Source organism: Variovorax sp. 10L421, from assembly GCF_056395365.1.
On sequence record NZ_JBFTJJ010000011.1, the window covers coordinates 1 to 57,671 of the forward strand.

Annotated in this window: 50 protein-coding genes and 1 pseudogene (1 of these 51 running past the window's edge); 43 read left to right on the plus strand and 8 right to left on the minus strand. The window is 65.8% G+C overall.

The genetic code is table 11. The annotated features are described in order from the left end of the window. From AC1DFC_RS15725 to AC1DFC_RS15760, 8 genes are all read left to right on the plus strand, one after another. Positions 1–2,574: RHS repeat-associated core domain-containing protein (locus AC1DFC_RS15725; protein ID WP_478179547.1), on the plus strand; the 2,574-nt coding region annotated here is incomplete at its 5' end. Between the two features lie 8 nt (positions 2,575–2,582). Next, the gene (locus tag AC1DFC_RS15730; protein WP_413333151.1) at positions 2,583–3,047 is read left to right on the plus strand and encodes a hypothetical protein; all 465 of its coding nucleotides are present in this window, start codon (positions 2,583–2,585) and stop codon (positions 3,045–3,047) included. An 819-nt stretch (positions 3,048–3,866) separates the two neighbouring features. Then, positions 3,867–4,349: a hypothetical protein gene (locus tag AC1DFC_RS15735; protein ID WP_413333149.1), complete on the plus strand. Its 483-nt coding sequence runs from the start codon at positions 3,867–3,869 to the stop codon at positions 4,347–4,349. 64 nt (positions 4,350–4,413) lie between these two features. After that, positions 4,414–4,995, plus strand: a complete 582-nt coding sequence (locus AC1DFC_RS15740; protein WP_478179612.1) for a hypothetical protein — start codon at positions 4,414–4,416, stop codon at positions 4,993–4,995. Positions 4,996–5,246: 251 nt separating this feature from the next. Next, entirely contained in the window at positions 5,247–6,257 is a 1,011-nt protein-coding gene (locus AC1DFC_RS15745) for a sugar ABC transporter substrate-binding protein (protein ID WP_413315172.1), read from the plus strand. A 22-nt stretch (positions 6,258–6,279) separates the two neighbouring features. Then, positions 6,280–7,239, plus strand: a complete 960-nt coding sequence (locus AC1DFC_RS15750) for an ABC transporter permease (protein ID WP_413333145.1) — start codon at positions 6,280–6,282, stop codon at positions 7,237–7,239. Then, positions 7,239–8,036 carry an ATP-binding cassette domain-containing protein gene (locus tag AC1DFC_RS15755; RefSeq protein ID WP_007828054.1) on the plus strand — a complete coding sequence of 266 codons (798 nt, stop codon included), beginning with the start codon at positions 7,239–7,241 and terminating at the stop codon, positions 8,034–8,036. The genes AC1DFC_RS15750 and AC1DFC_RS15755 overlap by 1 nt, the downstream gene beginning before the upstream one ends. Next, positions 8,029–9,252, plus strand: a complete 1,224-nt coding sequence (locus AC1DFC_RS15760) for an ROK family transcriptional regulator (RefSeq protein ID WP_478179548.1) — start codon at positions 8,029–8,031, stop codon at positions 9,250–9,252. Before AC1DFC_RS15755 ends, AC1DFC_RS15760 begins: the two co-directional genes overlap by 8 nt. A gap of 16 nt (positions 9,253–9,268) precedes the next feature. Here AC1DFC_RS15760 and AC1DFC_RS15765 read toward each other — a convergent pair whose 3' ends face one another. The 5 genes from AC1DFC_RS15765 to AC1DFC_RS15785 all read right to left on the minus strand — a co-directional run bounded on the left by AC1DFC_RS15765 (position 9,269) and on the right by AC1DFC_RS15785 (position 14,330). Continuing rightward, complete coding sequence (locus tag AC1DFC_RS15765; protein WP_007828056.1) at positions 9,269–10,276, minus strand: Bug family tripartite tricarboxylate transporter substrate binding protein; 1,008 nt, start codon at positions 10,274–10,276, stop codon at positions 9,269–9,271. 19 nt (positions 10,277–10,295) lie between these two features. Continuing rightward, positions 10,296–11,717, minus strand: a complete 1,422-nt coding sequence (locus tag AC1DFC_RS15770; protein ID WP_478179549.1) for a sensor histidine kinase — start codon at positions 11,715–11,717, stop codon at positions 10,296–10,298. Between the two features lie 44 nt (positions 11,718–11,761). Next, on the minus strand, positions 11,762–12,427 hold the full coding sequence (locus AC1DFC_RS15775; protein ID WP_478179550.1) for a response regulator: 666 nt from the start codon (positions 12,425–12,427) through the stop codon (positions 11,762–11,764). A 25-nt stretch (positions 12,428–12,452) separates the two neighbouring features. Then, the gene (locus AC1DFC_RS15780; protein ID WP_007828059.1) at positions 12,453–13,463 is read right to left on the minus strand and encodes a Bug family tripartite tricarboxylate transporter substrate binding protein; all 1,011 of its coding nucleotides are present in this window, start codon (positions 13,461–13,463) and stop codon (positions 12,453–12,455) included. 72 nt (positions 13,464–13,535) lie between these two features. Beyond that, positions 13,536–14,330, minus strand: a complete 795-nt coding sequence (locus AC1DFC_RS15785) for an IclR family transcriptional regulator domain-containing protein (RefSeq protein WP_007828060.1) — start codon at positions 14,328–14,330, stop codon at positions 13,536–13,538. 199 nt (positions 14,331–14,529) lie between these two features. Between AC1DFC_RS15785 and AC1DFC_RS15790 the strand changes: the two genes are divergently transcribed. The 12 genes from AC1DFC_RS15790 (at position 14,530) to AC1DFC_RS15845 (ending at position 28,375) form a co-directional block, all read left to right on the plus strand. Further along, entirely contained in the window at positions 14,530–15,453 is a 924-nt protein-coding gene (locus AC1DFC_RS15790; RefSeq protein ID WP_413333142.1) for a shikimate dehydrogenase family protein, read from the plus strand. Between the two features lie 29 nt (positions 15,454–15,482). After that, the gene (locus AC1DFC_RS15795; RefSeq protein ID WP_478179551.1) at positions 15,483–16,316 is read left to right on the plus strand and encodes a shikimate dehydrogenase family protein; all 834 of its coding nucleotides are present in this window, start codon (positions 15,483–15,485) and stop codon (positions 16,314–16,316) included. Positions 16,317–16,332: 16 nt separating this feature from the next. Then, positions 16,333–17,544 (plus strand): 3-carboxy-cis,cis-muconate cycloisomerase, encoded by a 1,212-nt coding sequence (gene pcaB, locus AC1DFC_RS15800; RefSeq protein ID WP_413315165.1) that lies wholly within the window; start codon positions 16,333–16,335, stop codon positions 17,542–17,544. Continuing rightward, on the plus strand, positions 17,541–17,963 hold the full coding sequence (locus AC1DFC_RS15805) for a carboxymuconolactone decarboxylase family protein (protein WP_007828066.1): 423 nt from the start codon (positions 17,541–17,543) through the stop codon (positions 17,961–17,963). Before pcaB ends, AC1DFC_RS15805 begins: the two co-directional genes overlap by 4 nt. Positions 17,964–18,043: 80 nt before the next feature. Beyond that, on the plus strand, positions 18,044–19,183 hold the full coding sequence (locus AC1DFC_RS15810) for a multidrug effflux MFS transporter (protein ID WP_237726028.1): 1,140 nt from the start codon (positions 18,044–18,046) through the stop codon (positions 19,181–19,183). Continuing rightward, complete coding sequence (locus AC1DFC_RS15815; protein ID WP_007828070.1) at positions 19,180–19,944, plus strand: alpha/beta fold hydrolase; 765 nt, start codon at positions 19,180–19,182, stop codon at positions 19,942–19,944. The genes AC1DFC_RS15810 and AC1DFC_RS15815 overlap by 4 nt, the downstream gene beginning before the upstream one ends. Before the next feature lie 132 nt (positions 19,945–20,076). Further along, positions 20,077–21,960 carry a bifunctional sugar phosphate isomerase/epimerase/4-hydroxyphenylpyruvate dioxygenase family protein gene (locus AC1DFC_RS15820; protein ID WP_478179552.1) on the plus strand — a complete coding sequence of 628 codons (1,884 nt, stop codon included), beginning with the start codon at positions 20,077–20,079 and terminating at the stop codon, positions 21,958–21,960. Positions 21,961–21,988: 28 nt separating this feature from the next. Continuing rightward, a complete protein-coding gene (locus tag AC1DFC_RS15825) occupies positions 21,989–23,398 on the plus strand; it encodes an MFS transporter (RefSeq protein WP_478179553.1) in 1,410 nt (469 codons plus the stop codon). 46 nt (positions 23,399–23,444) lie between these two features. Beyond that, positions 23,445–24,128, plus strand: coding sequence for a DsbA family oxidoreductase (locus AC1DFC_RS15830; RefSeq protein WP_007828076.1), 684 nt, complete (start codon positions 23,445–23,447; stop codon positions 24,126–24,128). 118 nt (positions 24,129–24,246) lie between these two features. Next, on the plus strand, positions 24,247–25,809 hold the full coding sequence (locus AC1DFC_RS15835; RefSeq protein ID WP_478179554.1) for a DUF1800 domain-containing protein: 1,563 nt from the start codon (positions 24,247–24,249) through the stop codon (positions 25,807–25,809). A gap of 156 nt (positions 25,810–25,965) precedes the next feature. Then, on the plus strand, positions 25,966–27,177 hold the full coding sequence (locus tag AC1DFC_RS15840; RefSeq protein WP_007828080.1) for a DUF1501 domain-containing protein: 1,212 nt from the start codon (positions 25,966–25,968) through the stop codon (positions 27,175–27,177). A gap of 73 nt (positions 27,178–27,250) precedes the next feature. After that, on the plus strand, positions 27,251–28,375 hold the full coding sequence (locus AC1DFC_RS15845; protein ID WP_478179555.1) for a 3-deoxy-7-phosphoheptulonate synthase: 1,125 nt from the start codon (positions 27,251–27,253) through the stop codon (positions 28,373–28,375). Positions 28,376–28,391: 16 nt separating this feature from the next. On the opposite strand, the pseudogene AC1DFC_RS15850 reads toward AC1DFC_RS15845, so the two are convergent. After that, a pseudogene (locus AC1DFC_RS15850) lies at positions 28,392–28,920 on the minus strand (tyrosine-type recombinase/integrase); the annotation flags it as partial. A 217-nt stretch (positions 28,921–29,137) separates the two neighbouring features. Between AC1DFC_RS15850 and AC1DFC_RS15855 the strand changes: the two are divergent. The 17 genes from AC1DFC_RS15855 (at position 29,138) to AC1DFC_RS15935 (ending at position 47,710) form a co-directional block, all read left to right on the plus strand. Then, a complete protein-coding gene (locus tag AC1DFC_RS15855; RefSeq protein ID WP_478179556.1) occupies positions 29,138–30,397 on the plus strand; it encodes an IS1182 family transposase in 1,260 nt (419 codons plus the stop codon). A 221-nt stretch (positions 30,398–30,618) separates the two neighbouring features. Beyond that, positions 30,619–32,733 (plus strand): prohead protease/major capsid protein fusion protein, encoded by a 2,115-nt coding sequence (locus AC1DFC_RS15860; protein ID WP_478179557.1) that lies wholly within the window; start codon positions 30,619–30,621, stop codon positions 32,731–32,733. 66 nt (positions 32,734–32,799) lie between these two features. After that, positions 32,800–33,144 (plus strand): DUF2190 family protein, encoded by a 345-nt coding sequence (locus AC1DFC_RS15865; RefSeq protein WP_478179558.1) that lies wholly within the window; start codon positions 32,800–32,802, stop codon positions 33,142–33,144. A gap of 19 nt (positions 33,145–33,163) precedes the next feature. Next, positions 33,164–33,466 carry a head-tail joining protein gene (locus tag AC1DFC_RS15870; protein ID WP_478179559.1) on the plus strand — a complete coding sequence of 101 codons (303 nt, stop codon included), beginning with the start codon at positions 33,164–33,166 and terminating at the stop codon, positions 33,464–33,466. A gap of 2 nt (positions 33,467–33,468) precedes the next feature. Further along, complete coding sequence (locus AC1DFC_RS15875) at positions 33,469–33,882, plus strand: hypothetical protein (protein WP_478179560.1); 414 nt, start codon at positions 33,469–33,471, stop codon at positions 33,880–33,882. A 9-nt stretch (positions 33,883–33,891) separates the two neighbouring features. Next, complete coding sequence (locus tag AC1DFC_RS15880; RefSeq protein WP_478179561.1) at positions 33,892–34,677, plus strand: phage tail tube protein; 786 nt, start codon at positions 33,892–33,894, stop codon at positions 34,675–34,677. Positions 34,678–34,782: 105 nt separating this feature from the next. Beyond that, complete coding sequence (locus AC1DFC_RS15885) at positions 34,783–37,500, plus strand: phage tail tape measure protein (RefSeq protein ID WP_478179562.1); 2,718 nt, start codon at positions 34,783–34,785, stop codon at positions 37,498–37,500. A gap of 1 nt (position 37,501) precedes the next feature. Beyond that, entirely contained in the window at positions 37,502–37,897 is a 396-nt protein-coding gene (locus AC1DFC_RS15890) for a hypothetical protein (protein ID WP_478179563.1), read from the plus strand. An 11-nt stretch (positions 37,898–37,908) separates the two neighbouring features. Beyond that, positions 37,909–41,490, plus strand: a complete 3,582-nt coding sequence (locus AC1DFC_RS15895) for a hypothetical protein (RefSeq protein ID WP_478179564.1) — start codon at positions 37,909–37,911, stop codon at positions 41,488–41,490. 24 nt (positions 41,491–41,514) lie between these two features. Next, positions 41,515–42,750: a hypothetical protein gene (locus tag AC1DFC_RS15900; RefSeq protein ID WP_478179565.1), complete on the plus strand. Its 1,236-nt coding sequence runs from the start codon at positions 41,515–41,517 to the stop codon at positions 42,748–42,750. A gap of 2 nt (positions 42,751–42,752) precedes the next feature. Then, positions 42,753–43,754: a hypothetical protein gene (locus AC1DFC_RS15905; protein WP_478179566.1), complete on the plus strand. Its 1,002-nt coding sequence runs from the start codon at positions 42,753–42,755 to the stop codon at positions 43,752–43,754. Next, entirely contained in the window at positions 43,751–44,161 is a 411-nt protein-coding gene (locus AC1DFC_RS15910) for a hypothetical protein (protein WP_478179567.1), read from the plus strand. Before AC1DFC_RS15905 ends, AC1DFC_RS15910 begins: the two co-directional genes overlap by 4 nt. Continuing rightward, complete coding sequence (locus AC1DFC_RS15915) at positions 44,154–46,046, plus strand: hypothetical protein (RefSeq protein WP_478179568.1); 1,893 nt, start codon at positions 44,154–44,156, stop codon at positions 46,044–46,046. The genes AC1DFC_RS15910 and AC1DFC_RS15915 overlap by 8 nt, the downstream gene beginning before the upstream one ends. Before the next feature lie 2 nt (positions 46,047–46,048). Further along, the gene (locus AC1DFC_RS15920; protein WP_478179569.1) at positions 46,049–46,282 is read left to right on the plus strand and encodes a hypothetical protein; all 234 of its coding nucleotides are present in this window, start codon (positions 46,049–46,051) and stop codon (positions 46,280–46,282) included. An 18-nt stretch (positions 46,283–46,300) separates the two neighbouring features. Continuing rightward, positions 46,301–46,633: a hypothetical protein gene (locus AC1DFC_RS15925; RefSeq protein ID WP_478179570.1), complete on the plus strand. Its 333-nt coding sequence runs from the start codon at positions 46,301–46,303 to the stop codon at positions 46,631–46,633. After that, positions 46,630–47,172 carry a lysozyme gene (locus AC1DFC_RS15930; RefSeq protein WP_478179571.1) on the plus strand — a complete coding sequence of 181 codons (543 nt, stop codon included), beginning with the start codon at positions 46,630–46,632 and terminating at the stop codon, positions 47,170–47,172. The genes AC1DFC_RS15925 and AC1DFC_RS15930 overlap by 4 nt, the downstream gene beginning before the upstream one ends. Continuing rightward, positions 47,165–47,710 carry a hypothetical protein gene (locus AC1DFC_RS15935; RefSeq protein ID WP_478179572.1) on the plus strand — a complete coding sequence of 182 codons (546 nt, stop codon included), beginning with the start codon at positions 47,165–47,167 and terminating at the stop codon, positions 47,708–47,710. The genes AC1DFC_RS15930 and AC1DFC_RS15935 overlap by 8 nt, the downstream gene beginning before the upstream one ends. A gap of 31 nt (positions 47,711–47,741) precedes the next feature. Here AC1DFC_RS15935 and AC1DFC_RS15940 read toward each other — a convergent pair whose 3' ends face one another. Then, positions 47,742–48,248 carry a hypothetical protein gene (locus AC1DFC_RS15940; RefSeq protein WP_478179573.1) on the minus strand — a complete coding sequence of 169 codons (507 nt, stop codon included), beginning with the start codon at positions 48,246–48,248 and terminating at the stop codon, positions 47,742–47,744. A 197-nt stretch (positions 48,249–48,445) separates the two neighbouring features. After that, entirely contained in the window at positions 48,446–48,733 is a 288-nt protein-coding gene (locus tag AC1DFC_RS15945; RefSeq protein WP_478179574.1) for a hypothetical protein, read from the minus strand. Between the two features lie 309 nt (positions 48,734–49,042). On the opposite strand from AC1DFC_RS15945, the gene AC1DFC_RS15950 reads away from it, so the two are divergent. The 6 genes from AC1DFC_RS15950 to AC1DFC_RS15975 form a co-directional block, all read left to right on the plus strand. Further along, positions 49,043–53,608 carry an RHS repeat-associated core domain-containing protein gene (locus tag AC1DFC_RS15950; protein WP_478179575.1) on the plus strand — a complete coding sequence of 1,522 codons (4,566 nt, stop codon included), beginning with the start codon at positions 49,043–49,045 and terminating at the stop codon, positions 53,606–53,608. Beyond that, on the plus strand, positions 53,605–53,952 hold the full coding sequence (locus AC1DFC_RS15955) for a hypothetical protein (protein WP_478179576.1): 348 nt from the start codon (positions 53,605–53,607) through the stop codon (positions 53,950–53,952). Before AC1DFC_RS15950 ends, AC1DFC_RS15955 begins: the two co-directional genes overlap by 4 nt. A 391-nt stretch (positions 53,953–54,343) precedes the next feature. Next, a complete protein-coding gene (locus AC1DFC_RS15960) occupies positions 54,344–55,477 on the plus strand; it encodes a hypothetical protein (protein ID WP_478179577.1) in 1,134 nt (377 codons plus the stop codon). After that, the gene (locus tag AC1DFC_RS15965) at positions 55,464–55,793 is read left to right on the plus strand and encodes an STAS-like domain-containing protein (protein ID WP_478179578.1); all 330 of its coding nucleotides are present in this window, start codon (positions 55,464–55,466) and stop codon (positions 55,791–55,793) included. Before AC1DFC_RS15960 ends, AC1DFC_RS15965 begins: the two co-directional genes overlap by 14 nt. Further along, a complete protein-coding gene (locus AC1DFC_RS15970) occupies positions 55,793–56,260 on the plus strand; it encodes a hypothetical protein (protein WP_478179579.1) in 468 nt (155 codons plus the stop codon). Before AC1DFC_RS15965 ends, AC1DFC_RS15970 begins: the two co-directional genes overlap by 1 nt. Before the next feature lie 257 nt (positions 56,261–56,517). Beyond that, positions 56,518–57,671, plus strand: partial view of a SurA N-terminal domain-containing protein gene (locus tag AC1DFC_RS15975; RefSeq protein ID WP_007830708.1) — the 5' portion only. Its footprint extends 763 nt past the window's final position; the window shows 1,154 of its 1,917 coding nt (coding positions 1–1,154); its start codon is at positions 56,518–56,520; its stop codon lies off the right edge, out of view.

A 57,671-nucleotide genomic window follows, 5' to 3' on the forward strand; every position in this document is an offset into this window, starting at 1 on the left:
GACGACTACACCTACGACGCCGACGGCAACCTGCAGACGCACACCCGTGCCGATGGAAGCCGTGTGCACTACGAGTACGACAGGCTGCACCGGCTCACCGGCATCCGCGATGCCGAAGGCGGCGTGTGGAAGCGCGACTACGACGCGCARGGYCAYCTCACGGAAGAGATCGATCCGCTGGGGCACAAGACCGAGTACGCCTACGACAAGGCCGGCMGRCCCGTGCGMATCACCGATGCCAAGGGCGGCGTCAAGGCGCTCGTCTACTCGCCATCGGGCCAGTTGCTGAGCTACACCGACTGTTCCGCCAAGACCAGCCGCTGGGAATACGACGAGCGCGGCCGCCTGGTCAAGGCCACCGATGCCGCAGGCAACGCCACCAGCTATCGCTACGCAGCCGGCCAGCTGGAAGAAATCGAACAGCCCGACAGGACGAGCGAACACTTCGAGCACGACGCCGAAGGCCGCCTGCTTCTGCACACCGACGCACTGGGGCGCGCCACGCGCTACAGCTACACGCGCGCCGGCCTGATCTCCGGCCGCACCGATGCCGCGGGCCGTTCGCTCAAGTACTACTGGGACCTGCTGGGTCGCCTGACCGAACTGCACAATGAGAACGGCAGCCGGTACGACTTCCGCTACGACCCCGTAGGCCGACTGCTCGAAGAAACCGGCTTCGACCGCAAGGCCACGGAGTACGTGCACGAAGAGACCACGGGCGTGCTCGCCGAAGTGATCGAGGCGGGCCACCGCACCGAACTCGAATTCGATCTTCTCGGCCGCCTGAGCGAGCGCCGCGCCGGCGGGCAGTCCGAACGCTTCGCCTACGACCGCAACGGCCGCCTGCTCGAGGCGACCAACAGCGATGCACGCCTGCAGTGGTTCTACGACCCTGCCGGCAACCTGACGCGCGAACATCACCACTACCTGAAGCGCAAGCGCACGGCAGTCTGGCAGCACCGCTACGACGAACTCAACCATCGCATCGCCACCGTGCGGCCCGACGGGCACGTCACCCAGTGGCTGACCTATGGCTCCGGCCACGTGCACGGCCTGATGATCGATGGCCAGGACATCCTGGGCTTCGAGCGCGACGACCTGCACCGGGAGATTGCACGCGAGCAGGGCAACGGACTGAGCCAGCGGCAGAAGTACGACCCGGCGGGGCGGCTGCTCGAACAGCACATCTCCCGCACCAGGCCAGGCGCCATCGAATCGACCACCGGCATCCAGCGCCGCTATACCTACGACAAGGCTGGCCAGCTGGTGACCATCGGCGACAGCCGCCGAGGCAGCCTGAACTACCGCTACGACCCCGTGGGCCGCCTGCTCGAAGCCAACAGCCGCCTCGGGCGCGAGACCTTCGCCTTCGACCCCGCAGGCAACATCGTCGATTCGCTCCCGGCCAACGACCCACTGAGGCACCCGGTCGGCAAGCTGCTGGACAACCTGCTGAAGAACTACGCCGGCACCAGCTATCGCTACGACGAGCGCGGCAACATGACCGAGCGGGTGCGCAACGGCTGGCGAACCGTCTTCGCATGGGACGGCTTCAACCGCATGACTGCGGCGACCGACCACAGCGGCATCACCACCACCTTCAGTTATGACGCGCTGGGGCGGCGTCTGTCCAAGAGTTCGGGCGACACCACGACTCTGTTCGGCTGGGACGGCGACGTGCTCGCATTCGAGAGCACGCAGAGCAGCTCAGCGATCGAGGAGGGCGGCGCGCACGGCTGGAGCGTGCACTACATCCACGAGCCGAACTCGTTCGTGCCGCTGATGCAGGTTCGCCGTGCGAGCGCGATGGCGTTGAGCGAGACGACGGATGCGAAGGCGCTGATGGAGGCCAACGGAGGCGCCTACGACATCGAGCAGGATCCGCTGTGGAACGGCGAACAGAGGCAGGTGCCGCGGGCGTTTGACAGAAGGGAGATGGCGTTCTATCAGTGCGACCACCTGGGCACGCCGCAGGAACTGACAGACCATGAGGGCAGCATTGCGTGGTCGGCGCAGTACAAGGCGTGGGGAGAGGCGCGGGAGGCGATCAGCGAGGCTGGGAGAAGGGCGGGGTTCAGGAATCCGATTCGGTTTCAGGGGCAGTACTGGGATGAAGAGACGGGGTTGCACTACAACCGTCACCGTTACTACGACCCCCGAGCGGGGCGGTTTGTGTCAAGTGATCCAATCGCTTTGGCTGGCGGGATAAACCTGCATGCTTACGCGCTGAACACCACTGAATGGATTGATCCCTTGGGGTTACAGCCTCGCGTGCCGCCCCATATCTCATTGCAGAAACAAGCGGGCCATGTGAAGGGGACGCCGCAATACGACAACCGGGTGAATGCCGGGAAGCCGACATCTTGTTTTTGCGATTGGAATGCCGCTATCAAATACACAGATGAGGCGTGGGCGAATGGAACGCAAGTGCCGGGTAGACCTGGAGTGAAGGACTTCGAGTTTGGAATGCCAATTGGCGAGGGGCCCAAAGGAGGAACTCAGAGCAAGGTAAGAGTTCATCAAGACTCTAAAGGAAAAATTCACGGGCACCCTGCCGGCCCCGAAACACCATAGAGGAAAAAATGGAAAGAAAATGGATTAGGGTATTGGAAGGAAAATTCGGAAGTCTTGAGGCTCCTGACTATTCTTTTGTGTTGGATGAGGTTGAAAAAAAACCTTATCAGCAAATGATGGATGAGATGCGCAAGAAATTTGTTTTAAAAGAAGATACCGATGAAAATTATGACGTGAGTTTTGGCTATGTTCTATCTTTTTCGCTGGGTAATGATTTTCTTTTCAGAATTTCAATGATCGCGCCTTTTGCTTTTTTGGCTCGAATGCATTTGGATGGCTCGACGTCTAAGCCTATTGTGCGAGAGTTCACTCATGATGAAGCTGAGCTTGAGTTGATTAATGTGATTGAATCTCATGGTGTGTCTCTGCTTGATGCTAAAACTCTAGATTTCCTTGTTCCTCAAGCAAAAAAATACTCAAAACCTCTCTATCAGTGGCTTTTTGTGGATGAAGAGAAGGCGCCTTGGAGTTAAGTGCTTGCAGGAATTTTTTGGCGCTTGTCGACTGGTAGAAAACGAAGATTTCGAGGGTAAGCGATTTTTTATCGAATTGCGATTGATCTTGCGAAAATTTTAATGCTGATTTAATTTTTCTAAAAGATGCTGCCGAATGCGGAAAAAAGTGATTAAGTTTTCGCGTATTTTGGCTGCGAATGCAGTGTTTGCGCCAGATTTGTATTGGAAGTTTGAGGTTGAATATCTAGAATTCGGCGCAGAACGATGCGGCCGCGGGCATAGCCATTTTTAGATAACCTCCTGAGGAATTAAGCCTACCCCAGCTACCGCTACGACGAACGCGGCAACATGACCGAGCGCGTACGCAACGGCTGGCGCACCGTCTTCGCATGGGACGGCTTCAACCGCATGACTGCGGCGACCGACTTTCGCTTCCAATCCGGTGGTGTGGATAGATCCTCTGGGACTTGCTAGAAAAAAAGGTATTACGCCAAATAACCGAGGTACTCGAACCACTATAGAAGGGGGAAAGCTATCGGAGCCGACAGTTGGCTACAGCGGTGGGGCTGGAGGAAAAGGAGCGCAGAATCCCATAGTTAAAAAAATGTATGACGATGTCGCGCTCGATCAGCAGTCGGATACGCATGGATGGTGTGGGGAGCCGGATGCACTAAGCAAAATTGCTGATGCTCATAAGGTAGCTAACGCTGATGAACTTCGTCGCGTGGTCGAAGGGGCTACATCGACTACCGAACGAAATGACGGAAAATTACTCCCGTACTGCCGCTCTTGCAGCATCGTTATGGGGCGGCTAGGCATTTGTGATGGAGTGAAAAAATGACCGAACCTTATAGCGAAGAGGAAGAAGAGCGTCTTGATGCCATTGAAGAGCAATTGATTGAAAAAAAGGTGCCCTTTTTTTTGATGATGAAGATGTATGCAGAATTTTTGCATAATTGTATTTTGACGGGCCGATTTAGTCAGATTGCTCCGTCTAAAGAGCTCGATCTTGTTGCTGATAATTTGCAACAGGCGATAGCTTTTTTAGGTGTTGATGGCAGCGATGATTTGCGAAAGCCAGGTAGGCTCGAGCTTTGGGCGCTGTTCAGGCGCTTCGAAGAGGAACAGCCGGCTTTGGCTGGTTTAAGTCGATGTGCTGTTTGCTGTTTTTATGAAGAAGCTGGTTGGGATCCAGACACAAGAGAAAGCGTGACGCCCATACCGTTTTATCTATTTCTGCTCAATCGGTTTAATCCCGATATGGGTTTGGAGTTTTTGACGTACGCGTATAGATACTTGCTCGATCCCGCGCTGGGGTAGTGCCTATCCTGGGCTCGAGCGCGACGACCTGCACCGCGAGATCGCACGCGAACAAGGCAACGGCCTGAGCCAGCGGCAGAAGTACGACCCGGCGGGCCGGCTGCTCGAACAGCACATCTCCCGCACCAGGCCTGGTGCCATTGAATCGACAACCGGCATCCAGCGCCGCTACACCTACGACAAGGCTGGCCAGCTGGTGACCATCGGCGACAGTCGCCGAGGCAGCCTGAACTACCGCTACGACCCCGTGGGCCGCCTGCTCGAAGCCAACAGCCGCCTCGGGCGCGAGACCTTCGCCTTCGACCCTGCAGGCAACATCGCCGACCCGCCCCCGGCCAACGAACCACTGAGGCACCCGGCCGGCAAGCTGCTGGACAACCTGCTGAAGAACTACGCCGGCACCAGCTACCGCTACGACGAACGCGGCAACATGACCGAGCGCGTACGCAACGGCTGGCGAACCGTGTTCGCCTGGGACGGCTTCAACCGCATGACGGCGGCGACCGACCACAGCGGCATCACCACCACCTTCAGTTATGACGCGCTGGGGCGGCGTCTGTCCAAGAGTTCGGGCGACACCACGACGCTGTTCGGCTGGGACGGCGACGTGCTCGCCATCACAAGCCGCAACCGGCAAAGGATATGACGCCGGAATCCGTCGCCAGATTTCCGAGTGCCGCCCAGGAGCACATGCACTTCGAGAACGGGTCTTCGCCCTGATCCGAACCGTCCCGCCCCCCTCGCCGCAACCCCGGGTTTTCGATAACTAAATCCACTTGATTTAGTCCCTCTGCTGGCCGATAGTCTCCCTGCGCCCGGACACCGAGCCCTCAAGGCCCGAGCGATCCGGTTCCACAAGACCGCAGGCGCTTCGCCGCCTGCCCACGGAGACAAACCATGTTCAGCACCCGCTCTATCCTGGCCATGGCGGCCATGTCCCTCACCGCAGTGGCCGCATCCACCGCCTTCGCCGCCGACCAGCCCGTCATCGGCCTCGTCACCAAGACCGAAACCAACCCCTTCTTCGTCAAGATGAAGGAAGGCGCGCAGGAAGAGGCCAAGAAGCTCGGCGCCAAGCTGCTCTCGGGCGCTGGCAAGGCCGACGGCGACAACGCGGGCCAGATTACGGCGATGGAAAACATGATTGCTGCCGGCGCCAAGACCATCCTGATCACGCCGAGCGACGCCAAGGCGATCGTGCCGGCCATCAAGAAGGCGCGCGACAAGGGTGTGATGGTGATCGCGCTCGACAGCCCGGCCGATCCGCCGGACGCGACCGACGCGCTCTTCGCCACCAACAACTACACCGCCGGCGTGCTGATCGGCGAATACGCCAAGGCCGCGATGGCCGGCAAGCCCGCGAAGATCATCGCGCTCGACCTGCTGCCGGGCCACCCGGTGGGCGCGCAGCGCCACAACGGCTTCATGAAGGGCTTCGGGCTTGCCGCCAACGACGCCAAGTCGAACGAGCTGTCGAAGACGCCCGAGATCGTCTGCATGGCCGACAGCTACGGCGACCAGGCCAAGGCGCAGACGGTGATGGAAAACTGCCTGCAGAAGGCACCTGACGTGAACCTGGTCTACACCATCAACGAGCCCGCCGCGGCCGGTGCGTACAACGCGCTGAAGCGCGCTGGCAAGGAGAAGGGCGTGATGATCGTCTCGGTCGACGGCGGCTGCCAGGGCATCAAGGACACGGCCGCCGGCATCATCGCCGCGACCTCGCAGCAGTACCCGCTGAAGATGGCCGCCATGGGCGTGGCCGCGGGCGTGGAGTTCGCCAAGACGGGCAAGAAGGCCTCGGGCTACGTCGACACCGGCGTGACGCTGATCGCCGGCAAGAGCGTGGCCGGCGTCGACAGCAAGGACACCAAGACCGGCACCGAGCTGTGCTGGGGCAAGAAGTAATCGGAAGCATCAGGACGAAGCCATGGCGAAGTCTCCAACGCACCACATTCCGTGGGGCGCCCTCGGGCCGTGGCTGGCTCTTCTCGGCGCGTGCATCTTCTTTGCGACCCAGTCGGATCGCTTTCTCACCGGCGGCAATCTCTCGCTGATCCTGCAGCAGGTGATGGTGGTCGGCGTGATCGCCATCGGCCAGACGCTGATCATCCTCACGGCGGGCATCGACCTGTCGTGCGGCATGGTGATGGCGCTGGGCGGGATCATCATGAGCAAGTTCGCGACCGAACTGGGCATGCCCGCACCGGTGGCCATCCTTTGCGGCATCGGCGTGACGACGCTGTTCGGCCTGCTCAACGGGCTGCTGGTCACGCGCATCAAGCTGCCGCCTTTCATCGTGACGCTGGGCACGCTGAACATCGCCTTTGCGATCACGCAGCTGTATTCGTCGTCGCAGACCATCACTGATTTGCCCGGCGGCCTCACGGGCCTGGGCACCACCTTCGCCGTCGGCAATGCCGAAGTGGCATGGGGTTCGGTGCTGATGCTCGTGCTGTACCTGCTCGCGTGGTTCGTGCTGCGCGAGACGGGAGCCGGCCGGCACATCTATGCGGTGGGCAACAACGCCGAGGCCACGCGGCTGGTCGGCATTCCGACGCAGCGCGTGCTGCTGGGCGTGTACGTGGCGGCGGGCGTGCTGTATGGCGTTGCCTCGCTGCTGTCGGTGGCGCGCACCGGCGTGGGCGACCCGAACGCGGGGCAGACCGAGAACCTCGACGCCATCACGGCCGTGGTGCTTGGTGGCACCAGCCTGTTCGGTGGCCGCGGCATCGTGCTGGGCTCGCTGATCGGCGTGCTGATCGTGGGCGTGTTCCGCAACGGGCTCACGCTGATGGGCGTGTCGTCGATCTACCAGGTGCTGGTGACGGGCGTGCTCGTGATTCTTGCGGTAGCGGCCGACCAACTCTCGCGCAGGGGGGCCCGCTGATGAACATCATCGCCAACCCCAAGATCGTGATGCAGGCCAAGGGCCTGGTGAAGCGCTACGGCCAGGTCACGGCGCTCGACGGTGTCGACTTCGAGCTGCGCGAAGGAGAAATCCTCGCGGTGATCGGCGACAACGGCGCAGGCAAGTCCTCGCTCATCAAGGCGCTGTCGGGCGCGGTGGTGCCCGACGAAGGGCAGATCCTGCTCGACGGCAAGGCAGTGCATTTCCGCAATCCGCTGGATGCGCGCCGCGCCGGCATCGAGACGGTCTATCAAGATCTCGCCGTGGCCCCGGCCATGACCATCTACGAGAACCTGTTCCTCGGCCGCGAGCTGCGCCGCCCCGGCTTCCTGGGCAACGTGCTGCGCATGCTCGACAAGAAGCAGATGCTGAAGGAAAGCACCGCCCGCATGGCCGACCTGAAGGTCGGCATCCAGTCGATGACGCAGGCGGTCGAGACGCTCTCGGGCGGCCAGCGCCAATGTGTGGCCGTGGCGCGCAGCGCGGCCTTCGCGCGGCACGTGGTCATCATGGATGAACCGACCGCCGCGCTCGGCGTGAAGGAGGGCAACATGGTGCTGGAGCTGATCCGCCGCGTGCGCGATCGCGGCCTGCCCGTGGTGCTCATCAGCCACAACATGCCGCACGTGTTCGAGGTGGCCGACCGCATTCACGTGGCCCGCCTCGGCCGCCGCGCGGCCGTGCTCAACCCGAAGAAGATCAGCATGAGCGACACGGTCGCCGTGATGACCGGCGCCATGACGGCCGACCAGTTGCCCGCGGAGGCGCATGCCTGATGCGGACGTGCCTGCACGCACGCCCGACCTGTTGCGGCCCCGCGGCTCCAACCAGGTCGGCATGCGCCAGTTCAACGAGCGCACGGTGCTGCAGGCGCTGCGCGTCCACGGCAGCCTGCCCAAGGCCGACCTCGCGCGGCTGACGGGGCTCAGCGCGCAGACCATCGGGCTCATCACCGCGCGGCTCGAGGAAGACGGGCTCATCGTCAAGCAGAGCCGCGTGCGCGGACGCATCGGGCAGCCGTCGGTGCCGCTGGCGCTGAACCCCGACGGCGCCTTCGCCATCGGCATCAAGGTGGGGCGGCGCGGCGCCGAATGGCTGCTGATCGACTTCGCCGCGCAGGTGCGCGAGCGCCACGCGATCAGCTACGACTTTCCCGATGCGGACGAGCTGCTGCCCGCCATCGCGCAGCACATCCACCGGCTGCGCGACGGGCTGGGACCGCTGGCCGCGCGCAACGTGGGCGCGGGGCTGGCCGCGCCGTTCCAGCTCGGCGGCTGGCACCGCACGCTGGGGTTGTCGAAGGCGCAGTCCGACCTGTGGAACCAGATGGATCTGGCGGCCGAGGTGCGCGCGCGCACCGACGTGCCGGTGAGCTTCGCGCGCGACACGGTGGCCGCCTGCGTGGCCGAGCTGGTCGGCGGGCGAGGGCACGACCTGAAGAGCTTCCTGTACATCTTCGTCGACACCTTCGTGGGCGGCGGGCTGGTCATCAACTCGCACCTGCACACCGGTGCGCACGGCAACGCAGGCGCGCTCGCTTCATTGCCGATGCAGCCTCCGGGCAGCCGTGGTGCGCTGCCGCCGCAGCTGGTTGCGCAGGCGTCGCTCTGGGAGCTGGAGCAGCGCCTGGCCGGCGAGGGCCTCGACGCCATGGCCGCATATGACGACCGCGCCCTTCAGTCGCCCTATGCCGCCACCACGCAAGCCTGGCTGGAAAGCGCCTCGCAGGCGCTGGCGCATGCCATCGTGAGCGGCACCGCCATGCTCGACCTGCCCGACGTGGTGGTGGACGGCTCGATGTCGCGCGCGCTGCTGCAGGCGCTGCTCGATCAGACCCGTGCCGCGCTGGACGGCTGCAACTGGGAAGGCCTCTGGCAGCCTCGGCTGCATGGCGGCAAGGCGGGTGCGCAAGCGTGTGCGCTGGGCGGCGCGATGCTGCCGCTGCACGCCAATTTCGCGCCCGACCACGACGTGTTCCTGAAGGCGGCCTGACAGGACCGCCCGGCGTTCAGGAAGGCCAGCGCCGCAGGCCCAGTTCGTCCGCCAGCCGCCGATAACTCTTGATCTGCGCCTGCACGTAGTCGTCGAGCGCGGCGCCGGTGAGCGCAAAGGGGTACAGGCCGTGCTGCTCGCGCAAGGCAGCGAAGCCGGGCGCCGCGCTCGCCTCGCGAAACGCCGCGGTCCACGCGCGCACGGCCGATTCCGGCACGGCCGCGCTCAGGTAAAGGCCGCGTACGGTGGGCCACACCACATCGACGCCTTGTTCGCGCGCGGTCGGCACCCCGGTGAGTGCGCCGCCGAGCCGGTTCTCCGACAGCACGGCAAGCAGGCGCACGGCCGCGCCGCCGGCAATGGCCTGCAGCGCCTCGGCCGCGTCGCCCGGAAAGGCGTCGACATGCTTGCCCTGCAGCGCGCCGAGCGCATCGCCCCCGCCTTCGAACGACACGAAGCGCATGGCCTTGTGGTCGCGCCCCGCGGCGCGCACCAGCAGCGCGGCCTTCACCCAGTCCTGGCTGCCGACCGTGCCACCGGCGCCGAAGGCGATGCGCGACGGGTCCTGCCGCAGCGCCGCGACGAGGTCCTGCAGGCGCTTGTAGGGCGAATCGCGATGCACGGCGATCACGCCGTAGTCGGTTCCGAGCGTCGTGATCCAGCGCACAGCCGAGGGCGAATGCGGCCCGAAGCGGCCCTGCGCAAGGTTGAGCAGCGAGCCGCTCGAGAACGCCACCAGCGTGCCCGGGCCGCCGAGTCGGCCGGTGGCGATGCGGTCGAAGGCCACGGCGCCGATGCCGCCCGGCAGGTAGCGCTGGGCGAGCGGCGGGCGCGTGGGGCGCACGGCCTGCAGCGCATCGCGCGCGAGCGCGCAGGTCAGTGCGAAGCCGCCGCCGGCCTTGGCGGGGATCACACAGTCGGCAGCGTCTTCGGAGGGATCGTTGGCAGCAGCCTTCGCGCCCGCGCCCCAAGGCATCAGCAGCGCGGACAGCGTGCGAAGTGCGTGGCGGCGGGTAGGTCGCATGGGCATGGCGGCGGGCTTGTCAGGTGGCCGCCGCAGCTTGGGTGCGGGGCCACCAGATGATCGCATGCAGCCCCGTGCCTGCCTCGCGCGCTTCGAGCCGCAGCTCGCCCCGATGCCGCTGCGCGATGGAGCGCGCAATGGCCAGCCCGAGCCCGAAGCCGCCCTTGCCGGCGCGCGCGCCGCGCCGGAAGCGCTGGCCGAGCGCGGCGCGCTCCTCGTCGCCGATACCGGGGCCGTTGTCTTCCACGTTGAGGCTCCAGCCCGCCGCGTCGCCCGCGGCAAAGAGCGTGATCGTGCCTTCGGCGGGCGTGTAAGCGATCGCGTTGGCCACCAGGTTGCCCAGCGCCTCGCGCATCAGCGATCGATCCGCCACGGCAAGGAATTCAGGCACGGGCGAATGAATGCCCAGGTCGATGCGCTTGGCGCGCGCCAGCGGCAGCAGGTCGACCGCCACCTCGCGCAGCAATGCCGCCACGTTGAACTCGGCAGGCTCCACCGACACCGTGTCGCTGCGGCCCAGCGCCAACAGCTGCTGCGCGCTGCGCGTCGCGCGGCCGATCTCGGTGCCGAGCGCGTCGAGCGCCACCTGCACCTGCGCCGGGTCCTGCTCGCGCCGCGCGTAGTCGGCCTGCATCTGCAGCGTGGTCAGGTGTGTGCGCAGCTGGTGCGAGGCATCGTCCAGGAACTGGCGCTGCTGCGTGACGAGTTCCTGCGTGCGCGACATCTGCTGGTTGACCGCGGCGACCAGCGGGCGCACCTCGGCGGGCAGGTCGGTTTCCGCAATGCGCGTGAGGTCGTCCGGCGTGCGCGCCTGGACTTCGCGCGCCAGCCGCGACAGCGGCCGCAGCGCCGCCGCCAGCGCAATGGCGGTGCCGCACAGCAGTATCGCGAGCACCAGCGCATCGCGCAGCGCTGCGCTGCGTACGAAGCGCGCGCTGAACTCCTGCCGCGAGCGAGTGCTCTCGCCCACCTGGATCAGCACGCTGCGCCCGGTGCTGCCGGCCGGCGCGCGATCGAGGTCGCGCCGGTAGGCCGCGAGCCGTACCGATTCGCCGAAGTAGGCCGCGTCGTAGAAGGCCGGCACGCCCATCGCCAGTTCGGCGGGCGGCGCGGGCAGGTCCGCGCTGCCGAGCTCGACCAGCCCGTCGGACGTGGACACGCGAAAGAACACCTGCCCGCTCGCCGTGAGCTCGAAGAACTCGAACATCGTGTACGGCAGCTCGACCGACAGGCCGCCTGAGGCGGTCGAGATGTTGGCGTCGATGGATTTGAGCGCGCCCAGCAGCGAGCGGTCGTAGGCCGCGTTGGCGGCGGCGAGCGCGTCGTGCCGGGTCATCCACAGCTCGAGGCCGGTTACCACCAGCAGGGCGGGGAACAGTAGCAGCGCGAGCCGCTGCCACAGGCTGGTGCGGCGCAGGCGGTTGCGCAGGCGCGTCAACACGTCCACTCAGCCCGAAGTGCTCGAAGACTGGGAGTGAGCTTCATTCAGTCTGTTTCCAGCACGTAGCCAAGTCCGCGCAGCGTGACGATGCGAACCCCGGTGCCGTCGAGCCGCTTGCGCAACCGGTAGATGAAAACCTCGACCGCCTCGGGGTGCACGTCTTCGTCGTCGGAGAACACGCGCTCGAGGATCTGCTGCTTCGACAGCGGCTCGCCGCTGCGCTGCACCAGCACGCGCAGCACGGCCAGTTCGCGCGGCGAGAGCGCCAGCGCCTCGCCGTTCAGCGTGAAGTGCCGGCGCGCGCCGTCGTACACCAGCGGGCCGCAGGCCAGACGCGGATGCTCGATGCCGCGCGCACGCCGCACCAGCGCGTGCAGCCGCGCTTCGAGCTCGGCCAGCGCGAAGGGCTTGGCGAGGAAGTCGTCGGCGCCCGCGTTGAGCGAGGCGACACGCTCATTCAGCGAGTCGCGCGCCGTGAGGATCAGTGCCGGCAGCCGCTGGTCGCGTTCGCGCAGCCGCTGCAGCACCGTGTGCCCGTCGAGCCCGGGCAGGCCCAGGTCGAGCACCAGCGCGTCGTGGTCGCGCTGCTGCAGCGCCCGGTCGGCCAGGTGCCCGTCGTCCACCCATTCGACCTGGATGCCCGCATGCTCCAGCGCCTTGCACAGCCAGGTGCCCAGGGTGTGTTCGTCTTCGGCGAGGAGGATGCGCATGGGCCGATGCTAGGGCCGGCAGGGCTCAATCCGGCTTGATGTTTGCCCTTGCAATCACCTTCTGCCAACGAGCTTGCTCGGAGGCGATGAACTGTGCGAACTGCTCGGGCGTGCCGCCCACGGCTTCGGCGGCATCGGCCGTCAGCCGCTGCATCGAATCGGGCGACTTCACGGCCTTCATCGTCTCGGCGGAAAGCTTGGCCAGGTTGGCAGGCGCGATGTTGGCCGGCGCCAGCATGCCGTACCACTGCGTCATCTCGAAACCTGGAAAGCCCTGCTCGGCCACGGTCGGCACGTCGGGCAACTGCGCGAGGCGCTTGGCCGAGCCGGTCGCGATGCAGCGCACCTTGCCCGCCTTGATGAACGGAATGATCGCCGCCGCGCCGATGGCCGAGGCGTCGAGCCGGCCCGAGAGCAGGTCGGTCACCATCGGGCCGGTGCCGCGATAGGGCACGTGCAGCATGAACACGTCGGCCGTCATCTTCAGGTACTCGAAAGCCAGGTGGCCCGCGCTGCCGTTGCCCGCCGAGCCATAGCTGAGCTTGCCGGGCTTCGACTTGGCATACGCAATGAACTCCTTGAGGTTTTTCGCCGGCACGTCGGGGTGCACCACGTAGAGGCTGGGCACCTTGGCCAGCAGGCTCACGGGCTTGAAGTCCTTGTTCGCGTCGTAGGGCAGCTTGGCGAAGATGTACGGGTTGACCGCCAGCGTGCCGATGTGGCCGAGGATGATCGTGTGCTGGTCGGTGCTGCGCGCCACCTCGCTCATGGCGATGTTGCCGGCGGCGCCCGGCTTGTTGTCGACGAACACGCTCTGGCCCAGCGTGCGCGAGAGCTCGGCGGCGGTCGAGCGCGCGACGATCTCCGAGCTGCCGCCTGGCGCGAAGGGCACGACGAAGCGGATCGACTTGCTGGGCCAGGTGTCCTGCGCCGAGGCCAGGGAGGGGAGCAGGCCTCCGAGGGCCGCGGCGCCGCCGGCTTGCAGCAGGCCGCGGCGGCTCAGGCGGGTGTCGTCGGGAACGAAGAGGTCGGACATGGTGCTTGTCTCCAGCGCTTTTGGATTGAAAGCGCGCATGGTGCCCGACGGTTGCTGTCGGAAAGCTGTCAGTCAGATCAGGTTGCGCATCGCCTGCGCCGTCTCGCGCAGCACCGGCAGCACGCGCGCCACCGCGTCCTCCGAGCTTTCATGCCCCATCGGCATCGTGATGTTCAGCGCCCCGACCAGCGTGCCGTGCCGGTCGCGCAGCGGCACCGCGATGCCGCGCGAGTTCAGGTCGAGCTGCTGCTCGGAAAGGGCCCAGCCCTGGGCCCGGATGCGGGCGAGTTCGAGCTTCATGCGCTCCATGCTCGCAATCGTGTGCGAGGTGAACACCGTGAGCTGCCGAGTCGTCAGCCATTCGTTCAGCTCGGCATCGCTGCGCAGAGACAGCATCAGCATGCCCGAGGCCGTGACCTGCGCCGGCACGCGCGCGCCGAGCACATAACCGGTGCTCATGCTGCGGTTGGGGCCGTTGCGCGCGATATAGACCACCTCGTCGCCGTCCATCACGCTGAGGTAGGCGATCTCGTTGGTGCCGGCGGCCACCCGCTGCAGGAAGGGCTGCACCACGCGCGGCAGCCGCGCCGACTCCAGGTACGACTGGCCCAGCCGCAGCACGCGCGGCGTGAGCCAGAACAGCTTGCCGTCGCTCGCTACGTAGCCCATGTGCTGCAGGGTCAGCAGGTAGCGCCGCGCGGCGGTGCGGGTCATGTTCGTGCGCTGGCCGGCCTGGCTGGCGGTGAGGCGCGGGTTGGCGTCGTCGAACGCCTCGATGATGCTCACGCCGCGCTCCAGGCCGGCGATCCAGTCGCGCTTGTCCAGGCCGGGCGGGGGCGCGGAGTCGTCCTTACTGTCCTTGCTCATGGCGGGAAGTGTGCCTTCGTGGGAGGGTTCGAGAGCTGCATTGAATGCAGGTGAAAACCCTTGGATTGAGCGATAAACGATCTTTCAAGTTCGATGATCGCTTGTTTAGCGGGTGAAAGAAGTGCGGGACTTCAGTGAAGCGACTATAAAGCTCGGCATCCGGTCTCGAAAAGAGCGATTGACGAACGGAAGCAAGCACATGAGCCATTCCATCCGCGGCAGCACCCAGGCTTACCTGATTCCCGGCGACCCGGTTCGCAACGTGCGGCTGCCGCGCATGTTCAACGCCGCCTTCGAGCGTTTCGGCATCGATGCCGTGCTGCTGCCCATGCAGGTGCCGGTGCGCGACTTCGCGGTGTTCTTCAAGTCGGCCTTTCTCGCGCGCAACCTGCGCGGCATGGTGATCGCGCCGCCGCACAAGCCGCTGGTGGTCGACCTGCTCGACGGCTGCGGCCTCTTCGGCCGTGTGGCCGGCTCGGTCAACGTGGTGCGCCGCACCGAGGGCGACCAGCTCGAAGGCGACCTGTTCGACGGCGAAGGCCTGATCGGCGCGCTCGACCACTGCAACATCCCGTTCCGCGGCAAGCGCGTGCTGATCCTCGGCGCGGGCGTGAGCGCCGCGGCCATCGGCGTGGCGCTGGCCGAGGGCGGCACGGTGAACGGCGCGGAGTACATCGCGTTCTACGACAGCGCCGCAGGCAAGGCGGCCGGTGTGGCGGCCAAGCTCGATGCATTCTTCGACGCGACCGTCGCTTCGGTGGACAGCAACGCACCCGAAGGCTTCGACCTCGTGATCAACGCCACGCAGCTCGGGCTGGTCGATGGCGATGCATTGCCGGTCGACGTGGCGCGCATGGAAAGCCATGCGGCGCTGTTCGACATTCTTCTGCGCAACCAGCCCACGCCGCTGGTGCGCGCGGCCCGCGACCGCGGGCTCAACGCGCAGGCGGGCTTCGAGATGCTGATCCAGCAGATGCCCCACTATTTCCGCTACTTCGGCCATCTGGACGCGGCCGCCGCGATGCAGGCCGACTCGAACTTCCTGCGCGAAATCATCTATCCGCCGGCGATGCACGCCGAAATCGCGCAGCCGCTGCGCTACCACTCCCCCAGCGTGGCCTGACCGCGCCTTCCTACAGAAACACGAACGACATGATTTCCGGCAAGACCACACTCATCGCCCACATCGGCTATCCCACCGAAGCCTTCAAGGCGCCGATGATCTACAACCCCTGGTTCGACAAGCACGGCATCGACGCCGTGGTCGTGCCCATGGGCGTCAAGCCCGAGGACTACGCGGCCTCGCTGCCGCAGATCTTCAGGTTCAGCAACATCCGCGGCGCGCTGGTGACCATGCCGCACAAGGTCACGACGATGTCGCTGGTCGACGAGGTGACGCCCACGGCGCGCGTCGCGGGCGCCTGCAACGCGATCCTCAAACGGCCCGACGGCACACTGCTGGGCGACCAGTTCGACGGCGCGGGCTTCGTGCGCGGCGTGGAGCGCAAGGGGCGCCTCTTCAAGGGCACGCGCGTGCTGGTGTCGGGCACAGGCGGCGTGGGCTCGGCCATTGCGGCGTCGATTGCCGCGGCAGGCGCCGCCGAACTGATGCTGTTCGACATGAGCGAGGCTTCGGCCGGCGCACTGGCCGCGCGGCTGCGCGAGCACTACCCGCAGATGAAGGTGGCCACCGGCTCGAAGGACCCGGCCGGCTACGACGTGGTCGTCAACGCCACGCCGCTCGGCATGAAGGAGGGCGATCCGCTGCCCTTCGACGTGGACCGCATCGACCCGAACACCTTCGTCGGCGAGGTCGTCATGAAGACCGAGTACACGCCGCTGCTGCAGGCGGCCAAGGCCAAAGGCTGCCAGGTGCAGGTCGGCACCGACATGCTGTTCGAGATGATTCCCGCGTACCTCGAGTTCTTCGGCTTCGGCACAGCCTCGCCGGAAGAGCTGCGCGCCGTGGCCCAACTGAAGTACTGAAAGGCCGGGTCGCCCCATGAGTATTTTCGAAGGCTTCCTCTCCACATCCGAAACGCTCGGCGCCTTCAGCGACCGCGCCTTCGTCGACGCCATGCTGCGCTTCGAGGCCGCGCTCGCGCGTGCGCAGGCGGCCGAAGGGCTGATCCCCGAAAGCGCCGCGCATTCGATCGTGAGCAGCTGCAAGGTCGAGCTGTTCGACGTGGCCAAGATCGTGCGCGAGAGCGGGCGCGCGGGCAGCGTCGCGATTCCGCTGGTGAAGGCGCTGCGCGAAGCCGTGGGCCTCTTCAATGCCGAGGCCGCGCCTTTCGTGCACTTCGGCAGCACCAGCCAGGACGTGATCGACAGCGCGATGGCGCTGGTCACGCGCGAGGCGGTCGCGCTCGTCGAAGCCGATCTCGCCAAGGCCGCCGATGCGCTGCTGCGCCTGGCCGTCGCGCACGCCGAAACGCCGATGCTCGCGCGCACGCTGATGCAGCCGGCCTCGGTCACCAGCTTCGGTTTCAAGTGCGCGGGCTGGGCCGCGCCGCTGGTGCGCAGCCGCATCCGCCTGCGCGACGCCGCGAGGCACGCGCTGCAGCTGCAGCTCGGCGGCGCCGTCGGCACGCTGGCGCAGATGAAGGGGCAGGGCGCGGCCGTACGCCAGCGCATGGCCAAGGAACTGGGGCTGGGCGACCCCGGCGCGACATGGCACACGCAGCGCGACGAATGGGTCGCGCTCGGCTGCGAACTGGGCCTTGTCACCGGCAGCCTCGGCAAGATCGCGGTCGACATCGCGCTGCTCGGGCAGTACGAAGTCGGCGAAGTTGCAGAGCCCAGCGAGCCCGGCCGCGGCGGCTCGTCGGCGATGCCGCACAAGCGCAACCCGGTGGCCTCGATGGTCGCCATTGCCGCCGCGCACCGCGCACCGCAGCGCGTGGCCGCACTGCTCGGCGCCATGCCGCAACAGCACGAGCGCGCGCTCGGCGCCTGGCAGGCCGAGCTGGCCGAATGGCCGCAGCTGTTGATGTCGGCGCACGGCAGCGTGCGCGCAATGGCGGGCGCCTTGCCCGGCCTGCAGGTCGACGCCGCGCGCATGCGCGCCAACATCGACCGGCTGCGCGCCGAACTCCCGCGCGACGCGGCCGACGAATGGTTCGACCCCGCGCTCGCCCACAACGCCGGACAGACCGCCCTCGCCGAAGTGAAGGCGCTGCAGGCCCGGCTCAACGACAAGGAACTCCCGCAATGACCGCCCCCGAAACTCCCGCCGAAGGCTACGAAGCCGGCCTCGTCAACCGCCGCCGCGTGCTCGGCGATGCCTGGGTCGACAAGTCGCTCGCCAACCGCAACGGCTTCAACGCCGAGTTCCAGGAACTGATCACGCGCCACGCCTGGAATGACATCTGGGGCCGCCCCGCGCTGGGCGACAAGACGCGCCGCTACATGGTGCTGTCGATGATGCTGGGCATCCATGCGTACGAAGAATTCGCCATGCACGTGCGCGCCGCGCTCGACGGGCCGCCCGAGTCGCGCCTCACGCCCGAGGACATCAAGGAAGTGATCATGATGGCCGCCATCTACTGCGGCGTGCCGGTGGCCAACCATGCCTTCGGCATCGCGGCCGGCATCCTGCGCGAGAAGGGCTTGCTGCCTGCGCTGCCCCAGTGAGCACGCCGGTCGCCAGGCGGACAGGCCGGTTCGACGCCAGCTTCACCTTGCTGCTGCCACTGTTGCTGGCGGCGCAGCCGATGGCCACCGACAGCTACCTGCCGGCGCTGCCGGCCATTGCGAAGGAACTCGGCTCCGCCAGCACCAGCCTCACGCTCTTCGTGCTGGCCTTCGGCTTCGCGCAGCTGCTGTGCGGCCCGCTGGCCGACCGCTTCGGGCGCCGACCGGTGCTGCTGGCGGGGCTCGGCTGCTACGTGCTCGCGGCATTGGGCGGCGCGCTCGCGGGCAGCGTGACGCTGCTTGCGGGCTGGCGCGCGCTGCAGGGCTTCTCGATGGCGGCGATCCTCGTGTGCTCGCGCGCGGCGGTGCGCGACCTGTACCCCGCGCACGAAGGTCCGCATGTGATGGCGCGCGGCCTGACCGGGCTGGGCGTGGTCGGCCTGACGGCGCCGCTGCTCGGCGCGTGGCTGGTGCAGGGCGCGGGCTGGCGCTGGGTGATGGTCGCGATGGCGGTGTATGCCTCGGTGCTGTTCGCGCTGTGCTGGCGCTCGTTCGGCGAAACGCGCAAGCCGCCGGGCGAGGGCGAGTCGTCCGCGCCGCGCGGCAGCACGCGTGCCGTGTTCGCGAGCCGGTCCTTCCGCGCCTGGGCCTCGCTGGCGGCGGCGACGTGGGGCGGGCTGTTCTGCTTCCTGCTGCTGTCGCCGATGGTCTACATCGGCTACCTGGGCTGGTCGCCCGCGTGGTACGGATGGATCCCGGCCGGCGGCTCGCTGGTCTACATCTTCAGCACCACCATGTGCCGCACGCTGCTCCGGCGCTACGGACCGGTGCGCACCGTGCGGCTGGGCGCTTCGCTGAGCCTGGCAGGGGCGCTCGTCCAGGCGCTCGGCTGCTGGCTGATGCCGCTGAGTGCCGTGCCGCTGCTGCTCGGCCATGCCGTGTATTGCCTCGGCCATGGCATCCACCAGCCCTGCGGACAGGCGGGCGCGGTGGGTGATTTGCCGCATCTGGCGGGCCGGGCCGTATCGTGGTCCGGCTTCGGCATGATGATGGTCGCGTTCTGCGTGGGCCAGGCGGCCTCGCATTTCGTCGATGCCGATTTTTCCCATGGCGCCTGGCCGATGGTCGTGCCCATGCTGCTGGCCGGCAGCGTGCTGGTGGCCATCGCGTTCCTCTGGCTGCCGCGTCTTCAACACCCGAAAAAGGAAACCACACCATGACCCGTCTGAATGTCGTCCGCGAAGGCGATGGTCCCATCGTCGTGCTCAGCCATGCACTCGGCTGCGACCTGAGCATGTGGAACGGCGTGGCCGCCCAGCTCGCGCGCGCCCACACGGTGCTGCGCTACGACCATCGCAACCACGGCGCGTCGGAAGTGGTGCCAGGCGCGCTGCGCGTCGAGACACTGGCGCAGGACGTGGCCGAGCTCATCGAGCGCGAGGCGGGCGGCGAGCCGGTGCACTTCGTCGGCCTATCGATGGGCGGCATGACGGCGCAGGCGCTGGCGGTGCGGCACCCCGAATTGCTGAAGACGGTGGTGATCGCCAATTCGGCCGCGCACTACCCCGATCAGTCCCCCTGGCGCGCACGCGTCGAGACGGTGGCCGCCAAGGGTGTGGCTGCCATCGCCCCGGGCGCCGTGGCGCGCTGGCTCACGCCGGCCTACGCCGGCACGCCCGAGGGCGCGGCCGCCGCGAAGACGCTGCACGACGTGCTGGTGCGCACCGACGCGCAGGGCTACATCGAGAGCTGCAACGCCGTCGCGGCCATCGATTTCCGCGAGAGCAACCACCGCATGGCGGTGCCCACGCTGGTGATCGGCGGACTGCAGGACGAGGCCACGCCGATGGCGATGTCGCAGGCCATGGCCGGGGCCATTCCGGGTGCGCGCCTCGTCACCATCGACGCCGCGCACCTGAGCGCCGTCGAACGCCCGGTGGAGTTCACGCAGCTGCTGATCGATTTCTGGCGCAGCCTTTGAAGGCCGCCAGCCGGGCCGGGAGCCTAGGTGTATCCCGTATTTCGTGCGAATGATGAACGCATGTGATCGATCATCGATCAATTGGCTTCTGAATTGATTGTGGTGAGGGCCGGGTATTCCTAAAGTCCAGCCATGCACCGCTCCATCGCCACCGTCTCGCTCAGCGGCACGCTCCGCCAGAAGCTCGAAGCCGTCGCCGCCGCCGGCTTCGACGGCATCGAGCTGTTCGAGGCCGACTTCATCAACTTCAAGGGCACGGCCGCAGAGCTGGGCCGCATTGCAGGCGACCTTGGCCTGAGCATCGACCTGTACCAGCCGTTCCGCGATTTCGAGGGCATGCCCGAGCCGCAGTTCCGCCGCAGCCTGGAGCGAGCCGAGCGCAAGTTCGACCTGATGGAAGCCATGGGCGCGCCGACGGTGCTGTGCTGCTCGAACACCTCGCCGCTGTCGGTGAACGACCCGGCGCTTGCCGCCGCGCAACTGCATGAACTGGCCGAGCGCGCCGCGCGCCGCAACCTGCGCGTGGGCTTCGAGGCACTGGCCTGGGGCCGCCACACCTCGCTGTACGGCCAGGCCTGGGACATCGTGCGGCGCGCCGATCATCCGCACCTGGGCCTGATCCTCGACAGCTTCCACACGCTCTCGCTGAAGGACGACCCGGCCGGCATCGCCGCCATTCCGGGCGACAAGATCTTCTTCCTGCAGATGGCCGACGCGCCGCTGCTGTCGATGGACGTGCTGCAGTGGGCGCGCCACCACCGCTCGTTCCCGGGGCAGGGCGACTTCGACGTGGTCGGCTTCTTCGAGCAGGTGCTGCGCGCGGGCTACACCGGGCCGCTGTCGCTCGAGATCTTCAACGACATCTTCCGCGAGACGCCGAACCGCCGCACCGCGGTGGACGCCATGCGCTCGCTGCTGTACCTCGAAAGCGAAGCGCGCGGGCGGTTGGTTGCCGAAGCCCCGATGCAGCCACTGCAGGTGGAGCTGTTCAACCCGCCGCCGGTGTCCGCGCTGTCGGGCCTGTCGTTCATCGAGTTCGCGGCCGACGAGGCTTCGGCCGCAACGCTGGACACGCTGGTGAAGCAGCTCGGCTTCCGCCGCATCGGCAAGCATCGTTCCAAGGCCGTGACGCTGTACCGCCAGGGCGAGATCAACCTGATCGTCAACGCACAGCCCGATTCGTTCGCGCGCGGCCGCTTCGAGGCGCATGGCACCTCGGTGTGCGCGCTGGGCGTGCGCTGCGGCGACCCGCTCGCGGCCGTGGACCGCGCCACCGCCATGCGTTCGCAGCGGCACGACAGCCCGGTCGGTCCCCACGAACTGCACGTGCCCGCCATCGTCGCGCCGGGCGGCAACCTCATTCACTTCGTGCCCGAGGCGCTGGGCGCCAACGGCCTGTACGAGGCCGACTTCGTCCTGCAGGACGAGGGCGCCGATGCCAACGACGCCGGCCTGCAGCGCATCGACCACGTGGCCCTGGGCCTGGCGGTCGACCAGCTCGACACCTGGGTGCTGTTCACACGCGCCGTGCTCGGCCTGGAACCCGGCGAAAGCCTGGAGCTGGCCGATCCCTTCGGCCTGATCCGCAGCCGCGGCGTCGCCAACGCGGACCGCAGTGTGCGGCTGGTGCTCAACGTGTCGCTGAGCCAGCGCACCCGCACCGCGCGCACGCTGAGCGTGACCGGCGGCGGCGCGGTGCACCACATCGCGCTGGGCTGCGCGGACATCTTCGACTCGGCCGCGAAACTGCGCGCCAACGGCACGCGCTTCGTGCCCATCTCCGACAACTACTACGACGACCTGGCCACGCGCATCGACATCGCGCCCGAACTGCTGGCGCGCATGCGCGAAGCGGGCGTGCTGTTCGACCGTTCGCCGGCCGGCGACTACCTGCACATCTACACCGAGAACATCGAAGGCGGACTGTTCTTCGAACTGGCACAGCGCACCGCAGGCTACGACGCCTACGGCGCGCTCAACGCACCCGCGCGCATGGCATCGCAGGCGCAGGAATAGATTTTTTTCGTCAACCCGGAGACAAACCATGGCAACCACCACGGCCCACGAGCCGAAAGGCAAGCACCAGTCGAAGAAGGCCACCGCGAGCGGCTGGATCGGCTCGGCGCTGGAGTACTACGACTTCTTCATCTACGCCACCGCGGCGGCGCTGATCTTTCCGCAGATCTTCTTTCCGAAGGGCGATCCGCAGATCGCGATCATCGCGTCGCTCGCGACGTACGGCGTGGGCTACGTCGCACGACCGATCGGCGCAGTGCTGCTGGGCCACTGGGGCGACACGCACGGCCGCAAGAACGTGCTCATCCTGTGCATGTTCCTGATGGGCCTTTCCACCGTTGCCGTCGGCCTGCTGCCGACATATGACCAGGTCGGCCTGTGGGCGCCCGCGCTGCTGGTGCTGCTGCGCCTGATCCAGGGCTTCGCGGTGGCCGGCGAGATTTCCGGCGCGAGTTCGATGATCCTGGAGCACGCGCCATTCGGGCGTCGCGGCTTCTTCGCGAGCTTCACGCTGCAGGGCGTGCAGGCCGGCCAGATCATGGCGGCCGCGGTGTTCCTGCCGCTCGCGCACTACATGGACAAGGAGGCCTTCAACTCCTGGGGCTGGCGCATTCCGTTCCTGCTGAGCTTCATCGTCATCGTGGCCGGCTACATCATCCGCAAGGAAGTGGAAGAGACACCCGCCTTCGCCGAAGTCGACAAGAGCGCGGCTGTGCCGAAGGCGCCGGTGATCCAGGCCGTGACCGAAAGCTGGCCCGACATGCTGCGCGTGCTGCTGTGCTCCCTGATGAACGTGATCCCGGTGGTCGCGACCATCTTCGGCGCCGCCTACGCGGTGCAGCCCGGCTACGGCATCAACTTCGAGAAGGACATCTACCTCTGGATTCCGGTGATGGGCAACATCGTGGCCGTGATCGTGATCCCGTTCGTCGGCACCCTGTCGGACAAGATCGGCCGCCGCCTGCCGATCGCCATCGGTGCCATCGGTTCGGGCCTGCTGTCGTTCGGCTACCTGTACGCCATCAGCATCCACAACGTGCCGCTGGCCATCGTGATGTCGCTCCTGATGTGGGGCGTGGTCTACCAGGGCTACAACGCCGTGTTCCCGAGCTTCTACCCGGAGATGTTCCCCACGCGCACCCGCGTCTCTGGCATGGCGATCTCGCAGAACATCGGTACCGCGATCACCGCGCTGCTGCCGGCGCTGTTCGTGGCGGTCGCGCCCCCCGGCGCCACCAACATCCCGCTGACCGTCGGTGCCATCACGCTGGCGATCTGCGCCATCGCCGCGGTCTCGGCCTGGACTGCCCGCGAAACCTACCGCGTGCACATGAACGATCTGGGCAAGCCCGACGCGATCCCGGTCGACAAGGCCGAGTACGACCTCCTGCGCGAGAAGACGCTGGCGGAAGCGCGCATGGCCAAGGCCGCGGCCTGAAGACCTTTCGCATGCCAAGGGTTGTGGCGCCATGAAGAATGGCGCCATGACTACCTCTTCTTCCCACCTCAAGATCGACTTCGTCTCCGATGTGTCCTGTCCCTGGTGCGCCGTCGGCCTGAGCTCGCTCGAGGCGGCGCTCAGGAACGTGGCGCCCGGGGTCACCGCGGAACTGCACTTCCAGCCCTTCGAGTTGAACCCGCAGATGCCGCCCGAAGGCCAGGACACCTTCGAGCACCTGAACCAGAAGTACGGCTCCACGCGCGAGCAACAAGCCCAGTCGCGCGAGATGATCCGCCAGCGCGGCGCTGCCGTCGGATTCGAGTTCAGCCCCGGAGGCCGGCCGCGCGTCTACAACACCTTCAACGCGCACCGGCTGCTGCACTGGGCCGAGCTCGAGAGCCCGGCACGGCAAGCGGCACTCAAGAAGCTGCTGCTAAAGGCCTACTTCACCGACAGCCAGAACCCGTCGGACCCCGAAGTGCTGGTGCGCGCGGCGACCGAAGCGGGGCTCGACCCGGTGCGTGCGCGCCAGATCCTGGACAGCGACGAATTCGCGCAGGAAACGCGCGAACGCGAGCGCATGTACACCGACGCCGGCATCCACTCGGTGCCCGCGATCATCATCAACGACCAGCACCTCATTTCGGGCGGCCAACCCGTCGAGGTGTTCGAGCGCGCGCTGCGGCAGATTGCCGGCGCTGCGCCGCCGAGCGTGTCGGTAGCCTGACTTAGCTGACGCTTAGGCGCCTCCTGGCGCAGCGCTGCGAAGGTAAAGAGCGTCAACGCGCAGCGGGGCGCAGTGGTTGAGAGGAGCATCCTCTTCACGCTCACGCCCAGGAGTTCCGATGAATAAAAAAAGCCTACTCGGCGCCTGTGTGGTGGCGCTGCTCGCGGCCTGCGCGAGCGCGCCGGGAGACCATCGGCCACTGGTATCGGTATCGCTGCCCTCCGCTCCGGTGAACGAAGCCACGCGCCTGCGCTGGCTCGACCGCGTGAGCTGGGGCGCCAATGCGAGCAGCGACGCACGGCTGGCGAAGCGCGGCCTGTCGCTGTGGATGCGCGACCAGCTCAACCCGCGGCCCGCGCCGCTGCCGCCGGCCGCGCAGGCGCAGATCGATGCGATGGCCATCTCGCGCACGCCGCTCGATCAGCTCGTCTCCGAACTCGACGCGCAGCGCAAGGCCGCCGATGCGCTGCCCGACGAAGAGCAGAAAAAGGCCGCGCGGCAGGCTTACCAGCAGCAACTCAACCAGCTCGCTCGCGAGGCGCAGCAGCGCTTCGTGCTGCGCGCGCTGTACTCGCCCAACCAGCTGCAGGAGCAGATGACGTGGTTCTGGATGAATCACTTCAACGTCAACCTGCGCAAGGACAACATCCGTGCGATGGTGGGCGACTACGAAGAGAACGCCATCCGCCCGCACGCGCTCGGCAAGTTCCGCGACCTGCTCGGCGCCACGCTGCACCACCCCGCGATGCTGCGCTACCTCGACAACGCGCAGAACGGCGCCAACCGCATCAACGAGAACTACGCGCGCGAGCTGATGGAGCTGCACACGCTGGGCGTGGGGGGCGGCTATTCGCAGGCCGACGTGCAAGAGCTGGCGCGCGTGCTCACCGGCGTGGGCGTGAGCTACCAGCCGCTCGATGCGCCACCGCCCAATGTGCGGCCGGCCGTGCGTGCCGACTACGTGCGCAAGGGCCTGTTCGAGTTCAACCCGAACCGGCACGACTACGGGCCGAAGACGCTGCTGGGCCAACCCATCCAGAGCCGTGGATTGGCCGAGGCCGACGAGGCGCTCGACCGCCTCGCGCGCGCGCCGGCCACCGCGCGCTTCATCTCGCGCAAGCTCGCCGTGTACTTCGTGTCGGACGATCCACCGCCCGCGCTGGTCGACCGCATGGCCGCGGCCTTCACGCGCAGCGACGGCGACATCGCCATCACACTGAAGTCGCTGTTCGAATCGCCCGAGTTCTCTGCATCGCTGGGCCGCAAGTTCCGCGACCCGGTGCACTACGTGATGGCCGGCGTGCGGCTCGCATACGACGACCGTGTCGCGTCGGACGTGAACCCCGTGCTCAACTGGATCAACCGCATGGGCGAGCAGCTGTACGGCCACGAGACGCCCGATGGCTATCCGCTCAATGAAGCCGCATGGGCCAGTGCGGGGCAGATGAACACGCGCTTCGAGATCGCGCGTGCCATCGGTGCGAACGGCGCGGTGCTGTTCCGCACGGACGACAAGGCGCCGCTGGAGAAGCCCGCCTTTCCGCCGCTGGCCGAATCGCCAGCGGTTCGCGCGATGCAGGGCGGCCTGAGTGCGGATACGCGCGAGGCGCTGGCGCAGGCGAAGAATCCGCAGGAATGGAACACCTTCCTGCTGGCGTCGCCCGAGCTGATGCGCCGCTGAACGGATTTTGGTTTTTCTCCCTCCCCCGCTGGGGGAGGGCAGGAGTGGGGGCAAGCGGCGCTGGTTCCGCTTCGGTGTTTGATCGAGTGCCGCTTGCCCCCATCCCAACCTTCCCCCAGAGGGGGAAGGAGCAAGGCAAAAGAAAGGACAACCGTCATGCAACGTCGAGAACTCTTGAAGCTCATCGCCGCCGCCCCGTTCGCAGGCGCCGCCGGCCAGCTGATGGCCGCGCCCGCCGCCGAAGGCACCAAGCTGCTGGTCGTGTTCCTGCGCGGCGCGTACGACTGCAGCAACCTGCTCGTGCCGACCAGCAGCGACTTCTACTACGCCTCGCGGCCCAACATCGCCATAGCGCGCCCCGGCACACCCAACGGCGCGCTGCCGATCGACGGCAACTGGGGCCTGCACCCGGCGCTCGCGCAAACCGTGATGCCACTGTTCCAGCAGAAGCAGGCGTCCTTCATCGCCTTCGCCGGCACCGACGACCTCACGCGCAGCCACTTCGAGACGCAGGACTCCATCGAACTCGGCCAGGCGCTCGACAAGCGCCGCGACTACCGCTCGGGCTTTCTCAACCGGCTGGCCGGCGTGCTCGGCGCGGGGCCCGCCACCGACGTGTCGCCCATCGCCTTCACCGACCAGCTACCGATCTCGCTGCGCGGCAACGCCAAGGCCGCCAACATGGCGCTCGCGGGCAATGCGCGTTCGGCCCTCGACGCGCGGCAGAGCCAGGTCATCGCGGCCATGTACCGCAACACCGCACTCGCGCAGCCCGTGGCCGAGGGCTTCCAGGTGCGCGATGAAGTCATGCGCGCCGTGCAGGCCGAGATGGACGCGGCCAGCCGCAACGCCATGAGCGCCAAGGGCTTCGAGCTGGTCGCGCGCCGCATGGCGCTGCTGATGCGCGACCGCTTCGACCTGGGCTTCGTCGACGTCGGCGGCTGGGATACGCACGTGGGGCAGGGCGGTGCCACCGGCTACCTTGCCAACCGTTTTGAAGAACTGGGCCGCGGCGTGGCCGGCTTCGCGCAGGAGATGGGCGAGGATGCATGGCGCCAGACCGTCGTCGTCGTCATCAGCGAGTTCGGCCGCACCTTCCGCGAGAACGGCAACCGCGGCACCGACCATGGGCACGGCACCGTGTACTGGGTGCTCGGCGGCGGGCTGTCGGCGCAGGCGGGCGGGCGCGTCGTGGGCGAGCAGCAGGCGCTGACGCAGGCGACGCTGTTCGAGAACCGGGACTATCCGGTGCTCAATGAATACCGGGCGGTGTTCGGCGGGTTGTTCAGGCGGATGTATGGCTTGTCGCCGGCGCAGCTGGCGAAGGTGTTCGATGGGGTGGCGCCGAAGGATCTGCAACTGGTCTGACGGGCGGATCGGCCGTGGGGCCTTCGAGTGGACAATCGAGGAAGCTCCATTCGAAACCACACCCACGACCACCATGCCCCGCCTCGACGACCCCCTCCACGACGCCGAAGTCGGCTCCCGCGACAGCACGCTCGACACCACGCGCATCGACGACGTGCGCATTGGCGCCGTCCGTCCGCTCATCACCCCCGCGCTGCTGCAGGAACGCGTGCCCGTGCGCGACAACACGCTGGCGCTGGTCGAACGCAGCCGTGCAGAAATTGCCGACGTGCTGCACGGCCGCGACGACCGGCTGGTGGTCGTGGTCGGCCCCTGCTCCATCCATGACCACGACCAGGCCATCGAATACGCACAGCGCCTGAAGATCGTCTCCGATTCGCTGCAGGACGACCTGCTCATCGTGATGCGTGCCTACTTCGAGAAGCCGCGCACCACCGTGGGCTGGAAGGGCTACATCAACGACCCGCACCTGGACGGCAGCTTCGCGATCAACGAAGGGCTGGAGCGCGCGCGGCGCCTGCTGCTCGAACTGACCACCCTGGGCCTGCCGACCGGCACCGAGTTCCTCGACCTGCTGAGCCCGCAGTTCATTGCCGACCTGATCGCCTGGGGTGCCATCGGCGCCCGCACCACCGAGAGCCAGAGCCACCGGCAGCTGGCGTCGGGCCTGAGCTGCCCGGTCGGCTTCAAGAACGGCACCGACGGCAGCGTCAAGGTTGCGGCCGACGCCATCCTCGCGGCCCGCGCGCCGCATGCCTTCATGGGCATGACCAAGATGGGCATGGCGGCAATCTTCGAGACCCGCGGCAACGACGACTGCCACGTGATCCTGCGCGGCGGCAAGGCCCCCAACTATTCGGCCGCGGATGTCGCGGCCAGCTGCGAGGCGCTGCTGGCGAATGGCCTGCGGCCGCAGGTGATGATCGATGTCTCGCACGGCAACAGCAGCAAGCAGCACCAGCGGCAGATCGTGGTCGCCGAAGACGTGGCGGCGCAGATCGCGGCGGGCGAGCGGCGCATCACGGGCATCATGATCGAGAGCCATCTGGAGGAAGGACGGCAGGACCTGAAGCCCGGGGTTGCGCTGAAGCGCGGCGTCTCGATCACCGATGCCTGCATCGGCTTTGCGCAGACGGTGCCGGTGCTTGAGGGGCTGGCTTCGGCGGTGAAGGAGCGGCGGCGGGTGTCGAAGGGGTGAGGCTGGAGGGGGCCTGCTCAAGCTTGGAGTGGCCGAGCAGCAACTGCACCGCACGGAGGTTCCTCGTCCGCCGGTAGATCAGGGTCGCCTTCGTCCGTCGCATCGAGTGCGTTCCGTAGTCGGCAGGATCCAAGCCAAGCTCTCTGACCCAGTCACCAAGAATCCGGGCGTACTGCCGGGTGCCGAGGTGCGGCGAGTCGTGCATTCGGCTCGGGAACAGGAAGTCGTCCGATCGCAGCCCGGCGTGCTGAATCCACGCCTGCACAGTCTCGCGGGTTCCGGGCGCGAGCTCGAACTGCACCGGACGCTGCGTCTTGCGCTGCATCACTGTTGCCCTTGCTCTCCGTGGCAGACGTCCCTGACCTTCAGGCTGACAAGATGCTGTCCAAGCCCAAGTTGAAGAGGGCGAGTTCGCGCACTCGGCCCTCCAGTTGCAGCCGCACCCGCAGCGCCCAAATGTCCTTCAGTTTGAAAGGCGCCTTATGGCCGACGATCTTGCCCTTGTTCCGGGGCGCGCGGCAGGTTGCAGTGTTTGCTGATCCCATGATGGTCTCCCATCGAGTTGAGGGAACCTCAGCATGCGCGGGCCGGACTGCAGCTGTCCTTGGTGCCGCGCCTGCTTCGCTGGATTGGGCATCAGCTTTCGCGGCTATGTTTGACCTGCGGCAGCAAGGGGCACAATCGGCCGAGGCTGTGTGAAAAGACTTCCAGTCCCGCCCTTCAAAAAATAAAATCGATGCACCCGTTTCAAGCGAGGTGCCCATGAAGCGATTCATCGAAGGCGAAGATCGACAGCAGGTCGCGCTGTTGCCGGAATGTCTTGATGACTATACCCAACGCAACGTCGAGTTGATGTGGCTCACTGGCCGGCTTGCCCCGGACTTCAAGACCATTGCCGACTTCCGTCACGACAACGGCGCGGGCATCCGCAACGTCTGCAAGCGTTTCGTGGGCATGTGTCGGGAGCTCAAGCTGTTCACGCAGGCCATCGTGGCCATTGATGGCAGCAAATTCAAGGCGGTCAACAGCCGGGACCGCAACGTCACGCCAGCCAAGATCGATGCGCGCCAGCGGCAGATCGAGCAGAGCATCCAGCGCTACCTCGATGCGCTGGAGACCGCCGACCGTACGCAGCCCGCGGAGGTCGAGGCCAAGACCGAGCGACTGCAGGACAAGATCAAGAGGTTGCGCGAGCAGATGCGCCAGCTCGATGAGACCAAGGAGCAACTGAAGCACGAGCCCGACGGCCAGCGCTCCACCACCGATCCCGACTCACGCTCGATGAACTCGCAGGCCAAGGGCTCGGGCCTGGTGGGCTACAACGTGCAAGCGGCAGTCGATGCCAAGCACCATCTGATCATTGCCCACGAGGTGACGAACATCGGCAATGACCGAGCCCAGCTGAGCAAGATGGCGCAGGCCGCACGCGAGGCGATGGGTAAAAGCAGGCTGCGCGTCTTCGCTGACCGTGGGTACTTCAACGGCACTGAGCTCAAGGCCTGTGAAGACACGGGCATCGCGACTTACGTGCCCAAGCCGATGACCTCGGGCGCCAAGGCCCAGGGGCGCTTCGACAAGAGCGACTTCATCTACATCGCCAGGGATGACCAGTACCAGTGCCCAGCAGGCGAACGCGCAATCTATCGGTTCAACACGATCGAGAGGAATGGCCTGAACGCACGCGTCTACTGGACCAGTGCTTGCCCTCGTTGCTCCATGAAAGATGAGTGCACAACCAGCGACTACCGGCGCATCCGTCGATGGGAGCACGAACAGGTTCTGGAGCGCGTCCAGCGGCGGCTGGACAGGAAACTTGACGCCATGACCCTGCGACGACGCACTGTGGAGCACGTGTTCGGTACGCTGAAACACTGGATGGGGTCCACCCACTTCCTGACGAAGACGCTGGAGCACGTAAGCACCGAGATGAGCCTGCACGTGCTGGCGTACAACCTCAAGCGGGTGATGCGGATTCTGGGGATGGCGAAGACGATGAAGGCGATGCGGTTGGTGGGGCCGTGAGCCTCTCAAATGCGGCCTTACCGATATGCGGCGCCTCAGCACGTGCAAACGAGGTCACTCGCGACAATTCGCTTGCTGGGGGCATCGAGACCCATCAGGACACTCGCTAACGCGAGGGTCCGGCATACTGGGCGCGATGAGGGCGTTTCCACACAGCCTCGGCCGAAATCGTCTCACTTTTTGCCTCGAAATGAGACAGCGTGCCGGGCAAAGTCCTCGGCATGCCTCAAGCACAAGACACCATCACTCGCCGCGACGACATGCCGCTGGCCGGCCGTTCGATGGAGCTTCGCGGCTTTACTCGCGCATCGGACGAAGGCGCACCGCGAGCTGAGACTTCGCTCGCGACCGCACAGCTTGTCTTCGCTGCCGGTGCCAGCGTCAGGCGCTATGACTGGTATCGCGAGCGCAGCTACCTCGAACAGCTCGTTGTCGAAGAAGGCTGCATTCGCCTGGACCGCCTGACCCGCGGCGCGCCACTGCTCAACACGCACAACGCATGGAGCCTCGAAGCGCAGCTCGGCGTCGTCGAGAACCCGAGCATTGCTGCCGGTGAGGGCCTGTGCGACGTGTCGTTCTCGCGTCGCCAATCTGTTGCCGGCTATGTGCAGGACGTGGAGGACGGAATCATCCGCAATGTCTCGGTGGGCTACGTGCGCCATCGCGTCGAGATGGTCCCGCCTGCGGCTGACGATGGCGAGTGGCTGTATCGCGTCATCGACTGGGAGCCCTACGAGGTTTCTCTCGTCCCCATTCCTGCCGACATGGATTGCCAGGTCCGCGGCACCGAAGCGCAGGCGCCCACGGGCACCGAAGTCGCTCAACGCACCTTTCCCTGCGAGTTCATCGAAGTTCGCAGCCAGACCGCATCGCCCACGGTGGGCGCTTCCGCCGCAAATCCAAACCTGAAGGAACTTTCCATGCCTCAAGCCTCCGCCGGCGGCGCCGCCGCGACGACCGAACAACAACGCGTTGCACCCGGCACCGTAGCCGCAGCGCCGACCGCCGCGCCCGTCGCATCGGGAAACGCCGTGGCCGATGCCACCGCCGCAGCAGCACAGCGCGCGGCCGACATCAGCGAGGTGTGCGCGCGTCACAACGTGGCCCACCTGGCCGCCGGCCTGATCCGCGGTGGCCAGCCGGTCGAGCACGCTCGCGCGGCGGTCCTCGAAGAGCTGGCCCATCGCGATGCGGCCAGCGGCGGCCATCGCAATGTGCGTATCGAAACCGTCACCGACGAGATGGCAACGCGCCTCGCCGGTCTGGAACAGGCCATCACGCACCGCGTGGCCCCTGGCACGGTGCTCGACGACAACGGTCGCCAGTACCGCGGCATGTCATTGCTGGAGATGGGCCGCGATCTGCTCGAAGCCCACGGCGTCAAGACCCGCGGCATGGAGCGCATGCAACTGGCGTCGTCGATCCTCACCTTCCGCTCGGGTGGCATGCACACCACCAGCGACTTTGCGTCGCTCTTCGCCAACGTGGCGAACAAGCGCCTGCGCAACACATACGACGAGAACCCCGGCACCTATGCCATGTGGGCGCGTCGTGCGCCGAACGCGCCGGACTTCAAGAACATCACCGTCGTGCAGCTTTCCGGGGCGCCCGAGCTGCTGCGCACCAACGAACACGGCGAGTTCAAGTACGGCACGATGAAAGACGGCGCCGAGACCTACGGCATCGTGACGCATGGCCGCATCGTCTCGCTGTCGCGGCAGGCGCTCGTGAACGACGATCTGCGCGCCTTCGACCGCATGGTGACCGGCTTCGGCGCATCGGCCCGCCGTCTCGAAAACCGCCTCGTCTACGCGCAGTTGACCGGCAACCCGACGATGGCCGACGGCGAACAGCTCTTCAGCGAAGCGCACAAGAATGTCGCCACCGGCGCCGGCTCGGCGCTGCAGTTCTCCGCGCTGTCGGCCGGTCGCACTGCGATGCGCCTGCAGCGCGGCCTGCAGGGCGAAGAGCTGAACCTCGCGCCCGGTTACCTCATCGTGCCGGCCGCTCTGGAGCAAACCGCCTACCAGCTCACCAGCTCCAACTACACGCCGGCCAAGCAATCGGACGTGAACGAGTTCCGTGCCGGTGGTCGCACGTCGGTGGAGCCCATCGTCGAGCCGATCCTCGATGCGGTGAGCGCATCGGCGTGGTTCCTGGCCGCTTCGAATTCGCAAGTCGATACCGTCGAGTACACGTTCCTCGACGGCGCCGAAGGCCCGGTCATCGAGTCCGAGATCGGCTTTGAGATCGACGGCGTTTCCTACAAGTGCCGTCACGACTTCGCCGCCAAGGCGGTGGACCACCGCGGCATGTACCGCGCGAACGGCGGCTAACGCGCTCCACGCCGGCGCCCGATTCCGGGCCGCTGGCGGCCTCATCACTTCACCCAAGGAACCACCATGAAGAACTACCGCCAAGCGGGTAGCGTGCTCACGCTGACTCCCTCTATCGCCGTCGCCTCGGGTGTCGGCTTTCTGTTCGGCGCCGCATTGTTCGGCGTCGCCACCACCGATGTGCCGGCCAACACGCCGGGCGAGTTCAAGACCGATGGCGTCTTCGACCTCGGCAAGACCGCGGGCGTCGCGGTCGGCGTTGGCGACCGTCTCTTCTGGGATGCGCCGAACAAGGTCGTCAACAAGACCAGCGCCGGGCAGGAGTGCATCGGCGTCGCAACCGAAGCGGCAGCGGGCGGTGCGGATGTCGTCTCCGTCAAGCTGGGCGCAAGCCTGCCGGCTGCCACCTGATCCGTTTCGCCTGCACGCCATGCCGACACCTTTCGCAGCGCTTCAAGACCGCGTGAACCGTGCGCTCGATCAGCACCTGACCAACGCGCTTGCGGAGGTCGAGGGCATGGCCGATCCCGTTCCCGTCGAGTTCGACGACCCCTATGCACCGTCCTTCGGTGACCAGGTGGATGCGCAGGCGCCCGAGTGCTGGGGGCCGGTGGCGGCTTTCGGTGGGCTGGAGCGCGGCGATGCCCTGCGCATCGACGGCAAGCCTTTTGAGGTCGTGCGGTCGAAGCCCGATGGGACGGGGCGCGTCCACCTGATTCTGCGGAGCGCCTGAGCGTGATTGCGCTTGAACCTGTGATCGTCGAGCGACTGCGCGCGAGCCTGGCTGATGCATGGACCGTGAAGGGCATGTTCTTCGACGCCGGAAAGCGCGATCCCGACCTGTTCGCTTCCGTGATGTTCGCCGACGCCGATGTGCCGGCCAGCGAGGCGCCCGGGGCGCTGGTGCGTCCGTTGTGGCTGGTCACGCTGGTTGCCAAACGCGCCGACGCGGAAGCCGCCGCGCAGCTCGACAGCGCGTTCGCGCTGGTCATCGAGGCGCTGCACGGCTGGGGACCGGGCCAAGTCGCCGGGCGTCGCTGGGAGCTTCTTCAACTGGTGCGCGTGAAGCCACCGCCATTTCTCGAGAACGGCCTCGTCGGCATCGAACTCGGTTTTTCCACATCGGCCCGTTTCGACGGCCAACCCTGAAAGATTCCCATGCCCATCGTGCACACCAAAACAGAACTGTCGGCCCCGCGTGGCCGCCTGCGCCTCGACATCATGAACGCCCTCGAAGAACTCACGGGCGAGGAAGAAATGGGCAACTGCCCGAGCTTCGTTCTCACCATCGATTCCGAGAAGGCCGAGGAATTCTCGGCCGAGACCGCCGCGAGCGAACTCATCGGTACGCTGACCGGCAAGGTCAAGCGCACCGCGAAGATCACCTGCAACAACATGAGCATGGCGACCTATCAGCGCTTCCTCGCGGCAACGAGCGAGGTCGTCGTGCAGTCGGCGGTCGCCGTGACCGGTGAGATGCGCACTGTGGTGCCCGGCAAGATCTACCAGCTCGGCCAGACCACGGCAAACCCCATCGGCGTGCGCAACGTCACGGCGGTGAGCGTGAAGAGCGAAGACGGCACCACGCCCTACGAGGCCGGTGTCGACTTCAACGTCGATCCCGAAACGGGCGCCGTGCAGATCATCGTCGGCGGCGGCATCACGGCCGGCGCCGTGCAATTCGGCTACACGCCCGTGGCCGGTTCGTACACGCGCCTGAAGACCGGCGGCAACACGTCGTTCCTCGCGGCCGTGCGCGTGGTCGCCGACAACGCTACGGGCAGCAACAAGGACTGGTACATGCCGCGCGTGAGCATGACCCCCTCCGGCGACCTCCCCATCGTGTCGAACGAAGTCGAGTTCGTGAAGGTCGAGTTCGATGTGGACGTCCTGAAGTCCGCGAACGCCGAAGCCGTCTACGTCGGAGGCCGCCCAGTCGCCTGACCTTGAACACCCGTCCCCCGTTCGTCGCGGGGCGTGGTGACGCATGCGGCTTCGCGCAGAGGCCGCATGCGCCGCCACCGTCCATCCACCTGATCTTCACTCCCTATGGCCTTCAAGCCGATTCAGATCGTTATCAACGCCAAGGACGATGCGTCCAAGGTGTTCGACCGCCTGCAGACGCGTCTTGCCGCGTTCGCTGCGGTCGTCCTGGGCTACTTCGGCATTCAGGCTTTCGCCGGCTGGATCAAGGGCGGCGCCGACTTCGAGCAGGCCATGAGCCGGGTGCAGGCCGCGACGGGCGCCAGCGCGGCCGAGATGCGCCAGCTCCGCAAGGCGGCGCAGGAAGCCGCGGCGGATGTCCGCTACGGGTTCACCGAGCTGCAGGCGGCGGGCGCACTGGAGAACCTTGCGAAGGCCGGCCTCAACGTGCGCGACGCCATCGCCACGCTGCCGGCCGCGATGCAGCTTGCGCGTGCGGGAGATATCGAGCTGGGCACCTCGGCCGAGTACCTGACGAAGATCGTCAACGGCCTGGGCCTCGCCTTCACGGATTCGGGCCGCGTGGCCGACGTGCTCGCGAAGGGCGCCAACGCCACGAACACCAGCGTCACGGGCCTGGCGCAGGCGCTGAGCTATGCGGCCCCACTCGCGAACACGCTCGGGCTGAGTCTGGAGTCCACCGTTGCCATCGTGGGCAAGTTTGCCGATGCGGGTATCGACGCCAGCCGCGCCGGCACGGCGTTGAACAGCATCTTTGCGCAGTTCTCCGACCCGGCCAGCAAGTTCCGCACGGAGCTGGCCGCCGCCGGCATCACGACGAACAATTTCGAGAAGATGCTGCATGAGCTGGCCGCAGCCGGGCCGGCGGGTCAGCGAGCCATTGCGGCGGTGGGACAAGAGGCTGGGCCAGCGCTGCGCGCGCTTCTGAATCAAGGCATCGTCTCGCTCGACGCACTGACGAAGAAACTGCAGGACGCGAAGGGCAGCGCGGCCGAGACCGCAGCCGTCATGCAAGCGAACCTCAAGGGCGCGCTCAACGGGTTGAGCACCGCGTGGGATTCGACCGTCAACGCGCTGACGACCCCCGTTCTTCCGGTCCTGAAGCAAGGCGTCGAGCAGTTGTCCGGCGCGCTGCGCTCGGCGGTTGCCGATGGCACCGTGGGTCGCTTTGGCACCGCCCTGGCAACAGCCTTCCAGAACGGCATCCAATGGGTGAAGGCCTTCATCGCGAGCATCGATGTGCCTGCCATCTTGGCGAAGGTGCAGGCGCTGGCAGACCGCGCCGGGGCGCTGCTCGACAGCTTCGGCCAGAAGGCACAGACCACAGGCAGCATCGTGCAAACGGTGTGGGGCGTTATGGTGGCTGGCGCGAACGTCGTGCTCGCCGCGATCTACAAGCAGGCCGAAGCCATGGCGACCGTGGTCAGCGCCGTGCAGACGGGCCTCGCGCTCATCATGTCGGGCCTGGCGAAGATCACCTTCGGCGCGGTGTCGGCGGCCTTCAAGTCGGCCGCCGAAGAGGTGCGCACCTCGGCCGAAGCCACCGGTGCGGTGGCGGATGCTTTCGGCGAGAAGGCGAGTGCGGCCTTCGACCGTGCCGCCGAGGGTGCGGAGCAGGCGCGCGCCGGCTGGGCGGGCCTGACCGGCGACGCGGCGGCCACCACGGCGGCAGCGGCCAGCGGCGCGGCGGCGTTCACGAACATGGCGGCCGAGATGCAGGCCGCCGGCGACAGCGCGCAGGACGCGGGCCAGAAGGCCGCCAGCGCCGCCGAAACGCAGAAGGTGAAGGCCGAGGAAGCCCGGGCCTCGGTCAAGCGCCTGCACGCCGAATACGACCAGGCCATTGCCACGGGACATCTGGAGCTGGCCGCGCAGAAGCTCGACGAGCTGAAGAAGGCCAACCTCGCCGCCGCCGAAGCGGCCGTGACGAACAAGAAGGCGCAGGCTGATGCAGCGGCCGAGATCGATGCCGCGTTCCAGCGCGCCGGCGTCCAGACCAAAACCCAGCTCGACACCATCGCCAAGACCGCGCTGCGCGACTTCGAGATGATCCGCGACAGCGGGCAGGCGACCGCCATCGGCCTGGGCGAGGCATGGAAGCGCGCCGCCGACGCCGCCATCGCGGCCGGCAACGGCGTGGCCCCGGGCTGGGTGCAGGCGCAAGCCGCCCTGCGCGGCTTCGAGGTCACGCTCGACAGCGCCGGCCGCTCGACCCTGAAGCTCAAGGACGCCCAGACCGATGCCACGCAGGCCGCCAACGGCCTGGCCGGTGCGCTGCGCGATGTGACCAGCGCCCGAGAACGCGACATCGAAGCGCGCGAGAAGGCCAACGCTCTCAAAGAGCGCGAAACGGCGCTGGAGAACAAGCGCCTCGGTCGTGATGCAAGCGGTTTCTCCACCGACAAGAACGGCAAGACCGTCGTTGCCGGCAGCGACCTCGGGACCATGACGGGCATCGCCGCGTTCCTGAAGAACGCCGGCGTCAACGACGACGCGACCGCACGCCGCATCGCCCGGGAGTTCGCCGACGAGAAGGGCAATGTCCAGTTCTTCAACAACCCCGGCCAGAAGAAGTACGGCGGCGACACGCTGAGCTATGCGCTGCTCAAGGCCGCCGAGAAGGTGACGTTCGCCGGCGACGGCCAGACGCCGACCACGATTCCGAAGCCGGAATCCAACCGCACGGTGAACCTGCAGCTCAACCTCAACGGCCGCGACTACGGCCGCGTGAGCACCGATGCCGCTGGTGCCGATGCCATCGAGGGCCTGCTCGCGCAGCTCGGCGCGGCCAAGGGCACGGCTTCCAGCCGGGCAGGGCACTGACATGGCTGCAGAGAAGTTCCACACCCTGGCAGGCCTGCAGATCCCGCGCGGCATGGTCTGGGCCGACGAGTTCGGATGGAGCCGCGTCGAGAAGAGTCTCGAGTACTCGGTCACCGGCGCCGCGCTCATCGATGCCGGCGTGCGCCTGGCCGGCCGGCCCATCTCGCTGCAGGGCGAGGTCGATGCCGGCTGGATCAGGCGCGGCGCGCTCACTGCGCTGCAGGCGCTGGCCGAGGCCGACCCGATCGCCGACTTCCCGCTCGTGCTGGCCGATGGCCGCACCTTCACCGTGCAGTTCGCGCCCGGCGTGGCCGTCGAGGGCAAACCGGTCGCGCGGCCTGAGCTGCCGGTCGAGGACTACCCCTACGTCGCCACCGTGCGACTCATCACCGTCTGACCGACCCCGACATGACCATTCTCGAATCCGACATCAAGATCGTCACCACGCAGGTGATGGACGACGTTGACAACGGCGGCGGTGCGCCGACCGCCAACGTCATCGAAGACGGCAAGAGCAACGCCATCTTCAAGGACATTTCGGCCGTGGACCGTGCGCGCGGCGACGTGTCCATCATGAAGATCGCAGCCACGATCCAGACGATGAACACCGACACCGCGCTCGGTGGCCTCGTCATCATCTCGCGCCCGCCCGCTGACCCGAACGTGAGCCCGGCGCTGTTCTACACCGGCGACTTCTTCGACCGCYGCGCCAGCATCCAGAACCGGATCGAGGCCTACACCTCGGCGGGTGAAGAGTTCAACGGGTATCTGCTGTCCAACCATGTGCAGGGGCAGCGCTCGCTGCAGATCTTCCAGCGGCCCGGCGCCACGCCGCCCGCGGTCAACGGCACGCTGCAAATCAGCGGCGGCGGCAAGACGGAGTACGTGCGCATCGCGGACGTGGCCACCGAGCAGCGCACCTACAGCTACAGCACGGGCGGCGCGTTCGTGGACTACGCCGCACAGGTCTGTGTCTGCGAGCTGGTGGACGGGCTGAAGAACGACTACACGGGCACGCCAGCGAACCGCCTCTTCGAGCRCACCGCGACCTCGGCCGCGGTGAACAAGATGCTCGTCGCCAACGCCTCGAAGTTCTACGGCATCGCGAAGCTCGCGGCCCACGTGACCACGGGCGACCTGTCGGCGCGGGTGGACCGGATCGACACGCAGCTCGTGCCGAGTGCCACCACGGAAATCCCGCTCGTGGACATGTCGGCCGCCGGCTCGGTGACCACGCTCGTGGCCGCCGGTGCGGGCACCGTGTCGCTGACCACGGGCGTGGCCTTCGGCCCGAACGCGATCATCGCCTTCGGCAACCCTGCTTATCCGGGCTCGCTGTCGGTCGCGACCGCGGCCGGCACGCTGACCGACGACGGCGGCCGGCTGAAGCTCGGCGCACTGACCATCGGCAGCGTGAACTACGCCGGCGGCTCGATGACCTTCGCGAGCGACGCACCCGCCATCGCCGGCAACAAGACGATCAGCTTCCGGCCCGCCGGTGCGCCCATCGAGCTGGCCGATTCGGCCTCCATCGCAGTGACGGTCGAGAGCCGGCGCATCAACTACCCGCTGACCATCCTGCCGCCGCCGGCCCCGGGCTCGCTGCGCGTGGCCTACCGCGCCGGCGGCAACTGGTACGAACTGGCCGACGACGGCGGCGGGCGCCTGTCGGGCACCAGCTCCGGCATCGGCAGCGGCACCATCGACTTTGTGACCGGCACGGCCTTGCCGACGCTCGGAAGCCTGCCCGACGTGGGCAGCGAAATCATCTTCACCTGGGCGGCGAAGTCCAACTACAAGGACCGCAGCGGCACGCTCACGGCGGCCGTGTCGATCCTGCTCGCCCTCGACAACCAGGCGGCCCAGTCCGGCACGGTGTCGGTGGACTGGAACGACGGCGCCGCGCGCCACGCGAGCGACAACGGCAGCGGCGCGCTCGCGGGCGATGCCACCGGCCCGGTGTCCTATGCGGCGAGCCTTGTCGAGGTGAAGCCCAACGTCCTGCCGGCCTCGGCCGTGGCCTTCACGGTCGGCTACAGCCACGGCGAGCCGTCCTCGAAGGCGTTCCCGGCACCGGCGCGCGATGTCGATGGTGCGATCACGCTGAACCTCGGCAAGACGAACATCGCGCCGCGCTCACTCTCCCTCGACTGGAACCTCGTCCTGCAGTCCACCGGTGGCGTGCCGGCCGACCAGTGGGTGCCGCAGAACTTCGCGGCCACCAAGACCGTGACCGACGACGGCGCCGGCAAGCTGGTCGATGGCCTCGGCGTGCAGTTCGGCACGTTCGACTACGCCACCGGCGTGGCGAAGCTCTACCCCGAGGCCGTCGTCAGCGTGGCCGTGCCGCAATGGGCCGTCAACCCGCTGGGCGTGCTCGGCACGGTGCTCTCGCCGAACCTGCCGGGTTTCTATCGCAACACGCTCACGGGCTACACCTATGCCGTGCTGAATGCGTCGCTGCCGGCCGACTCGACGGCGCTCGTGACAGCGAATTTCCGGGTGGTGGGTGCCGGCACGACGAAGAGCCAGACCTTCCACCAGCCCAAGCTCTCCATCAGGCTGCTGCCCAGCTTCAGCGAGGCCGGCGTGCCGGGCTCGGTCAACTTCACGATGGGCGGCAAGACCTACTTCGACCGCGCTGGCAGCCTGTACACCGACCTCGACCCGGCCACCGGTGCGGCCTCGCTGGCCGGCACCTACGACTACGCCACGAACGTGGCCTCACTCACGACCTGGCCGGCCTCGGGCTCGACCGCGGTCGTCGTCAACAGCTTGTTGACCTCGCTGGACAGCCAGCCGGTGGAGTACGTCGTCTTCCGCACGCCGGTGGCGCCGGTCAGCCCCGGCTCGTTCCAGCTCCTGGCGACCAAGCTCAACGGCGGAACCATCAACGTCACGGCCGATGCCTCGGGCTTCATCAACGGCGCGAACGTGCACGGCACCTACGACTACGCCACCGGCGTGGGCAAGGTGCGTTTCGGGGACTGGGTGACGGCTGCCGGCAACGAGGGCGCCATCTGGTACGCCGCCGATGCGGTGGGCAGCGACGGCAAGATCTGGAAGCCGGTTCCGGTTTTCGCGAACACCATCCGCTACAACGCAGTGGCCTACACCACGCTGCCCGTCGATGCCACGCTGCTCGGCCTCGACCCGGTGCGCCTGCCGGCCGATGGCCGCGTGCCGATCTTCCGCAAGGGCGAGCTGGTCGTGATCCACAACACGAAGCGCCTGCCGCCGGCGGTGGTCGCCAACGGGATGACGCTCGACGCCGGCCGCGGGCGGCTCTCGCGCGCGAAGCTCATCGGCGGCGACGGCGTGACCCTGGAGACCGGCTACACGCGCAACCTTGACGCGGGAACGGTCACGTTCACCGACGTGTCGGGCTACGTGCAGCCCGTGGTCTACGAGCACCGCATCGAGGATCTGCTGACGGTGTCCGATGTCGGCATCGATGGCCGCCTGGCGTTCGCGGGGCGCGTCACGCACGACTACACCGCGGGCGACACCTATGTGAGCAGCGCGCTGCCGATGGGTGATGTGAAGGCGCGTGTCTCGCTGTTGTTCGATCAGCAGACGTGGAGCGGTGCGTGGTCCGACAGCCTCATCGGCGCCGCGGCGGATGCGACCTTCAACGACATCGATTTCCCGGTCACGGTCACGAACAAGGGCGCCGTCACCGAGCGCTGGCGCATCCAGATCAACGCCGGCGGCACGACCTACAACCTGATCGGCGAGCACGTCGGGCAGATCGTGACGGGGCAGAGCATGGCCGTCGATTGCTCGCCGCTCGGCCCCTCGGGCGTGCCCTACATGACGATCCCGGCCGCCGGCTTCGGCTCGGGCTGGGCCGCGGGCCAGCTCATCCGCTTCAACACCGTGGCCGCGACGTTTCCGTTCGTGCCGATCCGCACCGTGCAGATGGGTGCCGAGACGGTTCTCGACGACAGCTTCGAAATTCTGGTCCTCATCGGCGTGGACCGCCCCTGATTCAAGACAGCAAGAGGACATCCAATGGTTTCAGTAGTGGACACAAGCGTGAAGCACTTCGGCAGCTTCATGGGCGCGGCGATGCCGGTGCTCAACGGGGTGGCGGGCGCGATGGAGGCGCTGGTGTATGCCTGCCTCGTGACCGGCATCGACACCAAGGCGCTCACCTCGCTCACGGTCTCGGGCGGGGTGGCGACGGCGAGCTACACGGGCGCGCATTCGGCAACGCCCGAGAGCGTCGTGCTGATCGCCGGCGTCACGGGCGCGCTCACCGCGCTCAACGGCGAACAGAAGATCATCGCGAAGCCGAACGCAGGGTCTGTGCAGTTCGCCACCGCTGCGCCCGACGGTGTTGCCTCCGGCACCATCACCATGAAGATGGCGCCGCTCGGTTGGCTGCGGCCCTTCAGCGGCGCGAACCTGGGCGCCTACAAGAGCGCCGACCCGGCCAGCACGGGCATGTACTTGCGCATGGACGACACCGGCACCCTGATGTGCCGCGTCGTCGGCTACGAGTCCATGAGCGACATCTCGACCGGCGTCGGCGTGTTCCCGCTGAACAACGTGATTCCCGGCGGTGGGGCATGGGGCAAATCGGCGGTCGCAAACACCAACCCGGTGAGCTGGTTGCTGGTGGGCGACGGTCGCACCTTCTATCTGCACGTCTCGGCCTACCAGGGCAACGGCGTGGGCACCTTCGACCGCTTCACCGTGGGCGCGCTGCGCGGGTTCGGCGACATGAACGTGCTGCGGCCCAGTGGCGATCCCTACGCCTGCGCGCTCTCTGCCTACTTCGATGCGAATTCGCCTGCCAGTTGGGCCAACAATCCAAGCAACTCGGTGTTCGACAACGCAGGGCTGCAGCTCTACACGCCTCGCAGCGTTTCTGGGCTCGGGTCGGCCTATGGCATGGCGTCTTATCCCTATACCGGGGCCGCGGGTTCGGCGGTCTCGGGACTGGATGGCACGTTCGGCGCTTTCCCGGGGAGAGTTGACGGGAAGCTGAGACTTTCTCGGCGGTATCTGCGCTCGTTCGATGCCGTGTATCCAGAGCCGCGCTGCGAAGTGCCGGGCGTCCTGACGATCCCGCAAACCACCGTCTCCGGGCAGATCAATCACCGCGACATCGTGCCGGCCACCGGCGACATGGCTGGCCGCAAGCTCATGGCCTTGTCGGTCGGCACGGCCTACAGCAGCGACCCGGCGGTGTCGGGCAGTGCAGGCATCACGCTGATGGACATCACGGGGCCGTGGCGGTGAGCGTGAACGTCTCCTTCGGTCGCTTCAGCTACGCCATCGACGTGGCCGATTCGGCAACGCCGGCGCAGCGCTATTCGGCCTGGGCGCAGGCGCTGGGTGTCTCGGACGCCACGACGCTGCAGGCGCTCGACGGCGACGACGTGCCCTATGTCGTCACGCTCGGGGCATCGCCCTACACGGGCGGTTCGACGACGGCCATGTTCTGCAGCGAGGGCGGGTTCGCGCCCTACAAGGTCACGCCGACCACCACGAGCACGGCCTCCTACGCGCTCACAAGCGTGGACCGCATGTACGGCTTCGGCGTCCGAGCGGAAGCGCTGACGACGTTTCATCCGGGGGGCGATTGCCAGTCCACCGGCGTGCTGTTCCAGCGTGCCGGCGCGGTGTCGATCTTCAAGGGCCGGATCAAGCGTCTCGGGCAGGAGGTCAACCGGCTCGACTTCGCTCTGCGCGTGGATGCCGCCGGCTGGGAGCTGGTGGTTGCGCCAATCGATGTCGTGCAGCCGGTGAAGCTGTTTCTCGGTCTGCCCCAGTACGAGATGTATTCGCAGGATGTGGCTGTGGGCGCCATCAAGGCATTCACCTTCGTTCCTTCAGACATCGCGCCGGCGCCAATTCAGACGGTGATCCGCGCACCGGCCCATGTGGTGAGCAGCGGCGCGATGCCGCCCTACGGCGGCACGGTGCAACGGCGATTTGCGCTCGGTCGCAAAGACCATCTCACGGGCGTGCTCGGGCAGGGCATCGGGCGGGTGCGCGGCCGGACGCTCGACTACGCGAATCCCGAGAACAAGCCCTATCCCTGCCGCGTGCGGCTGGTCCGCGAGGTCGATGGCCTGCAGCTTCGCGAGCTGTGGAGCGATGCCAACGGGAACTATGACTTCCAGTACGTCGACGAGCTGCAGAGCTACTCGGTCTTCGCCTACTACCTCGACCACGGCAAGCGCGCGGTTGTCACGGACGGGCTGACGCTGGCGAATGGCAAGGTGGAGCTGATGCCATGAACGTGCTCGCGATCAATGCCATGTTGGGCGGGCCGGGCTTGGTGGCGTTCCTGGGGGAGGGCGCGCGGTTCCTGGCGTGCGGCGGCGTGCAACCGGTCGAAGGCGGCGCCATCGCCACGCTGCTGGCCGCGGCCGTGCTCGCACTGCCTGCGGGCGAGGTGGCCGAGGGTCGCCTGCGGCTCGTGCAGGCCGACACCGCTGGTGACCTGGCCGTGGCGACCGGCGTCGCGACTTGGGGCAGGGTGGAGCGCGCCGATGGCACCTGGGTGGCCGACTTCAGCATGAGCGGCCCCTCGGGCGCGGGTCAGGTCAAGCTCGTGGTGCAGAACCCGCCCGAAGGCGACCCCGAGGCCAAGCTCTACCAGGGCGGCACCTTCTTCCTTGGCGAGGTGGTCATCGGTGGTTGAGGATCTTGTTTTTCGCAAGGGGCCTGCCGATGGGCCACCGAACATCCTTGTGTTCGGCGAGGCCGACGAACCAGTCAGCGGCGGGGCCTATGCGCTCGGGCGCATTGCGTTGCCCGCGTTCATGGTGTTCGGCGCAGCGATGGCGACTATGCCGCCGCGTGCGACGGCCGCCGGCGTCATCCCATTGCCCGCCTTCATGGTCAGCGGGGCCACGAGGTATGCGAGTGCCGTATCCCGTCCGCTCATGGGCAAGGTGTCGAGCGGCTGGCAGGTGGCCGCGCAGATCGAAGGCGGCGCGGTAGCGAAGCATCAAAACGCCGAGCGTGCGCGCGTGGGCCGTGTGAGCAGCTGGCAGAAGGCCACGCCCCGGACATCGGGCTTGTCGGCCGTGTGGCAAGAGGCGCAGCGCGTGCGTGCCGGCGCAGCGGCGCGGCATCAGGCAGCGCAGCAGCTCGAAGCCAGCACGGGCCTGCGGCATCAGGAGGCGACGCGCGCGCGCTCGGCAGCAGCGATTCGCTGGCAGGAGGCCGAGCGCCTGGCGCTGGCGCCCCTCGGCGTGCGATACCAAGAGGCCGAGCGCGTGCGCCGTGGCGTGCGCGCGAGCTGGCAGGAAGCCGTGCGCGCGCAGGGGCGTCACACCGGCCGCTTCGGCGCCGCTCTGCAGCTCGATGTCGGCCGCGTGTCGCGCTGGCAGGCGGCCATGGCGCCGCTGCCGGGGCGCTCGGTCGTCGTGCCGCCCGAGGTCGATCCCTGCTACGTGCCCTCGACCACGCTGGTTTTCAGCGAACGCCAGCGCTACAGCACCACGCTCATCTTTGTTTGCGAGCGGCACCGGCCGCCGCCGGGCAGCGGCGCACCCGTCGTCGTGCCCACTCTGGAGGTCTACACCGTGCAGAACAGCATCAGCCTCGTGCGCCTCGACAGCGGCGAGCCGCTTGAGGCCTTGGCCTTTTCCATGCGGCTCGGGGCCGATTCGTGGACATGGCAATGGAGCGCGACGCTGCCGGGCGCGGCGTGGCCTGTCATCCGCCGCGGCATCCACGCCGCGCCGGTGGAGATCCTTGCCACGGTCAACGGCGTGCCGTACCGGCTGAGCGCGACCGACTGCGGTCGTGATCGGCGCTTTGCCGATGGCAAGGTGCAGGTGACGGGCAAAGGGCGTGCAGCCGTGCTCGATGCGCCCTATGCGCCGGTACTCAATCACGCTTCGGCCGCCGCGCGCAGTGTGGCGCAACTGCTCGACCTGGCGCTGACCTACAACGGCGTGGGCATCGGCTGGGGGATCGACTTCGGGCTGATCGACTGGGCGGTGCCAGGCGGGACGTGGGCCTATCAAGGGAGCCACATCGGCGCGGTGCTCGACATCGCGAGCGCCGCCGGCGCCATCGTGCAGCCACATGCGACCGATGCGACGCTGCGCGTGCTGCCGCGCTACCCGGCGGCGCCGTGGCGGTGGAACACCTTGGTGCCCGACTACGTGCTGCCGGCCGCGGCGGTCGCGGTCGAAGGCATCCAGCTCAAGACCCAGCCTGACTACAACCGTGCATTCGTCGCGGGCACGACGGCGGCGGGCGTTCTGGGGCAGATCACGCGCAGCGGCACCGCTGGCGACAGCGTGGCCGAGATGGTGACGCACCCGCTCATCACGCACAGCGACGCGGTCATGCAACGCGGCCTGGCGATCCTCTCCGACACCGGTGCGCAGGCGGATGTGACCTTGAGTCTTCAGGTACGCCCGGAAACGGGCGTGATCCTGCCCAACCGACTGGTGCAGTACGAAGAGGGCGCCGAGACCTTCCTCGGCCTCGTGCGCGATGTGCAGGTGAACTGGCAGCGCCCCGTGCTGCGCCAGTCGATCACCCTCGAAACCCATGTGGAGGCCTGAGCGTGGCATCGACGAACCCCTATGTCGCGCTGCTGGCCCTGCTGCCGAGCTATCCGCTGCAGATCGCAACCATCACCGCCATCGAGGGCGAGGTCGCGCGGCTTGTGTTGCCTGGCGGCGGCGTCCTCATGGCCCGCGGCGCCGGATCGGGCGCGGTGGGTGACCAAGTATTTGTGCGCGATGGCGTCATCGAGGGCGCGGCCCCGTCGATGCCCGTTGTGTTGATTGAAATCTAAACGAGAGGGCATACACATATGGAAATCAGTAAAACCGCGGACAGCGGCATCCAGCCGGCTGAGCCTGGCTCGCAATCCAACAAAGAGATGGCGGCAATCAATACGCGCTTGGATGCAGGCGACGAGCGCATGGCGCGCATCGAGCGGAGCCTCAAAGAGAACACCGATGCAACCGCGCGCGTCGAGTCGAACACGTCCGAGCTGGTCGATGGCTTCAACAGCTTCAAGGCAGCCTTCAAGGTGCTCAATTGGGTGGGGAAGCTGGCGAAGCCGCTGAGCGCCATCATCGGCCTCGGCGCCGCCGTGGCTGCGGCCTGGACGGCCGTGAAGTCGGGAGCGTCGCCGAAATGAATCCGACACTTCGCAATCGCCTCATCGTGGCCGGTGGCGCCGGTGCTCTCGCCATCGCTGGCGTGCTGCAGGATTGGTACGAGGGCAGGGGGCCGACGATCAAACAGGCTGGCGGGACGGTGCTGTCGGTGCCCTACAAGGACACGGGCGGCGTATGGACCGTGTGCCGTGGCGTGACCGGTCCCGAGGTCGTCCCCAGCAAGCGCTACACGGAGGCCGAGTGCGGCGCCCTTGAGCGTAAGCACCTGGCCATCGCAGAGACCGCGGCGCGTCGCTACATCGTGGGTTTCGACCAGCTCAACATGTGGCAGCAGGCCGCGTTGATCGACTGGTTCTACAACCTTGGCGCGAACGATGCGACGCTGAACTCGACGCTGCGAAGGAAATTCAACGCGGGCGACATCGAGGGCGGGTGCAACGAGCTGGCGCGCTGGGTCAACGGCCGGGTGAATGGGCAGCTCGTGAAGCTGCCCGGTCTGATCGACCGGCGCGGCACCGAGGCCGAGCTGTGCCTGAACTGGGGGCGCGGCAATGCCTGACCTCAAGACCCCAATGCTCTGGGTGCTAGGCGCGCTGCTGCTCGGCGCGCTGGCTGCCGCTGCTGTGGAACGCACCCAGGTGCTCGAAGCGAGGGCCGATGTTTCCGCAGCGAAGAAAGCCCTGTCCGACGAAAAGCTCGACAGGCAAGCCGAAAACACCCGTCGCGCGCTCGCCGCACTCGATGACTTGCAGCGCGTGATTGCGATGCAGGTCGCCCATGCCAAAGCTCAACAGGAAAACGTCAATGCCTACGAAAAGAAGCTGGCTGCTCTCGACAGTCGCCGCCGCGCTGCTGCCAGCGATGCTGAGCGGATGCGCGAGCAGTTCACAGCCTTCGCCTCCCGTGATCGGGACGAAGCCTCAAGCGACCCCGCCGCCTGCCAGCGTGTTGCGGATCGATCCGCAGTCCTCGCAGCCATGGCTGCACGAAGTCGAGAGCTTCTTGAACGAGGCCGACTTGTTGTTGAGGGGCGAGACAACGAAGTGCAGCTTTTGCTCGGTACCGTGACGAACGATCGCACGCTGCTCGCGCCGTAGTAGCGCAGTCGATGACTCCAACTACAGAGCCTTACCTCGGCTTGAAACTACCGGGGGTTCTCTCGCGTTGGAGACGCTCGCCATGCAAACATTCGGAAAAGCCAACATCTATCCACGAGTTCCCAGTCTTGCCCTGTGTGACCAATTGCTGTTCGGATTCCACAAAGAAGACATCCCACAGTCCTGCCGGGATTCCAATGGCCTCCAGATAGTCGCTAAGTACTTGCTCCCGCGTCCGCTTCAAATGCACTTGCGTGTCAACTGTGTGGGTCGTTGAAAAAGCGCAGATTCTCGTTGCCTTCAGTTGCGCCTTAGAAGACTCGGCCAGTTGTGCCAGGCGTGCTCGTTCTGTTTCGGAGAGGACTGTTTCGAGCGCTTCAAAATAGACATCTGTGTGGATGGACATTGGAGGCGACGGTGGATCTGTTGCAGCGCAAACCCCTGTGCTCAACATGAAAAGCAACGACAAAGCAGTTGCTGCACCGAAAGACCGCGTGAGGATGCCTAGGTAGCCGCGACGGCGGGAGGTGGAGGTCATGCCACGAAGTATGCCGGCTCGTCACGGCCAGGGTGGGCTCGGGATCACTGGCCGCTCGCTCTTCCTTGGTCACGGGAATGCACCACCAAACCTGCCGCCAATATTATCGGGACCAAGCCGCAAGCGACCCCGCTGCTTGCCAGCGTGTCGCAGATCGATCCGCGATCCTCGGCGATCTGGCTGCACGAGGTGCAGCGCTACTTCGAAGCGGTCGAGTCATCGATGAGCAGCGAGATGCCGAGGTAGAGCTGTTGCTGGGCACGCTCAAAAATGACCGGGCGCTGATGGCGCCGTAGCGGGAGTTGCCGCAGCACTTTTGCGATCAGTGCGGAAGGGGATGCGAGCACGGGCAATGACGGGTTCGCGCACGCGACCGCGCCGCTCAACAGTCGTTCACCGACAACAGCATTCCTGAAGGATTGCGTACTTTTGTGTTTGTATTGCCGGTCGCACTCCCAGCGCTGCCGATTTGTCTTTGTCGGCATGTGGTCTTTCGGCTAATCTGAAACAACTTGTACGAAGCGCGCTGCATGGCGGCGCGCGTCACCTGAAGAGGTGATTCATCGTTCACGAGAAATCCCGACCATTGCGCTTCGCGAAGAGGGAAGCGTTGATGTTCGGGTGCGCAAACGAGAAAGCATGAGGGAGGTGCGATGAGGACGCTAAGGACGTGGGGAACCGTCGGTGGGTGGGTGCGCGCAGTAGGTGGGAGCGTGTTCTTATGGTTGCTCCTGGCATCAGGGCATGCGCAGTCCCTCGCCACCTCCTGTCAGCAATTCAATCCGAAGGGAAACATGGTCTGCGACACCGTGCCTGCTTCGTTCTCGGATTGGTCATACGCAACTGGCTATGGAGCATCGGCGCCAACCGAAGCTGGAGCCATTCAAAACACGCAGGCCGCCTATTTTTCGAGCGGTACCTCATCAGTTTGCGAGTTCTCCTACACAACGGGAGACCAAGTCGTACTCACTCGTGATGGGTTCATCGACTCGAATCAACCGGTATGGACTCGGCGCGGTCTTTATTTCTTCTGGGGGACGCCTTCTCCCGGCGGATGTCAGGGGGTTGCGCAGCACGCCTCTTTCAACATTTATGGAACACGCAATCCTGCCTGCAAACCAAACTGGTCTCAGTACTGGGATTCCGATAGAAAAGGAAACTTTTGCGGGACCTATGCAGCCATCATTCCGCCACGGCCGACTCCTCAGTCTTGTCCCAAGCCACCAGGCCAAAGCGACGACAGCTACGACAGCGCCAGCGCTGGCAGCATCGATGGCGCGAATCTTGGCAATCCGATCGCCCCTGCCACGGGCGAGAAGCTGCAAAGAGAGGTGGATTTCGCCGATGGGGGCGCTGCGCCGCTGACCTTCGTGCGCACTTATCGCAGCCTCTGGGCACAGGGGCCAGGCATAGGCCGCAGCGCCACGGCTCTGGGCGTGGCGTGGAGCCATAATCACGCCATCCAGTTCCAGCAGTCCATGGGCGGCACCGTTGTCACCATCACGACGGGCGATGGCTATTCGCGTTTCTTCACTCTTCCTGTTGGAAGCGCAAGCTGGAAGGGAACCAACAGCGCCGATACCCTGACGCAGACCTCAGGCGGCGCTTGGGTTTGGCGCCGAACTGATAGCGACACGACCTACAACTTCGACGGAGCGGGCACGCTGCAAACTACGGTTCAGCGTAACGGCTGGAGCGTTGCCTATACCTATAACGCGGCCGGTCAGATCGCCACGATCACCAATGGCTTCGGACGCACGCTGATCCTGACTTACAACAGTGCAGGTCAGCTGACCATCGTCACGGGGCCTGACTCTCGCACGGTCGGCTACCTCTACGACACCACAGGCCGGCTGGTGACCGTCGTCGCACCTGACGGCAAGACCCGCACCTACCTCTATGAGAGCGCAACGATCCCGCAAGCCCTCACCGGCATTCTCGATGAGAACGGTGCGCGATTCGCCACGTTCGCCTACGACCCCCAAGGGCGCGCCATCAGTTCCGAGCACGCCGGAGGCGTCGAGCGCTATCAGGTGAGCTATCCATCGAGCACCTCGGTGTCGGTGGTCGATCCCCTCGGGAGCAGTCGCAGCTTTGGCTTTGGAACTATCGCGAACATGCTTGCAGTGAAGTCCGCCTCCTTGCCTGCAGGCACAGGCAAAGTGGATGCGTATCGGCGAACGCAGGACGACAATGGATTGATCACTTCGCAGTCCGACTTCAACAACGCCACCACCAACACGACCTGGGACACTGCACGCCGCTTGCCACTCACTGTGGTCCGTGCCTCTGGCGCCCCGGAGGCCCAGACCGTCACCACCTCGTGGCATCCAACCTTCTCATTGCCGGCCCTGATTACGGAGGCTGGCCGCACGACCGCCTACACCTACGACGCCGTGGGCAACGTGCTGTCGAAGACGATCACCGACACTGCGACCAACAAGGCCCAACTTTGGCAATGGACCTACACCGCCCAAGGTTTGACGAGTTCTCAGACTGAGCCCAACGGCGCAATCACCAGCTACACCTACGACACCCGGGGCAATGCGCTCACGTCGACCAATGCGCTGGGCCACGTCACCAGCTATACCTACGACACCGCCAATCGCGTGGCGAGCTCCACCGCCCCTAACGGCCTCGTCACAACCTACACCTATGACCTTCGCGACCGCCTGCTGACCCAGAGCGTCGGCGGTCAGACCACCACGCTCACCTACAAGCCCTACGGCACCGTCGAGACGGTTTCGTTACCCAGTGGCCTCGTCTTGACCTACGCCTACGACGCTGCCCATCGCCTGATCGGCTGGAGCAACAACCGAGGCGAGTCCGGCACCTACACCCTCGACGGCATGGGCAACCGCACCGCCGAGCAGATCAAGGACAGCTCAGGCAACGTCGCATGGAGCGTGGCGCGCACCGTCAATAACATCAACCGCCTGTCCGCCAAGACCGAAGGTGCCAATCAGTCCAACACCTTCGGCTATGACGCCAACGGCGAAATGGTCACGCAGACCAACGGACTGAACCAGAGCACCAACTACAGCCTGGACAGCCTGCGCCGTGTCAAGACAGTACTCAACGCGGCGAATTCCACGGCCACCCTCAAGTACAACGCCCTGGATTCCGTCACCGAGGCCAAGGACTTCAAGGGCGTGGTGACCGGCTACGCCCGGGACGCCCAGGGCAACACCACGGCCGAGAGCAGCGCAGACACAGGCGGTTCCAGCACCCAGTACGACAACCTCGGTCTGCCCAGCCAGATCACCGACGCCCTGGGCCAGGCGACAACGATCACGCGCGATGCCTTGGGCCGCCCGACTGGTCTGGTCTTTGCCGACGGCAAGACCACCACGCTGCGCTACGACCTCACGGCCAACGGCAAGGGCTATCTGTCGGAGATCGTGGACCGCAGCGGCACCACCGAGTACACCCGCGATGCCTTCGGGCGCGTGACGCTCAAGAAGCAGACGCTGATCAACGGCAGCGTGCAGCAGGTCAGCTACGGCTACAACGCCAACGGCACGCTCGCGAGCATCGGCTATCCCAACGGCAGCACGCTCACCCACAGCTACGACAGCACCGGTCGTCTGACGGGCCTGAGCCTGAACGGCAACCCCCTCGTCAGCGGCATCGCCTGGAACCCGCTGGGCCAGCCCACCGGCTGGACATGGGCCTTTGCGAGCCCGGGCCTCGCGGCCAGCCGCAGCTACGACCCCGCCGGGCGGATGACCGCCACCGAGTTCAGCAGCTACGTCTACGACGCAGCCGGGCGCATCACGAGCCTGACGCAGAACCTCTACCAGCCCGGCGACACCGATCCGACGCACAGCACCCTCGCCAATGCCGACGTGACCTGGAGCGTGGGCTACAGCGCGGTGGGGCGCATCGTGAGCTTCAACGCCACGGGCAACACGGCCGGCTTCGGCTACGACGCCAACGGCAACCGCTCCAGCAGCACGCGACTGCTGAACGGGCAGACCACCAGCCGCACCTACACGGTGGGCTCGACCAGCAACCAGCTCACGGGCTTCAGCCAGACCATCAATGGATCGAGCAGCGCGAGTGTGGCCTACGGCTACAACGCCAACGGCGACCTGCTCACGGATGGACTGCGCAGCTACACCTACGACGCCGAGGGGCGGCTGGCTGCGGCAACGACAGGCGCCACCGACACGAGCCCGACCACGCGCTATGCGCACAACGCTCTGGGGCAGCGGGTGTTCAAGACGGAGCCGTTGTATCCGCCGAGCCAGGGCGATGAAGCCGACCCGGGCTTCATGCAGAGCCTGATCGCGTTCTTCACGAAGCTGTGGAACCCGAGCACGACGCAGGCCGAGCAGCTGGGCTATGCCTACACCTACGACGAGCAGGGCAGCTTGATCGCGGAGGTGGGCAGCGGCGGCACCCACAGTGCGGGGCAGGCCAGCTACGTCTACCTGCCGACAGGCAATGGGCCGATGCCGGTGGCGGCCATCATCAACGGCAACACATATGCCGTTCATAGCGATCATCTGAACACCCCGAGGAAGCTGACCAACGCAGATGGCCAAGCGGTCTGGCAGTGGGGCTACAGCGCGTTCGGAGAAGACAAGCCCAGCACGGCGAAGAACCGCTTTGCCAACCTCGACACAACGCCGAATCCGGGGACGACCAGCATCTCGGAGGTGAAGCTCAACCTGCGCTATCCGGGGCAGTATGCGGATGAAGAGTCGGGGCTGTTCTACAACTACTTCCGCAGCTACGACAGCAGAACGGGGCGGTACAGTCAGCCTGATCCGATCAAGCTCGATGGGGGATGGAATCGGTTTGGATACGTCGGGGGGAATCCGTTGAGCTACGTTGATCCGGATGGCCTGGATCCGATTGGGCAAGCGATTGGAGGAGCGATTGGCACATGGGGCGGGCGCGCAATAGGTGCCGCTGGCGGAAGTTTTCTTGGTCCGGGCGGAACTGCTGTCGGCGCCACACTGGGCGGGATCATTGGCAACAAAGCGGTCGGGGCACTCGGTAGCGCGGTAGGCGACTGGTGCCTTGCGCAAAGCTCGAACCCTTGCAGTGATCGAACCTATCATCGTGTCACGTCGCCCAGTCAAACAAGTGCTGATGTCGCAGCACAGGTGGCGAGCGGAATGATTTGCGGTGGGGGACGGCGTCAGGCCGGAGGTGGTATGTCCCCTATACCTTCTGCGAAAGCGTTTCCGGGGCCACTTCCGCCAGGTCAATCGGGGATTGAATTCAAGACTTCCGTATGCCCCTCGTCGGACGGCCCCATTGTCTATTGGCACCTCGGTTCCCCGGGAGTCATTCCAGTGGGGGATCTGGCGTGTGTGCCGGTAACTGTTACAAGGACTGCACCATGACAAGCAACCTAATTTCACAGCTCGACGCGAACTCATTCGACTTCAATGTCGCGCATGTTGCGACGTTCCAAGTGAGCTTGCCTGCACTTGCATCAAAACTCAATTTCAGCTTACACACGGAGCTTGACGATCTCGATGAATTCGAGGTCGGATACCTACAGCTAAGCGACGGCTTCCGCTTCTATCTCAGCAAGTACAAGAGTCGCCCTTCAAACACGACGGAGGTTTTCTTTGCCTCGCGCTTGAATGACTGGGAGGCTCGACTTGAGCAGATTTCAACAACCTTGGGGATCTCTTCGTCCGATCTGGTTTGGAAAAACGACGGATACATGAAGACCCCCTAAAACGAAGGCGGCAGGCCACGGTAATTCAGCTAAGGTGTGTTCTGAATGACACGTTCTTACAGCTTCGTGGCTGCGGCTGGCGTCTCTTTGCGTGGGCCAAGGTCTAGGTAATTGACCATCACCTACAGCGTCAACAGGCCCGCGACCATCGCATCCTGATAGCTGCCATCCGTTGTCGGCGGACTCGATGTTTGGCATACCTTGGTCTGCTTCGATGGGCGATTCGGCGAACCATCCCGGCTCCGGTTTGTCCACGTACCTGATAACTCGTCGCATCGGTCCTGGCTGAAAGTGAACCTCCACCCTACGGCCGCTGGCACCTGCTCCCCTGCACACCGCCGCACCTTAGCGAGAAAGGTATAGTCGTTACGACGGGTAACATTGGACAACTATGAAAAAGCCGCGCGAGGTGGACGGGGCGCAACGTCAGCGACTAGAGGCGGAAAGATTCGTTGCTCGACTGCGAGAGAGGGCTAAGCGGAAAGAGAGAAACAGGCTCGGATTGCCTCGGGTTCCCTTTGGTGATTTCGGCAACGTGCCCTTTGCCTCTGTCGGCGGAGGGTGGAATGATTTTCCGGTCCCAAAGGTGCTTGATCTGATCTCGGCCCGCGAAGCCACCTGTTCATTTTTCGAAACTGTCAGGGTGCTCATCAAGTCGGGCCATCGGCTCAGACTCGTTTTTAAAGACACTGAACGCATTTCCTCCGAGAGCCTCATCTATCTTTTGGCTCTCATGCACCGGATACGTCTGAGCTACGGAAACGACAAGATCACCGGAACCTACCCGGCGCTTCCGCGAGTGGAGCGGTTACTCAGCGAGAGTGGCTTCTTCAAAATTCTGCGAGTTCGCTCCAGACCGTTGGCAGGGCGGCGCGGGTCGGTCACGAGGTTCGTGAAGTGCAAGAGCGATACCGTCATGCGAAGCTCCTGCATTCCAGAACTCCGGGACGAGCTTTTGGGGGATGACCTCGCCATGCCGCAGCAGATCGGGCGGATGGTGTTCCGGGCTTTGAGTGAGGCCATGGCGAACGTTCAGCACCATGCGTACCACAATAAGCAACTGCGCTGGAAGTCGCTCCGCGGGCGCTGGTGGTTGGGGGCGCAGCTCAGCAAGAAGCGCAAAACATTTGAACTTACGTTCTACGACGCCGGTGTGGGTATCCCGAAGACACTGCATCGCCAATACACTTGGGAGCACATTCGAGGGGTATTGGCCCTGCTCCCCGGCTTCGAGCCCGATGATGCGCAGATGATCAAGGCAGCCGTGGAACTCGGCCGCAGTCGCACGGGCCAAGACAACCGGGGCAAGGGGCTACTTGATATTCATCAAATCATTACAAAAGTGGGTGCCGGTGCGCTCACAATCTTCAGTCGATGCGGTCGATATCGATACGAGCCGAACAAGGAATCGATTGAAAACGACGAGAACTTCATCGAAGGTACGTTGATCAAGTGGGAACTGCCCCTAGATTTGGTAGTGGATTCCACCGAATTGGAAGAAAGTCATCACCATGACGACGCATAGAGTCTCAATCGCAAAAGACTTCTCCCGGGTCCCAGCCGGACGATACATCTCAGACGGAGACGTGAGCGGGGAAAACTTCAGGTCAAAAATTCTTGAGCGCTGTCTCGCGCAAGATGGGGACGTGATCATCAACTTGGACGAGACTGAAGGATATGGGTCCTCATTCTTGGAGGAGGCATTCGGTGGGCTGGTTCGCGCCGGGCATGACGCGGAAGTGCTTCTTACGAGATTGAAATTCGTGTCAGAGGAAGACCCTTCGCTGATCGATGAGATCGTCGGGTACATCAAGGATGCGCAGCGGAGAAACAAGCATTGATGGACTGGAGCTTCGTTACCGGATTGATTTCCGGCGGCGTGCTTTTGCAGGTGGCAAAGTCCGCAGGGGGATTCGTCTTCAAGCACTGGAGCGACCGAAAGCAGGCCCAGTCCAAGCTGATTTTGGCGGACGTTGAGAAGCTCGCCACACTTGTTGACCCATTGTTCAAATTGGCAACTACCTACTATGGAGCCCCCAGCTCGACTGGGCTCCAGACGGCTAGAAGCATTCGCATGGACATGCGCACCTTCGCCATGCAATGGAATGCCGTGAATGGTCAACTCATGCAGCTAGGCAAGCCCGCGCTCGATGGTGGACTGCTAATCAGCTTCCGCCAAGCCCTCACAAGCCATTTGGATATCGAGCGGGATGATGCACTCGCGGTGGATGATGCCCGGGTCGGTGCCATGTTCAGTGCCACGCAGGCGGTGCGAGAAGCCCTCTCGGGAATGCGCTACAAGCTTTGAGGCGCCGCTGCTCGCGTAGATGCGGCGGGATTATTTGGGGCGGGCGGTAGAATCTGCGGTCGCTACGCGCCTCAGTTGGTAGCGACTGGTTGGCGGGTCTTCTATGTCGTTGATTTATAAGGGTAATGTAATCCCTTACAAGGCGTAGGTCGGGGGTTCGAGCCCCTCAGCACCCACCACCCACCCGATGCAAAGGCGAACCGCAAGTTCGCCTTTTTTATTGCCGTCCGACAGCCGTCGAAAAAGAGTGTTCAAGCATGTTTGATACCTTCCGCAAGTACAACAAGGTCGTCATGATTTTCTTGTTCTTGCTGATCATTCCCTCGTTCGTGTTCTTCGGCGTCGAGCGCTATCAGGGATTCGGGCGCGACGAGAAGGTCGCCCGCATCGAAGGGCACGACATCACGAAGCCCGAATGGGATCAGCAGCACCGCGTTGAGACGGACCGTATTCGCCAGCAGTCGCCCAACGTCGACCCGACCTTGCTCGAGTCGGATGCATTGCGCTACGCCACGCTGGAGCGCATGGTGCGCGACCGCGTGCTGGCCGCCGCGGCGGCCAAGGTCAACATGACGGTGTCCGAAGAGCGCCTGTCGCGCATCTTCGCGCAGGACCCGGGCCTGGCCGCGTTCCGTACACCCGACGGCAAGTTCGACCGCGAGGCCTTCCAGCGCGTGACCGGCCGCACGCCGGAGCAGTACGAAGCTTCGGTGCGCTCCGACATGGCAACGCAGCAGGTGCTGCTGGGCGTCTCCGGCACGGCCTTCACGCCGCCTGCATTGGCCGCCACGACCATCAATGCCTTCTACGACAGCCGCGAAATCCAGGTGGCGCGCTTCGGCCCCGACAGCTTTGCTTCGAAGGTGACGGTGAGCGATGCCGACATCGAGGCCTACTACAAGGGCCACACGGCGCAGTTCCAGGCGCCCGAGCAGGCCAGCATCGAATACCTCGTGCTCGACCTCGACGCGGCCAAGAAGAACGTCGTCGTGAACGAGGCCGACCTCAAGACCTACTACGAACAGAATGCCGCGCGCTTCGGCACCAAGGAAGAGCGCCGTGCAAGCCACATCCTGATCACCGCGCCGTCCAGCATGCCCGCGGCGGATCGCGAAAAGGCCAAGGCCAAGGCCGAGCAGTTGCTGGCCGAAGTGAAGAAGTCGCCTGCCAGCTTCGCCGACGTTGCACGCAAGAATTCGCAGGACCCGGGTTCGGCGGAGAAGGGCGGCGACCTCGACTTCGTGACGAAGGGCGCCATGGTCAAGCCTTTCGAAGACGCGATGTTCGCGCTCAAGAAGGGCGAAACCAGCGGCGTCGTCGAAACCGAATTCGGCTATCACATCATTCGCCTGACCGACATCAAGCCGGCCGTGGTGCCGCCTTTCGAGCAGGTGCGCGCGACCATCGAGAA

Excerpts from the sequence above, each read along its gene's own strand:
- AC1DFC_RS15820 (WP_478179552.1), top strand. The coding sequence starts at position 20,077 with ATGCACCGCTCCATCGCCACCGTCTCGCTCAGCGGCACGCTCCGCCAG.
- AC1DFC_RS15855 (WP_478179556.1), top strand. The coding sequence starts at position 29,138 with ATGAAGCGATTCATCGAAGGCGAAGATCGACAGCAGGTCGCGCTGTTG.
- AC1DFC_RS15735 (WP_413333149.1), top strand. The coding sequence starts at position 3,867 with ATGACCGAACCTTATAGCGAAGAGGAAGAAGAGCGTCTTGATGCCATT.
- AC1DFC_RS15730 (WP_413333151.1), top strand. The coding sequence starts at position 2,583 with ATGGAAAGAAAATGGATTAGGGTATTGGAAGGAAAATTCGGAAGTCTT.
- AC1DFC_RS15755 (WP_007828054.1), top strand. The coding sequence starts at position 7,239 with ATGAACATCATCGCCAACCCCAAGATCGTGATGCAGGCCAAGGGCCTG.
- AC1DFC_RS15945 (WP_478179574.1), bottom strand. The coding sequence starts at position 48,733 with ATGCCGACAAAGACAAATCGGCAGCGCTGGGAGTGCGACCGGCAATAC.
- AC1DFC_RS15955 (WP_478179576.1), top strand. The coding sequence starts at position 53,605 with ATGACAAGCAACCTAATTTCACAGCTCGACGCGAACTCATTCGACTTC.
- AC1DFC_RS15940 (WP_478179573.1), bottom strand. The coding sequence starts at position 48,248 with ATGACCTCCACCTCCCGCCGTCGCGGCTACCTAGGCATCCTCACGCGG.
- AC1DFC_RS15865 (WP_478179558.1), top strand. The coding sequence starts at position 32,800 with ATGAAGAACTACCGCCAAGCGGGTAGCGTGCTCACGCTGACTCCCTCT.
- AC1DFC_RS15760 (WP_478179548.1), top strand. The coding sequence starts at position 8,029 with ATGCCTGATGCGGACGTGCCTGCACGCACGCCCGACCTGTTGCGGCCC.
- AC1DFC_RS15925 (WP_478179570.1), top strand. The coding sequence starts at position 46,301 with ATGGAAATCAGTAAAACCGCGGACAGCGGCATCCAGCCGGCTGAGCCT.
- AC1DFC_RS15745 (WP_413315172.1), top strand. The coding sequence starts at position 5,247 with ATGTTCAGCACCCGCTCTATCCTGGCCATGGCGGCCATGTCCCTCACC.
- pcaB (WP_413315165.1), top strand. The coding sequence starts at position 16,333 with ATGAGTATTTTCGAAGGCTTCCTCTCCACATCCGAAACGCTCGGCGCC.
- AC1DFC_RS15775 (WP_478179550.1), bottom strand. The coding sequence starts at position 12,427 with ATGCGCATCCTCCTCGCCGAAGACGAACACACCCTGGGCACCTGGCTG.
- AC1DFC_RS15785 (WP_007828060.1), bottom strand. The coding sequence starts at position 14,330 with ATGAGCAAGGACAGTAAGGACGACTCCGCGCCCCCGCCCGGCCTGGAC.
- AC1DFC_RS15815 (WP_007828070.1), top strand. The coding sequence starts at position 19,180 with ATGACCCGTCTGAATGTCGTCCGCGAAGGCGATGGTCCCATCGTCGTG.
- AC1DFC_RS15950 (WP_478179575.1), top strand. The coding sequence starts at position 49,043 with ATGGTCTGCGACACCGTGCCTGCTTCGTTCTCGGATTGGTCATACGCA.
- AC1DFC_RS15890 (WP_478179563.1), top strand. The coding sequence starts at position 37,502 with ATGGCTGCAGAGAAGTTCCACACCCTGGCAGGCCTGCAGATCCCGCGC.
- AC1DFC_RS15860 (WP_478179557.1), top strand. The coding sequence starts at position 30,619 with ATGCCTCAAGCACAAGACACCATCACTCGCCGCGACGACATGCCGCTG.
- AC1DFC_RS15880 (WP_478179561.1), top strand. The coding sequence starts at position 33,892 with ATGCCCATCGTGCACACCAAAACAGAACTGTCGGCCCCGCGTGGCCGC.
- AC1DFC_RS15885 (WP_478179562.1), top strand. The coding sequence starts at position 34,783 with ATGGCCTTCAAGCCGATTCAGATCGTTATCAACGCCAAGGACGATGCG.
- AC1DFC_RS15810 (WP_237726028.1), top strand. The coding sequence starts at position 18,044 with ATGGCCACCGACAGCTACCTGCCGGCGCTGCCGGCCATTGCGAAGGAA.
- AC1DFC_RS15935 (WP_478179572.1), top strand. The coding sequence starts at position 47,165 with ATGCCTGACCTCAAGACCCCAATGCTCTGGGTGCTAGGCGCGCTGCTG.
- AC1DFC_RS15930 (WP_478179571.1), top strand. The coding sequence starts at position 46,630 with ATGAATCCGACACTTCGCAATCGCCTCATCGTGGCCGGTGGCGCCGGT.
- AC1DFC_RS15795 (WP_478179551.1), top strand. The coding sequence starts at position 15,483 with ATGATTTCCGGCAAGACCACACTCATCGCCCACATCGGCTATCCCACC.
- AC1DFC_RS15835 (WP_478179554.1), top strand. The coding sequence starts at position 24,247 with ATGAATAAAAAAAGCCTACTCGGCGCCTGTGTGGTGGCGCTGCTCGCG.
- AC1DFC_RS15960 (WP_478179577.1), top strand. The coding sequence starts at position 54,344 with ATGAAAAAGCCGCGCGAGGTGGACGGGGCGCAACGTCAGCGACTAGAG.
- AC1DFC_RS15830 (WP_007828076.1), top strand. The coding sequence starts at position 23,445 with ATGACTACCTCTTCTTCCCACCTCAAGATCGACTTCGTCTCCGATGTG.
- AC1DFC_RS15825 (WP_478179553.1), top strand. The coding sequence starts at position 21,989 with ATGGCAACCACCACGGCCCACGAGCCGAAAGGCAAGCACCAGTCGAAG.
- AC1DFC_RS15750 (WP_413333145.1), top strand. The coding sequence starts at position 6,280 with ATGGCGAAGTCTCCAACGCACCACATTCCGTGGGGCGCCCTCGGGCCG.
- AC1DFC_RS15970 (WP_478179579.1), top strand. The coding sequence starts at position 55,793 with ATGGACTGGAGCTTCGTTACCGGATTGATTTCCGGCGGCGTGCTTTTG.
- AC1DFC_RS15840 (WP_007828080.1), top strand. The coding sequence starts at position 25,966 with ATGCAACGTCGAGAACTCTTGAAGCTCATCGCCGCCGCCCCGTTCGCA.
- AC1DFC_RS15780 (WP_007828059.1), bottom strand. The coding sequence starts at position 13,463 with ATGTCCGACCTCTTCGTTCCCGACGACACCCGCCTGAGCCGCCGCGGC.
- AC1DFC_RS15790 (WP_413333142.1), top strand. The coding sequence starts at position 14,530 with ATGAGCCATTCCATCCGCGGCAGCACCCAGGCTTACCTGATTCCCGGC.
- AC1DFC_RS15870 (WP_478179559.1), top strand. The coding sequence starts at position 33,164 with ATGCCGACACCTTTCGCAGCGCTTCAAGACCGCGTGAACCGTGCGCTC.
- AC1DFC_RS15965 (WP_478179578.1), top strand. The coding sequence starts at position 55,464 with ATGACGACGCATAGAGTCTCAATCGCAAAAGACTTCTCCCGGGTCCCA.
- AC1DFC_RS15910 (WP_478179567.1), top strand. The coding sequence starts at position 43,751 with ATGAACGTGCTCGCGATCAATGCCATGTTGGGCGGGCCGGGCTTGGTG.
- AC1DFC_RS15765 (WP_007828056.1), bottom strand. The coding sequence starts at position 10,276 with ATGCGACCTACCCGCCGCCACGCACTTCGCACGCTGTCCGCGCTGCTG.
- AC1DFC_RS15845 (WP_478179555.1), top strand. The coding sequence starts at position 27,251 with ATGCCCCGCCTCGACGACCCCCTCCACGACGCCGAAGTCGGCTCCCGC.
- AC1DFC_RS15900 (WP_478179565.1), top strand. The coding sequence starts at position 41,515 with ATGGTTTCAGTAGTGGACACAAGCGTGAAGCACTTCGGCAGCTTCATG.
- AC1DFC_RS15805 (WP_007828066.1), top strand. The coding sequence starts at position 17,541 with ATGACCGCCCCCGAAACTCCCGCCGAAGGCTACGAAGCCGGCCTCGTC.